Below are 57,671 nucleotides of genomic sequence, written 5' to 3'. Positions count from 1 at the left end.
CTAAACCACCCGAGCTAAATTTTTAGCTATCTTATATATTGCGTCGGAGCAAGCTGGGAGTCAACAATCATTCTCTGTTGAGAATAGATAGTTAGTTCAGTGGTCGCACCGCGCCTTAGAATCCTCAAAATATTGCTAGACAATAGTTTGAGGCTTTTTTATGGCAAAAATTATGAATCGGGAGTTCGATCGCACGCGATCGATTCCTAGCTGACACGAAAAACTATAAAATATAACAGGCAGAGAAAAGACCCTTGTCCAGCACGAGGGTGGCGCCGTGAAACCAGGCAATCCCAGAGTTTTGCGCTTGCAAAGTGTACCGAACAATGACAGAATCATCAAGAAAGATGACTAAATCACGGGTATGCTGAAAAAAATATTTAGGCAAATTTCCAAGTCAAGCAGTGATGAAAATTTTCTGCATTTTACAGAAAGTGTAGAAGTAGTAATATCGAAAATTTTATCACTGGCGATGATTTTGGTAATTCTCGTCAGCGTTTGCGATTTGCTGATTTTTTTAGCAAAAGAATTGGTAACCCACACGGATACTTTGTTAAAAGACACGTTGTTTGTCATATTTGGGTTATTTTTAAATGTTTTAATTGCTCTGGAAATCTTGGAAAATATTACAGCTTATCTGAAAAAGCACGTAATTCAAGTAGAGCTAGTTATTGTAACTTCTTTGATAGCAGTATCTCGAAAAATCATCATTCTTGACCTGGAAAAGAAAACCGCAGCCGACTTGATTGGTTTGGCGATTGCAATTTTCGCGCTTTCAATCAGTTACTTGATAGTGCGGTACACAAATAAAGAAAAAGATTAATATCGGGAATTAGGAACCGCCTCGCCGAAGCAGGGGGATTTTTTAATAAAAAATATCATATCCGGTCGTTCGACCGGACATGATATTATTCCAATAAACCAGGAGGAGGCACAATTTCAATTCTGCCTTGTTCTAAGTCAACAACTGGCACAATCTCTTCCACAAAAGGAATCAATATTTTTGTGGATTTAGGCTCTTTAACACGAATTTTCCGTGGTTTGCGGGTATTTCTGGGGTCAGCGTTGGCTTTGGGAGTTTCAGGCTGTTTTGGCTTTTCTAATTCTGCGACGACAGTTTCCGGCGGCGTTAGATTCGTTTCAACTTCTAAAAGGTCGTTACCTGCGGGAATAATATCACTTACCTTGCCTAAGATTTCCCCAGTTAACTGGTTAATAACTTCCATCCCGATCAAATCTTGGACGTAAAACTCATCAGATTCGAGGTAAGGTCGATCGGTCTTTTCAACAAACAACTTGCAGCCCCGCAGCGCCTCAGCACTATCGCGGTCTTCCACACCCTCTACCTCTACAGCATACAGCCCTTTACCCGGAATGTAGCGACCGCCCAAAAACTCGATCGGTTCCGGTTCACTTTTGTTAGGGCGCAAAATCCACCGCTTCCCCGGTTCGATAAACCTTTCCGGGAAATCCGAATCGGGATAGACTCGCACTTCCCCGTCCAAACCTTGAGCTGCTACAATTTTACCGATTTCTATCCACTCAGACATAGATTATATCACTCAAATTGCTACTAATTGATAATGGGAATTGGCAATTGGGAATTTGCAACTGAAAAACGTTGAATTATGTTTGTTCTTTCTTCCCTCTTCCTTCTTCCCTCTTCCTTCTTCCCTCTTCCTTCTTTACACCAATCCCGTCCTCAGCGCTACAACTGCTGCTTGCACGCGGTCATCCACTGCCAACTTATTCATAATACCGCGAACATGAGTTTTAATAGTATTTGGACTCAAATAAAGCGCCGCTGCAATTTCGGGATTGCTGTTACCTTCCACCATTAATCTTAACACCTCCAATTCCCGCTGCGACAACTGACCAAAAGTAGTTGTAGAGGCAGGTATCGGGGGTTTGAGGTGTTCGATGACAGTCCGGGCAATTTGAGGGTCAAGATATGTCGCCCCCTCTGCTGCGGCTGCAATCGCTGCTAACAGCCTGTCTACGGAAGCACCTTTAATGCAATAAGCATCAGCCCCGCTAGAAAGGGCAGCAATAATTTCAGTTTCTGCCGTGTGAGAAGTTAACATTACTACTCGAACTTCTGGCAGTTGTGCTTTAATTTGCTGCGTCGCTGCTATGCCGTCCAGCCGAGGCAAACCGATATCCATTACAATAATATCAGGTTTGAGTTTCAGTGCGGCTGCTACGCCTAAATAACCGTCTTCTGCTTGTCCTACTATTTCTATTTCTGGGGAATCGGCTAAAACTTGCTCTAATCCCAGTTGCATCATCGGGTCATCTTCAACAATTAAAATTTTCATAATACGAAGGAAGAAGGAAGAAGGAAGAGGGAAGAAGGAAGAAGGAAGAGGGAAGAAGGAAGAAGGAAGAGGGAAGAAGGAAGAGGGAAGAAGGAAGAAGGATTACTTAGTTGTTAATATTTTACATGAAATTATACCGAACCAATAATAACTAACCAATAACAACTAACTAATGACTAACTTTTAAAACTTCAACGAATTCGCCGGGCCAAATCCAGGTTTCCGATGCGGGCAAAACTGCTAAACCACTCGTATTTGCAAGGTTAATTAAATTCGCTGAATTTTGGCTGCCGCTAGCAGGTTCAAATTCCCAGACTCCGGCAACTAAATGCAGTTTACCCCAAACATAAGTTTCGCGCCGACCGTGCGATCGCAATTCAGCCTGACACCGAACCCGGACAAACTCCGGCCCCCAAGCATCCTCGCCAAGCCCTGAAATTTTTCTCAAAGCAGGCACAACAAACCGCCAACAGCAGACTAAAGCCGAAACAGGATTTCCCGGCAAACCAAAATAGAGACAATCCGAACTCAAACTCGGCGAATCATCATTTTTTTCACCTCGTTTAAATGCAGCAACAGTTAAAGGTTTGCCCGGCTTAATCGCCACAGAACTAATGTGAACTTTTCCTCCCAAATCGGCCAAAATTTTCTCGACATAATCGTAGTCTCCTACCGAGACGCCCCCCGTAGAAAGCACCACATCCGCCGTCGCAATAGCCCGGGATATCACCTTATTTAACGCATCTTCATTATCAGGAACAATCCCCAATCGAATCGGTTCAAATCCCATTTGGGCCAACAAAACTGTCAAAGCATACTGATTCGAGTCTACCAGTTTCCCCGGTGCCAAAGGTTCGTCGGGCGATACCAATTCGTCACCAGTAGAAAAAATTGCCACCCGCAGCCGCCGATAAACGGGAACTTGAATGCACTGTGCAGTTGCTAACACCGCCATTTCTGGGGCATTGATCACTGTACCGGGAGTTAACAAAGTTGTTCCTGCTTGATAAAAAGCGCCTTTGTGCCTGACAAATGCTTGCGGTTTTTCAGGAGAAACTAAGATAAAAATGCGATCGCCCTCTCGCCTCGTTTCTTCCTGCATTACCACCGTATCAGCACCCGCTGGCATCACAGCGCCCGTAAAAATTCGCGCCGCTTGCCCCGATTGTACAGTATGTTGAGGCTGATATCCCGCTGGAATGTCTTCAACTATATCAAGTGCGATCGGTTTTTCGGCGCTGCAATTTTCCACATCAGCAAACCGCACCGCATACCCATCCATTGCGGAATTGTCCCAATAAGGAAAATCGAGGCAACCAGTGACGGGTGCAGCCAAAATGCGCCCCGATGCTGCCAGCAAGTCTACAGTTTCTACATCCCGCTGACTGTCGAGGGGTTGGGCCAAATTTAGAACGATCGATTCTGCTTCTTTCACTGACAGCATGACTGTCTCCTTGTTTTGATAACACTCCTGATTAACTTTAGCAAAATCTCCATAAATATTGGTGATATAATTTTTTTATATTTGGGCAGTCAACCTAATTTTTGGTATAAATTGCTTATGACTATTTCTCGCTTGGTTTTTAGACTCAATTGTTTATCCTTATTTTTAGTATCGCTGCTGATATTTTTAACTGAGCTTTCCGGCTTAAAAGTCAGCGATTTATTCTTTCACCCTTATTTTTCCCCCAATCCCACTGTCGCCTTATTAACTCGGATTTTCCAGATTTTATGCTCTGTACCAGTCATAGTTTGTACTTTCACCTATGGATTAGCTAAAAGTATTCAACCGCGCCATATTGAAAATCGATTTATTTTATTTTCCGCTCTTTTAACAGGTGGATTTATGCTAAATGAAATTTACAGAATTCATATATATATGATAGCATTAGGAATTCCCAAGCTAGGAGTAAGTCTTTTATACGCCGTTGTTTTGTCCTCCTACGGATGGTTTTTTCGGCGAGAACTACAGTTTACTCCCTACCAAATACTGTTAGCTGGTTTGGGCTTGTTGTTTTTTGCGATCGGCGTTGATGCACTCAATTTTAAAAGCAAGATAATTTCCAGCTTGCTGGAAGGAGTACCTAAATTGTTTAGCGAAATCAACATTGCCTTTTATTATTGGTATGTCTGTAAGTGTTTTATCCAAAAAGCTTTTTATCAAAAAATAGATAGCTAGTTATCAGTAGATGATATAATGATATCACAAGTGCCTCCCAAAAACTACAACTCAAATCCTGCTTTTCACATCAATCAATAATATTTACAGCATCTGCATCGATCGGCATTGCTCCGCATTCATATACATTATCTGGCTTAAAAATTCCCACGCATCCTGATAAAATACCATGATAGCAGTTACCATCAACTTCAACTCGATCGCCCAAATAACCGATGACCAATTTTATCAACTGTGTCGCGAAAACCCAGATGTCAAATTTGAACGCAACGCCAAAGGAGAAATAATCATCATGCCACCCACAGGAGGAGAAACCGGAAGTTATAATTTTGAAATAGCTACTGATTTTGGAATTTGGAACAGACAAAGTAAACTGGGAATTTGTTTCGATTCTTCAACTTGCTTCAAATTGCCAAGCGGTGCCAATCGTTCTCCCGATGTCTCTTGGATTGAAAAATCAAGATGGGATGCTCTCACTCCCGAACAAAAACAAAAATTTCCTCCCATTGCCCCGGATTTTGTCTTAGAGCTAATGTCGCCAACCGACAGTTTAAAAGATACTCAAGACAAAATGCAAGAATACATGAATAACCAAGTAAAACTAGGCTGGTTAATCAACCGCAAAACCCGCCGAGTTGAAATCTATCGCCAAGGACAAGAAAAAGAAGTTTTGGAATGTCCAACAGAACTTTCAGGAGAAGATATTTTGCCCGGTTTCGTGCTAAACTTGAAAACACTGTGGCAATAACTAGACATCTTCCATCTATCAGCGTTTATTTGCGTTTATCGGCGGTTAAAAAAATTATGGAAACTAATACAGAAACGACTGCAACCACGGGCTTAACAGCGGAACAACACAAACAGAAAATGCAGCGCCGCCAAGAAGTGCAATCACAGCGAATCGCTAACTCCTCAAAAGAAAAAGGTTTAATTATAGTCAATACGGGTAACGGTAAAGGCAAAACCACGGCCGCCTTGGGAATGGTTGTGCGATCGCTCGGTCACGGATACCGGGTCGGCATAGTACAATTTATCAAAGGCGCCTGGGAACCCGCAGAGAAAGCCGTTTTTCAACTGTGGGAAAAACAGCTAGAATTTCATGCAATGGGAGAAGGTTTTACCTGGGACACGCAAGACCGCGATCGAGATATCGAAACAGCTCAAAAAGCCTGGGAAAAATCCCTAACTTTTATCTGCAATCCCGAATTTAAATTAGTTCTTCTAGATGAAGTAAATATAGCATTAAAACTAGGTTATTTGCAAGTTGAGCAAGTGCTCTCCGGGTTAGATCAAAAACCCGAAGAAACCCACATTATTTTAACAGGCCGAGGCGCCCCGGCAGCGCTAATTGAACGGGCAGACTTGGTGACAGAAATGACATTAGTTAAGCATCCATTCCGAGAACAAGGCATTAAAGCTCAACCAGGTATTGAGTATTAATGTGGTTTGTAGTCAAAACTTTTTCCCCAATCTCAAATTTAAAATGGATCTATGCTGGCAACCTTAAAGTAAAAGTTGACCCCTTGCCAAACTCGCTATTCACCGTAATTTCTCCGCCCAGCATCTGAGAGTATTTCTGCGCTATTGCCAAACCCAAACCCGTACCTCCGTACTTGCGGGTAGTCGAAGCATCAGCCTGTGTAAAAGGTTGAAATAACTTTTGTAGCTGTTCAGGAGTCATCCCAATCCCTGTATCAGTACACTTAAAAATTAACCTTTCAGAATCCCAATCATTCTCGTCATTTTTAATTCTTTCAACGCTGAGTTTAATTGTCCCTTTATGAGTAAATTTAGCTGCATTGCTGAGCAAATTAAACAAAATTTGAGTAAACTTAATTTTATCGGAATACAATTCGCCAATATTATTAGGACACTCAACATTCAGGCGATTGGTGTTTCGCAAAAATAGCGGTTCAACAGTTTTCGCTACATCTTGAACTGCCTCCGACACGTCAAAAGTCTCTAATTCAAGTTCCGCGTGACCGGCTTCAATCTTCGACAAGTCCAGAATATCATTAATTAATGTTAGTAAAAGCTGGCCTGCATTGTGAATTCTCTCCAAATCCGATACAAAAACTTCTTCGCCCAAATCTAAAGCCTCTTCTTGCAGAATCTCGCTGTAACCGATAATCGCATTCAGAGGAGTTCGCAGTTCGTGGCTCATGTTAGCCAAAAACTGACTTTTAGCCAAACTAGCGGCTTCTGCGGCTTCCTTTGCCTTGTAGAGTTCGGCCTCGGCTTGCAAGCGGTCGGTCACGTCGTGAGCCAGCACTAATTCAGCATTTCTGCTATCAAATAGCAGGGTATAAGAAGTAATTTGTACATCAATAATTGTTCCGTTTTTTTTCTTGTGCTGCCACACACTGGCAAAATCAATACCGGCATCTACTTGTTGGGATAGATTTTCTAGCAATCTCGGTAACTTTTGGGGGGGACGAATGTCCGTAACGGTCATGTTGAGAAATTCGTCGCGAGTGTAGCCGTAGTGTTGGACAGCAGCCTGATTGACGGCTATAAATTCCAGAGTTTCTAAATCGTAAACCCACATCGGATGGGGGTTATTTTTAAACAAAAGTCTGTAGCGTTCTTCCGAGGCTCGCAGTTCGGCTTCGGCCTGTTTGCGCTCGGTAATGTCGCGGACAACAGTGCAAATAATCTCGCGGCCGCCGTAGGAAATCACGCTGGCGCTTACTTCCACGTCCACGCAGGAACCGTCTCGGCGGCGGTAGAGAACTTCCCCAATTCTGAATTTTTTGTCCGCCACCAGCAAGTCGATATTGCTGTCAATTATGTCTTTAGAGTAAGCGATGATATCGTAAATAGTTAGTTGCGAAATCGCATCAAGACTGTAATCGAGCAAGTTTCTAAACGCTGTATTGGCTTCCAAAAGGCGTTTGGTTTGAGCGTCCCACAAGAAAATGCAATCTGTAGCTTGCTCGACTACGGCTTGGTAGCGAGCTTTTTCCTCAAGTTGTTCGCTTTCGGCGATCGCGATCGCCGAAAGCATTCCGTTGATAGTATGGGCAAGGTCTGACAACTCGTCTTCGCCCGTCACCGGCAGCCGCACCGAGAGGTCTTGGCTGCTGCTGACGCGGTTGACTGCTTTCGCCAAACCGGTCAACCGAGATAGTACCAGATGCTCTAGCAGCAGCAGAGTGCAGCCGATCAACCCAACTCCCGCTAACCCTACAGATATCAGCAGGTACAGCAAACTGATCTGACCTTGCCGGTATATTTCTCTGGGGAGATCGACCCGCAATAGCAGCGCAGGCTGGTTGTAAATATCGCGGATCAGAGCGTAACCCGCGATCGACTCTTCGCTTAAAGGACGCACCAAAATCGGTTTTTTTTCCGACAGTTTCTCCCGCGCTTTCTGAAAGTCTGCAGGCAACCGAGCCTCATTAACGCTGTGTACGATCAGCGGCAAGCGAGTAATTTTAGAAACCTTCGCAATGCCCGCAGCATCTAAATTGCGCCCGAATATCAGCGTACCTCGGATCGGGCCGGTGCTTTTAGTCGTGAGAATTGGTCGGGAAGTAATCAGTATCGGCCCTGACGGTAGCAGCAGGATACCAGCAAGGCTGCTTTTGGCGTTGGGGTGCTTCAACAACAGCGGGTCACTGAGAGAAATGCGCCGTTTTAATGCTTCTGGAACAGGCGTTAGTTTCAGCTTTTCGCTGTCTAAACCCGTACCGTAAAGTATTTTGCCAGAAGTATTGACAAATACGGCTATATTAACTCTTATATTAGCCAGCCCTTCTGGAATTAAATTGGAGGCAATGAATCCTGAGTTGCGGTTTTGCATGAAAGTGTAGGTGTCGTCCCAGGACGACCAGTCGGCAAAGCGCGAGTTGAAGTCGTCGGCAGTTTGCCCGAACACGCTGAGCACTCCCCTGACAACCTGTGTGGCTTCTTGTTCCTCTGCTTTGACCAGGCTGCCCAAGAGGATGCTTGATGAGGCGACATACAGAATGCCAGTCAGTCCAGCGATGGTAATGCCAACTATCGATAGTGTTTTCCGACGCAGTTTCATCTTGCTCTGTGTGTGGTGTCCGTCCGAAATTCTCAACTCAGGAGCAATTTTACTACTGTTTCCTGAAGCCTGACTGGTGGCGCAGCGCGTGTTTCCTACTTTTCCCACACCTGCTGTTTGTGAGCTTCCTGGCAAATACCCAAGATGCGCCGATCGTTCTCGCTGATGGTGGCAATTGGGTAATACTGTTGCAGGTTTACAGAGTAGGGAGAGCGACTACCGTCGTAACTGTCCACTACTGTTAAATTTAACTGAGTTCGATCGCTTGTGCCGTAAAAACAGTAAAAAGCAGACCGAGGCAGGTAAAAAGCGCCGACTACTTTACTCTGCCGCATTTCAAATACAAAATATTCTTTTTTAATTTCATCTGGCTTGCTCGACTGGCCGTAGAGGTAAACGCCCTCTGCTAAACCTGTGCTAGCTGTATCTGGCGCAGGATTTGGGGGAGATTGCGACCTTAAAACGCCGGATTTGATGTCCGATTCCTGTGTCCGGCGTGTGGAGACTGCAATGCTGAAATTACCGGGCGAGATAGCAAGCGCGATCGCGATCGCTTTTAAACTTCCTGTCAATATCAAATAAGTCAAAACCACTCCAGACCCCAAAATTTAAAATACCTGGTTCCAAGCGCCTCTTGTACCAGTTTCACAAAGATTGTAGAGAAACCGGGTATTTGGCTTAATGTTGGCTATTAACTTGAAGGAACGATCGCCCGCCCGGTTCCTGAACTTAAATCTAAGATTAGTTTTGACAAATTTTGCGCCCGCGCCGATCGGGCGATCGGCCCATCAAATAATACTATTTTAGATTTTAAATTTTAGATTAAAGAATTGAAGAATTTGGCGTGACCTATTCCATCAGGGTTTGGATCGCGGGTCTACAGTTGCATTCTTTTTTTAAACTGGTATAAACTCGCATCTTGCACCATTGTTAATAAGCCTTGTACGGGCGGGCTAGAATATCGCATCCCACAAGAAAATTTACTCTTCGCTTCACAAGCCCGAAAGCCTGTTAAGCGAAAATTGTGCAAGATGTGAGTATAAAAGTATGCTTCCCAGCAGCGCCAACACGAAAAAAAAAGTTGAGATTTTCCCAAAATCTCAACTTTTTTAGTGACTAACTAGCCAAGTATTCTCGGACTTGAGATTGGCGGCGCCGCAAGTGGGCGAGGGCTTGATGTTCTAGCTGCCGCACCCGTTCCCGGCTGAGATTGAGCCGTTCCCCGACTTTAGCCAGCGACATTTCGGTGCCGTCTTCCAAACCGAAGCGCAGAATTATTACATCTCGCTGCTGGGGAGTAAGTTCTGATATCAAAGTATCGAGGTCTTGCCGCAGCAATTCCGAGGTAATGTAGTTGTCTGGAGATGCCGTTTCGTCTTCTAAGAGTTCTTGCAATTCGGTATCTTGATTGTCTCCTACCCGCAAGTCCAAAGAAACTGGATGTCTTGCCATCAGCAGGTATTCCCGAATTTGGGAAGGGTGAAGTTCCAAGGCAGCGGCAATTTCCGCAGGGGACGGAGACCGACCCAACTGCTGCGTGAGTTCCCGCTGTACCTTTTTGATTTTGTTGAGTTTTTCGGTGATGTGAATTGGCAATCGAATTGTGCGGGCGTGTTGGGCGATCGCGCGGGTAATTGCTTGTCGAATCCACCAGTAGGCATAGGTAGAAAATTTGTATCCCCGCATCGGGTCAAATTTTTCGACTCCTCGTTCTAAACCGAGGGTGCCTTCTTGAATTAAATCCAAGAATTCCATATTGCGTTTCTGGTATTTTTTGGCGATCGCCACTACTAGCCGCAAATTCGCTTCAATCATCTTTTGCTTGGCGCGCCGGCCTAACTGCAATATCCGGTTCAGTTCAGGTTCGGTCAACTCCATTTCGGCAGCCCATTCTTGATTGGTCAGATCCCGCTGCCATTCTTTAGCAAGTGCTTGTTTTGCTTCGATTAATTTCATCATTTGCTGCACCTGCTTCCCGAAAACAATTTCTTCTTCTCGGGTTAGAAGAGGTACGCGACCGATCTCGTGCAGATAGGTACGAACCGTATCCGTTGAGGAGTATGGCCGGCTGCCCATGCGATCGGCTTTCACTGTTTTGTTTTTGGGGGTTGTGGTGGACATGGGTGAGTATTGCACTCCTTGTAACAACAGATAAAAAGTTGGTGATACCCTGTCCCACTTTTGCAAGTGGGATAAAGACTGCGACAGGGGGGATGTTTCCCCTCCTGTTTATCGGTGACGATCGGTAGAAGCTTGTTGTTTGGGATTACTTTTGTGCTTGATTTTCCAGTAATCCCCGTCGATTTTCGGTAGCTCGCTAGCTTCAACAGCTAGTTCAAGGCGAAGTGAAGCAAGACTTTAGTTTTCTCAATATTATTCCCATTTTTGAGGATCGTAAAGGGTAAAAACCTCTGTCTTAAGGTCAAGATTCTACATTTTTCCTTAAGGTTTTGAATTCCCTGTTCGTTTTAACTGCAACTCAACTTCACAATACTCATGCAAACAGACTCATGCAATTCGAGGGCTTTTTTTTTGCTCTCTGTTCCATCATCGCTTGAAATTTTCTCGCTGCCTAGATGCTGGGATGCGAGATAACCGAACTCGATCACCGTATTAGCTACGACTTACGCTTTAAAATATATATTGACATTTTTCTGAGAATATGCTAATGCAACTCGGTTGTGAGTAAGTAAAGGTGTATAAAGGCTGGCTGTTGGGCTGTTTAAGTTGAATTGTGCCGCGAGGCTCAACCATATTTAAGCTTATGCAAATTTTTTGAAGGTAGGGATGAGGGGTGAGGGGGTGAAAGGGGAAAAGCTTCTGGGTGAAAGCTGGGGGCTAATTTGTTTGACGTTGGATGCACTTTTTCGTTTGTAACTGAGGCAAAAACCCGGTATTTCCGTCATAGCCAGCGATCGCCAATTTTTCGCACGGATTAGTTTACACTAACATTTGCCTAAGTTATGTAATTAATGTAGCAGTTGTCAATCTAAAATCCCAAATCCATTTTAGCAGCTTCTGCCTCGGCAAATACTTGTTCGTCGGGCATTTCTTGCCAGTCAATATCCCCGATTTCCCTGTAGAATTGCTCGTCGTAAGGACGAGTTTGCACGACTACGGGCATCGGTACGGCGTGCCCCAAAACTAATGCTTGCTGTTTGGAGTCGAGTTTTGCCAAAACCGATCGCAAACTCTGCCCTCCCGAAACGCCGGTAAAAATAGCATCGATGTCTTTATCGTCGTTTAGCAAAGCTGTGATGCGCGTTCCTACTTGCGACATGACTTCGGCATCGATGCCGGAGGGACGCTGGTCTACAATCAGCAGGGTGACAAAGTATTTTCGCATTTCTCTGGCAATTGTACCGAAAATAGTCGATCGCACGATCGCCGGATCGAGAAAGCGGTGAGCTTCTTCAATGGTAATCACCAACGGCTGCGGGCGATCGCAAGGATTTTTGCTCTGCAAAAACTTCTCTGCTTTCCGCACGTAAGCTTGGTGAATGCGGCGAGTAATCACGTTTGCAGCCAACATATAGGACAGCAAATCCGAGTGCGAACCGAACTCAATTACTACATTTTTTCCACCATCCAAACACTGCAAAACTTCTGTTACATAATTTTTCGGACAGCGTTTACGAATATATTTCAAATCATTCAGCCGCTCTAACTTCCGCTGCAAAGCCATAATCGAAGACTTATTTCCCCGCTTTTCTTCGCAAAACATTTGGATATCTTCGTTGGTCATTTCCAGCAACTTGTTTATCCAACCACTGCCCAACTCATTTCGCAAAATAATCGCATTTTCGATACTAGCTTCCGACAAATTTAACTCGCGCTGCACCAGCGCGATATCTTCCACTTCAATTTGATCGAAACTCAAAAACAACTCTTGAGCGTCACGGACTCCCCGGCGTTTGGTGGATTCTGGATCGAGGGTATAAATCTGAATTTTATCGGGAAACAACTGCCGCAAACCTTTAACAGTGCTGAACTGTTTCCCTTCCGAAACAGCTTCCCACCCGTACTCCGAGTGCATATCAAAAATTAAATTAACAGCAGCTTGCTTGCGAATAATTCCCGATAGAAGCAAGCGAGTCAGAAAAGATTTTCCCGTTCCCGACTTGCCAAAAACTCCGTTGCTGCGTTCCACAAATCGGTCTAAATCTAAGCATACAGCAACGTCCATGTCAATCGGTTTGCCGATCGCAAAATTGCGGCGGTACGGGTCATCTTCCCAGCCAAAAACTGCCCGAAAATCGGTTTCTTTGGCATCAAACACCTGTGAAAAGTGGCTGGGAATAGTTTTGACCGGCAGCAACTCAATATCAGCGCCCGTTTGTGACTCAAAAGAAGCCAAATTTCCTAACGCCAGCTTATTCTCGCGAACTCCGCCGTTTTTCGTCGGGTCGAAAATTGCCTGCTGTTTTTCTCGCTCAGCAGTCAACATCAACATCGGCGACAGTTCGATCGTACCGTAGGTGCTGCTACCGGCTAGCACTGCTAGAAGAAAATCGTCGTTGGGATTGGGAGGATTCGATAAAATGCGAGCGCTGGAAGTTCCGAGAGACACGTCGGTGAGCATACAGAAAAAGTGCGATCGCACCCCCCGCACTACTAGAAATTTCCCCACCCTCATATCTTCCACCGAAACATCGGCGTGCAGTCGCACTTCTAATCCCTTGCTCAGGGAGCCTTGAATAACAGAGCCTAACGGTCGATCCATTTTAGATTTTAGATTTTAGATTTTAGATTTTTAATAATCGAGCAATTTTCGATGGGCGATTTTATATTTTAGATTTTAGATTGTTAACAGTCAACTAATTACCATTCCGATTCTAGTGGCAATTCAAAAAAACTCGGACTCAGATCTATATCGGCCAAATCGGTTTCGCTCAAATAAGCATCGGTCAAAAATACCCCTTTTAAACTTGCGCCTTTGAGGTTAGTACCTTTCAGGTTAGCACCTCTGAGATTAACTCGGAATAAATGAGCATCGCTCAAGTCGGCCTCAGTTAAATCTGCTCCCTCCAAATTTACTCTCATCAAATCTGCTTTTCGGAGGTCAGCTTCGGTTAACTTAGCGCCGCTGAGGTCAGCTTTTGTCAAGTCTACACCTCTCAAGTCTGCCCCGCTCAAGTTAGCGAACAGCAAAGTAGCTCCCGTGAAATCTGTCTCCCTCAAATCGGCATCGCTTAAATTAGCGCCGCTGAGGTCAGCCCTTGTTAAGTCTACACCCCGGAGGTCAGCAGAACTCAAGTTTACTTGGTGTAAAATTGCGCCGCTTAAATCGGCTCCTCTTAAATCTGTTCCCTCCAAGTTTGCACCTTTGAGGTAAGCTTTTTTTAAGCTAGCTCTGCTGAGGTCTACATTTTTGAGATTGACCGAACTTAAGTTAGAACCGCTCAAATTAGCTCCGCTTAAATCCGATCCGTTTAAGTCGGCTCCGGTTAAGTTTATCCCTTGCAGCGATACATTGGGAGCAATTAAATAAGCTCCGCCCAGAGCGGGGTCAATGCCTTCTGAAAACAAAGTGTTGTTGCTATAAACAGCTTTATCCAAAATCGTGCCGCTCAAACTGGCTTCCCTCAAGTCCGCTGCGCTGAGGTTGGCTCCTGCTAAGTTTGCCCGATCGAGTTTTGCGCCAAATAAAATAGCTTTGTATAAGTTTGTCCGCCGCAAATCGGCTCCTTTTAAATCGGCTTCGGTCAAATCTACCATAGCCAGATTTAAGCCGGGGAGCGAAGCATTGGGAGCTAGCAAAAATGCTCCCAATGCACCCGGGTCAATATCCTCGGGAAAGATAGTCCGGTTGTTGTATACGGCCTTGTCTAAAATGGCGCCTCTCAACTGACAACCGCGCAAATCGGCTCCGCTGAGGTTTGCTCTGGTTAAGTTGGCTTCCTGGAGATTTGCTCCAACTAAATTAGCCTTGATCAAACTTGCTTGTTTGAGGTTGGCGCCCGTGAGTTCGGCTCCTACGAGAGTAGCTTCTCGGAGGACAGCATCGGTCAAATTGGCTCTAGTGAGGTTAGCTAAATTGAGAAATGATTCAGCTAAATCCGCCCCGCTGAGATTGGCGCCGGTAAGGTCGGCTTCTATCAGGTCTGCATACCTGAGAATAGCGTCGCTGAGGTTGGTTTCTCGGAGGTCGGTGCCTCTGAGGTTGGCTCCCCGGAGTTCTGCACCGCCGAGGTTGGTGCCTTTGAGGGCTTGTCCCCTGAGGTCGAGTCGGTGGAGAAAGTCACCAACGTTCATTTCCATGTCAATTCACCCTCTCTATTCCGATACTTTTTTCCTAACCTTTGAAACCAAGTTAGATATTCTGAAAGTACCTTTGCTGAGTTCTGGTCAAAACCATTGTAATCATCAATAGCCACAACTGTCGCATCTGGCGGATAGTGTTCTGGAATATCGTCAATGGCTACCAAGGTGAGTTTTCTGCTTGATTTTGTCGCAGATACTCAAGAACTTCCTGATGTCGTAGATATTTGTGTTGGTGAATATTTTTGGGGTTGAGAAAAGGGGTGAATCCGATAATACGGATAGCGATATCTGGTGAAAACAATGGAGGGATTACCGCGAAAGGAAATATTTCACGCCAATAATATGAAATTACTACTCGAACATTAGGATAGGAAATAAGGACATTTTCAAAGTGATTAAGGCAAGCTGAATTAAATTTCATTATATCTGCTTGCACTCCCGATGTTTCATGTGTTCTGTCAGGAATAAGTACACCATCAATGTCTAAGAAAATTAACATTAACTCAAATTCCTATTGAAGAATTTAATGACTATTAATACTGCTTAATAATATAAATGTGCATCTAAGAGGCTCTCTCAAGTGTTCGCTGCATGGACTTGTTAGACTGCAATTAACATTGTTATTCACTGTTTTTATTGGTGGCTGCTTTCTGACAAAAGGAAGATGCTGGTATCAACAAGTATTGTTCGGAAATTCACAGTTTTTCTTGGCTTCTGCCTTCCCCCCTGGTGGGTTAGGGGGGGTTGCCTTCTACCTTCTGCCTTCAAGGAATAGGAGCAAAACTATAAATTTTTTGAGGTTCAAGCCGATCGCAAATTCCGACTAATTCCGACAAAAGGAATGTCTCGCGATCGAGCTGGACTTGCAGGGTTTTGAGCGGATCTGCACCGGAGGAAACCAGAAATTCTAATTTTTGCAAATCCGACCAGGTGGCTATTTCGCCGAGAATTTGACCGATCGCCTTGACGTAAGGATGGTTTGGATCTTTGTACCAATCGGGGGCTGCGAGTCCGGCTTGATCGAAGCCGAGGTGAACGATGAGGGAGCCTTCTCCGAAAAGGGCTATTCCCACCGGCCGCGCTTCTTCTTGCAGCAACAAGTGCTGGCTAGCCGCCAAATGCCGCAGTTTTTCGAGGTGTTCGTACCGATTGTGAATGGCAGAATCTTCCTCTTTTCCTTCTGCTTTCTGACTTCTACCTTCTTCCTTCGTTGCGTTCCACTGAATCGCCACTGTTACTAAATAAGTTTGTAGCAGCATATGACCGAGTTTTTCGGCTTTTGTTGCCAGATAGATCGAGTTGTAATCTGTGGCTTCAATTAGTAAGGGGACGCGATCGGCTACTTCAATTCCATAACCTTTCAAACCGGCAATTTTGCGCGGGTTGTTGGTAATCAACCGAATTTTTTGAACTCCCAAATCGTTCAGCATTTGCGCTCCGACGCCGTAGTTCCGCAAGTCGGCGGGAAATCCCAACCGTTCGTTGGCTTCTACGGTATCCAATCCCAAATCTTGCAGCGAGTAAGCTTTTAGTTTATTTACCAATCCAATCCCCCGACCTTCTTGGCGCAAGTAAACGATGACGCCAGAACCGACATTTTCGATCATTTTCAGTGCCGCTTGCAGTTGCATCCGGCAGTCGCAGCGCAGGGAACCCAAAGCATCGCCGGTCAGGCATTCGGAATGCACCCGCACCATCACGGGTTTGTCTTTAAATTCTGCCGGGTCGCCCTTGACAATAGCAACGTGTTCTGAATTGTCTTGGGTGTCCCGGTAGGCGTAAATCATAAAATCGCCGAATTGAGTGGGCAATTTGGCGACGGTTTCGCGGCGGACGAATCGATCGTGCTTGAGCCGGTAGCTAATTAAGTCGGCAATACTGATGATTTTGAGGTTGTGGATTTTGGCGTACTCGATCAATTCTGGCAGCCTCGCCATCGAACCGTCGGGGTTTTGAATTTCGCAGATGACGCCGGCAGGATACAGGCCCGCGAGTCTGGCGAGGTCAACCGAGGCCTCGGTGTGACCGGCGCGTTTGAGGACGCCGCCGTCGATCGCCCGCAGGGGGAAAATGTGACCGGGACGGCGCAAGTCTTGAGGTTTTGTGTCCGGGTGGATGGCTACTTGGATGGTGCGCGCCCGGTCTTCGGCCGAGATGCCGGTACTGACGCCGTTGACTGCATCGATGCTGACGGTGAAGGCAGTTTGGTTGCTGTCGGTGTTTTTGCTGACCATGAGGGGCAGTTCCAGGCGATCGAGCCTTTCACCGCTCAAAGCCAGACAAATCAAACCTCGCGCGTTCACGGCCATAAAATTGATGTTGTCGGGGGTGGCGAATTGGGCGGCACATATCACGTCGCCTTCGTTTTCGCGATTTTCGTCATCGACTACTACCAGGAGGCGACCTGCTTTGAGGTCTGCGAGGGCGCTGTCGATCGAGTCAAATTGAAATGATTGTGTTGAGGTGTGGTTATTGGGCACTGAGAAGTTCAAGCTATAAACAGTAATGTTATGGAAATAGAATCTATTTTTGATTGTAACCTTTTGTTTCCGACAGGGCGATTCCCAGTCCCGATGAGTTTGACAATATTTCTTAACTCATTTACTATAATTATTGCATTTTGTCAACAAAATATCTCCCTAATATTGCATGAGCTTGACTGATATCGCGAGGCTTTTAGGTAAACCGTACTTCCAAGCTCCTAATTGCTTAATTTATAACATGGACTGTTTGGAAGCATTAAAGCTGCTGCCCGATCAATTTGTAGATTTAACCGTTACCAGCCCGCCTTATAACATCGGCAAAGAGTACGAAAAATTCTTGGTGTTAGATGAGTATTTAAACTGGTGCGAGCAGTGGATAGCGGAGGTTTACCGGGTAACGCTCGAGCGAGGAGCGTTTTGGCTTAATTTAGGTTATTTGTCAATTCGCGATCGGGCAAAAGCAATTCCGATTTCCTACCTGCTTTGGGACAAAGTGCCTTTTTATCTGATTCAAGAAGTTGTCTGGAACTACGGCGCGGGAGTTGCGGGCAGCAAGTTTTTTTCACCCCGCAATGAAAAGTTTCTCTGGTATGTAAAAAATCAAGACAAGTATACATTTAATTTGGATGAAGTGCGCGACCCAAATGTGAAATATCCGAATCAGAAAAAGAACGGCAAGATTAAAGTAAACTTAAAAGGCAAAAATCCGACGGATGTTTGGCAGTTCCCAAAAGTTACGTCGGGGAAAAACCGAGCTTCCAAAGAACGCACGCCTCACCCCGCTCAATTTCCTGTTGCTGTTGTCGATCGCATCATCAAGTCTGCATCGAATTTAAACGACATTGTTTTAGATCCGTTTATGGGTTCCGGGACTACAGCAATTGTCGCTCTGGGTTTGCAGCGACAAGTTATTGGATTTGAAATTAGGGCTGATTACTGTGAGATTGTCGCTAGTAGAATAGATAATTTTTTGATGGACAAGGAACTCAGAGAAGCACAGTTATCTTTATTCTAAAGTTGGTAATTGCAGCAATTTATAACGTTCAACTGCAGGACTCAATTTCGCCTGTTGCCCAGTTGCAGCGGCTTGACCTTGCCAATCTTCTCGGTCTAACCATCCAAATCTGACTAAATTAATCTGCGGTAGTTGTGAGCCTTGAATTTTTTGGTTAAATTTCTGGAAATTAACAACAAGATAATAGCCCGATTTATTCTTTTTTCCTTCTATACCAGTAGTGCTTAGTTGAGTATAACTGCGATTTCCATATGTATTACGATTACTTGAAGAGGTTTTAATCTCGATCGAGAAGCAATCATCTAGAAGACAGACCAGATCTTTTTCAGTAGCATTTTCTTCGCGACGCCAAATTTCTGGGTATCGCCTAGCCAATTCTAATGGGATGAGTTCGTGCAAAAAGTATCCCATAATTTGGGGGCGGGGAAATAAATCGACACCTATTTTATAGTTTTTGCTAGTTAGATTAGATTCAAATATTTCTCGCCAGACTTGAATTACTACTTCATATATTTCATCCGGGTTAAGTGGATGTATCTCTATCAGTTCCCTGGTTTTTGCTGCCCAATCTGCTGTGGCAAGCCCCGCATAAGGTGAAGTCATTTACTCTATCCCCTCCAACAATTCGCTTAGCGATACTCCCAAAGCTTTAGCTAGACGCACAATATTCAGAAGTGCAACATTTCTCTCGCCACGTTCAATGCCGCCAATGTAATTTCGATGCAGTTCTGCTAGTTCAGCTAACTCCTCTTGGCTTAGCCCCCTAGCTTTTCTCAATTTCCGAACCTGTTCGCCAAATATTTTAAGCTTTATATTTTTTGTCACTAGAAAAATTTAAAGCTTGTAACGGCTTTAAATCTACACACTATGAGTGTTAATTTAAGAAAAGTTTCAATCAACTTGGCAGATCCGGCACTGTCCAGCCATTTTTCTGGACGCTCGCACTGCCTAGAAAGTAGCGCTACTCTTAGAAAAGGGATTTGTGTCAGCGAGACTCCCGGAGATTTTTATGAATATTACTTTGAGTCCTGAGCAGGTGAAATTGATCGAAGCGCAATTAGCACTGGGGCAGTTTACCTCGCCGGAAGAGGTGATTACAAAAGCCCTCCAGACTTTGACTCAAACGCGGAAGCTTTATTGCGAGTGGGTGGAAGAGGTGCGCTCTTCGGTGGAGGAAGCGGAGGCGGAACTATCGCGGGGTGAGGGAATTCCCTTAGAGACTGCGATCGAGCAATTGCATGAAAAGTTTCGCAAGGCACGAGAGGTTCAGGGATGAGCCGAGGCTTTGTCTCTCCAACAGCAAGCCGAGACTTGGATGCCATTGGTGATTATTTTGTTGGGCGCAATATTGAGGCTGGGGAGCGATTGCTTCGGGAGTTTGTCAAAACAGTGTGACAACTTAGTCAAATTTCCGAATATGGGGCGCAGTTACGATCGAATTAAGTCGGCACTCCGGGGAGTACCGCTCGATGGCTACATTGTCTTTTATCGGGTGGTTGAGAATGGTATCGAAATTTTGCGTGTGATGAGCGGTTTCCAAGACTTGGATGCAATGTTTTCCGATGAAAACTGAGCGTTTGGAAGGACGGAACGAGAAGTTGGAAACGCTTTTGTGTCAATCTTATGTAGCCGTCCCATCTTTTGTATCATAACTTTAAACAGTTAAATAATTCACTCTAAAAACTATTCTCGGCGGGTCTGAACGCTTCTCCACAGCTTTAAATATTCACGTCGAACAGATTAATCAATCTCGTCAGCTAAACTTTCAGGCAAATCGAGTTCGATAATTGACTGCATTGCCCGCATTTTTCCTAAAAAAAGCCCTCAACTTTGTGAGGGCTTTGCGATGCCAGGAACGAGACTTGAACTCGTGACACGTGGATTTTCAGTCCAATGCTCCCGATCGATTGCTTGAATAGTAACTGCGAAGTCACAACAGCAACCAGGCAAGAAATAGAAGCTACGTCGCTACTCCCTCAAAAGGAATTGCAAGATCGAGAATGGCAAGGAGATTAAATTGATAGACCACTAATTTGGGATTTACGGTCTCGCTTTTTTTGTATTATTCTATAATGTTAAAGTCTTTTTTCTTCATTTATTGTAGGGAATGGTAGTGTTGTCAGGGATTTTTTCGGTGCTTCGATCGCCTTTGTCTGTCAAGCGTTCGGTAGAAAAAGACGATAGGATTCGCTGTCTATCAGAATTCTGAAACCCAGCCACATCAGCACAAAAGGGAAAATCTTGCTAGCATAACGGCTGAGAACCAAAGCAATACCAGGTAGATGCGTCAGAGTATAGGACATAAACAGCCAGCAGCAAACAATAAAATAGCAAATCGGTACTATCACAGCCATATTTTGAATGCTGCTAGTAGCAAATAGGGGAATATAGATGCCAAGATTGTTACCACCGTTAGAAATCGTGACTGCGGAAACGCGATAAGTCTGCGGATCGCGGATTACGTCCCAGAGCGATCGCTGCCGAGAATCAAATCCGTGAAATTTAGAGTTTCTTTTCAGATTATCTGACTTATCTTCGGCTGAATCATCCTTGTTAAGGTTGAGTAAATTATTCAAGCCAATGAGTATCGGCAAAATCCCCAGTAGCCCCGTCCAAGTTGAGGGAATTGCTAGCCCCAGCAAAAAACCAACTAAACTTATCATCATTAATGCGGTGAACCCTACAAGCTCACCCACCACAATGTGTTTAGGACGAAAAGTACGATTAACCTCACTGAAGAAGGCCGTCAGATAAATGTTGTCGTCAAACGTTGTTGCGACAGCAACAGCCAGTCCGATCTTAATTGTTGCAATTAACCAATCCATTACCATCTCTCACTCAACACCTATCCGATCGCCGAAACTACAGATTTCTCAACCGTTGTGAAAAATCACCATCATCTCGGTATGATAATGTGAGTATCGCATATTGGGTGTAACGAGCAAGCAAATCTGGTAGTTGATCCGTATCAAGCGGTGCTTTGACTCGATCCCCCATCTTCAGCTCATCCAGCGTCCATCACCTGTGTTTATCAAAGGAGTCATTATGATTAGCCGTTTGATTGACCTTCTGCCTAGAGGCGCAGGTCAAAAAATCTTACGGTCGCTCAGTTCGTCGGCCACTCGTAGATCTGTCGCCTATCGGTTTGCAGGTCTGTTTTGTATCGGCCTGGTCTCGGTTTTGGTCTTGAGTCTGGCTTTTGACAGTCATGCTGTTGCCGCTTCTGCCTCTGGCAATGTACTCTCCCCTGTAGTAAGTCAGGTAAATCAGGTCAAATTGCCTAAAGAATCAACAATCCGGTTACTGGAAACGGTGGGACTGTTTGTGGGGGGCATACTTTTTTGTGTATTTTTGGATCGCTGGTTTTCTAACCGTTCTGCTCAATCGGGCAACACACCCTTAGCTGAGCAAGCGCGGCGGCTCAAGCAACTCAAAATCGGTTATCCAGAGGGTATGACAAATCTGGAAGTCCTGCGTGCTAAAGGTTGGCTCGAAAGCCGTTTGCGACCATTTGGGCTGAGTGTTACTTGGACAAGCTTCTTATCAGCTTCTGCTCTGATAGAAGCATTAAGCAATGGGGCGATCGATTTCTGCGGGGGCGGTGGTACGGCCAGCATCTTCTCGCAAGCAGCAGATCATGTGTTTGTGCGGGTGGCTAAAGAAAAATATACTGCTCCCAAAGGTCAAGCGATTCTAGTACCAGAAGATTCGCCAATTCAGACGGTTGCCGACCTGAAGGGTAAAAAGATAGCTTTTGACAAAGGCTCAAGCGCTCATTATGTGCTGGTGCGAGCACTGGCAAAAGTGGGATTAGAGTTTAGTGACATTGAGCCAATTTATCTGACCCAGCCACAGGCGCTGCCCCTATTCCGCGCAGGTGAGGTCGATGCTTGGGTGATTTGGGTTCCCTACACGACAACTCAAGTCCGAAGTGCTTATCCAGGGCGCTCAATTGCAGACTTAGAGAGCATCTTTGGTGACAAAGCCTCTTTAGAAGTTCCGACCTATTACTACGCGATTCCAGAGTTGGTACGCGACTATCCCGACTTGCTTAAGGTGATTTTAGAAGAGGTAAATGAAGCGGGAGCTTGGGCTAAGAAACAGGAATTAGAAGCTGCTGTGCGATTGGCAGAACACCATCAAATAGATCCATCCATTGTAGAAATTTTACAGCAACGTAGTGCCGAACGCGCTATTATCCCGATCGACGACCAATCGCTCACGGCCCTACAGCACCAGGCAAATATATTTAGAGATTTAGATCTGATTCCTGAGCGCGTGAATGTGAAAGATGGAACCTATAGCTTGCAGACCAAGCAAAACTGGACTTATTAATCAGACAATTAAAATCGAGTGTAATTTTTGTCTGATATCAAATCAGCGCTTCATCGTCGGGCGTAAAATCGAGTCAACATTCAACACTCAACCATCATTCAGTTTTTCGACCCCGAATCAACAGTCAACAGTCATCTGGCTCGTGCAACCGGAATTGATACGAGCTATCTTTTTTTGAACACAAGTCTGTCAAATATCAGCTCTGTTTGGGTTTCCGGCGGGGTTGTCGCTCCGCCACCGGCAAACCTACATCTTGTAGCTGCATTGCCCGCATTTTTCCTAAAAAAAAGCCCTCAACTTTGTGAGGGCTTTGCGATGCCAGGAACGAGACTTGAACTCGTGACACGTGGATTTTCAGTCCACTGCTCTACCAACTGAGCTATCCCGGCTTGTTTTTTCGCGCTTTACTATCTTAGCAGACACATACAGAATTTAGCAAGCACTTTTTCAAATTAATTTTCGCTCGCCCGGAACCGCCCGCCTGTAAGCTAAAAGCTGCAACCTAAAATCCAAAAATCGCAATGGCACAGCAACATCGGGACAGCGAGGGCAAGAGTCTGCTTGTCTTGGGCATAATTTGGCTGCTGGGGGCAATTAGCGATCGCCTCTGGTTTGCCCTCGATCGATCTGTCCCGGCGTGGGATCAAGCAGACTACCTGACTAGCACCCTGAAATACTTGCAGGCGTTGCAGCATCCTCAGTGGTTTTCCGGGGAGTGGTGGACAAACTTCTGGCTGCTTTCGACGAAAATTCCGCCCTTGGTGTATATCTTAACGGTTCCGTTTCTTCAGGTTTTTGGTACCGGGGGCGATCGGGCAACCCTCGTTCATCTATTATTTAGTGCAATTCTCCTCGCCTCAGTCTACAGTCTGGGCGTCCAACTGTTTAACCGGCAAGTCGGTTTGTGGGCCGCTGCAATTTGCGTTTTGTTGCCGGGGCTTTATCGGTTCCGCTTGCAATTTTTGCTCGACTATCCCCTCACCGCTGCGATTACTTTTGCTTTCTATTGTCTGACAATGTGGAAGGCTTCTGAAGGAAAAAGGAAGAAGGAAGAAGGAAGAAGGAAGAAGGAAGAAGGAAGAAGGAAGAAGGAAGAAGGAAGAAGGAAGAAGGAAGATTTTACCCCTTCTCCGGATCTCCCCCTCTCCCCCTCCCCCAATCTCCCCCTCTCCCCCTCTCCCACTCCCTCACTCTCCCCGTCGTCTTTCTTTTGGGCGATCGCCTTTGGAATTTCACTCGGTTTATCAATATTAGTTAAACACACTACCGTATTATTTCTATTTACCCCGATTGTGTGGTTGGCTGTGGGTGCTGTGCGGCAAAAAGCTTGGGGGAGATTAGGTCAATTAACTGGTGCTCTGTTGCTGTCGGTGGCGGTATTTGGGCCCTGGGCAAAAACCAATTGGCTGTTAATTTTGACCGGGGGAAAACGGGCAACGCTGGATTCTGCGATCGCCGAAGGAGATCCGGGCATCAATACGATCGACGCTTGGATTTATTACGGTCAGCACTTACCCGAACACATTTCTTGGCCTCTGTTACTTATTCCCTTAGTAGGATTGATACTTTATTGGCGCCGCCGGCAAGATAGTTCGTCCATCTTTTATCTCAACTCCTGTCGGTGGCTGGCTGTTTTCTGGGGAGGAGCTTATTTAATTAATTCTCTAAATATCAACAAAGACGACCGATATGTGATACCTTATTTGCCAGTTTTATCTATTTTCTTAGCCTACTGTTTAACGCTGTGGCCTTCTCGGTGGGGACGACAAATTCGCTGGGGTACAATTGGCTTGGCAATTCTGGCAATGCTGTTCCATATGTGGCCGCTGGGAGGTGCTTTTGGACATAGCTTAGTCCAAATTATCAGTCCCGGCAATTCTAACTATCCTTACTTGGGGAAAGAGTGGCCGCACCGAGAGGTAATTGCCGAAATTATTGATAGGGAACCTTATTTGCAATCTACTTTAGGCGTGTTGCCTTCGACGCCGGAAATTAACCAGCATAATTTGAATTTTTACGGTGCTTTGGCTAATTTTCAGGTTTACGGGCGGCAGGTGGGAACGAATTTACAACAAGTGCCGCAAGATGTGCGATCGCTCTCTTGGTTCGTAACTAAAAGTGGCCCGCAAGGTTCGATTCGCGAACGGATTAAAACAGCTCAAAATGCAGCCGTAACCGCGATTGAAAAAGGCGATCAATTTGAGTTAGATAAAACTTGGGTTTTGCCAGATTATACTAATTTAAATCTTTATCGGAAGCGAGTGCAGCCTGTCGAAATACAGCCGTTGAATGAAGCGCGATCGCAAGTACAATTAGATCGAGTTACTGTCGCTGCAAAAGCAGTTCCCGGAGTCGCGCTGCCGGTTACTTATACTTGGTCTGGGCCTTGGCAGCAGTTGCAGTCTGGTTTAGTGTTGGTAACGTGGCAAAATCAGCAGTCTGGCGATATTCCACCGGGACAGACTTTCAGGATTTTACACGATCGCGCGATCGCCCAGGCGACTTTGCATCCGGGGATGCTGGAAGCGGATAAATTTGCTGTGGGGTTTCGAGTTGTCGATCGCACGGCGATGCTTCCTCCTGCTAATATTGCACCGGGAACTTACAATCTGCAAGCTACTTATCTAAATCGGAAAACCGGCGAAACTTATCCGATAAATGTGCCGGCAGTTAGTGTTAAAATCGAGGCAGATCCTCTGGATATGCGTTCTCAGGCAGAGCCTGGAAACGAGGATAATACTGATAAGCCTGAGTTAGATTTGGTGACTCAATTGCGGGCGATGGCGGTTAATTTACCCAAAGGATTGCCCGGTTTAGAACCCGTGTTCGAGCAGATTGGGCGCATCAATCAGTACGATCCAATTCAAGATTATACCGTGCAAGCTGAACAAGCGTTAGAATATCGGTTGAAACAGGAACCAAATAATCTAGAATTGGCTTATGCTTTGGCATTTTCTCGGGTATTGCAGCAGAATGTCAAAAGTGCGATCGCAGCCTTAGAAAAAGTCACTCAACTCGACTCAAAAAACCCTTACGCATACGCCTATCTCGCTTTCGTACACCTGTACGGCTGGCATCCCAAAGCCGCTCAAACAGCCTTAAAACCTGCTCTAGCTCTCAACTCCAACCTACCGGAAATTAGAGTTTTAAACGGTGTAGCGGAACTGATGCAAGGTAATCTCATCCAAGCATGGCAAGATTTGCAATACTTAAAAAAACTAAAAATTTAACAATCCCTTTTATTGTGGCACGGGCATCCCGCCTGTGCTTGCGAAGCGGTAAAAAACAGAAAACCAATGAACCAACCAAGAATTGTCTCTCTAATTCCCAGTGCCACCGAAATTGTAGCAGTTTTAGGATTAACGGATGCAATTGTGGGCCGTTCCCACGAATGCGATTATCCCCCAGAAATCCAAAATTTACCTGTTTGCACTCAGCCTAAATTCAATCCCGAAGGAACTAGCAGCGAAATTCACAACCGCGTGACAGAATTGTTGCAAAATGCGCTGAGTGTCTATAAAGTAGAAATAGATACTTTGGAAAAATTGCAGCCGACTCACATTATTACTCAAGCTCAATGTGAAGTCTGCGCTTGTTCTCTAACAGAGGTTGAACAAGCGGTAAACACGCTGGTAAATAGCAAGCCGGAAATTATTTCTTTGCAGCCGAATCTGCTAGCAGAAATCTGGACGGATATTCAGCGAGTTGCTGATGCTTTGGGCGTAAATGGCAAAAGTGCGATCGACCTTTTGCAATCCCGCATCGATGCTATTACCTCGAAAACACAAGCATCATCTATTCTTACCACAAAACAGAGACTTCCCAAAGTAGCCTGCATCGAGTGGATTGAACCTTTGATGGCTGCGGGTAACTGGATTCCCGAATTAGTCGCAATGGCGGGAGGCAATTCGCTGTTTGGAATTGTCGGGGAACATTCCCCTTGGTTAAAATGGGAATCGCTAGTAGAAGCTAATCCCGATGTAATTATTTTCATGCCTTGCGGCTTTGATTTAAACCGCACTCGCAGCGAAGCAATGCAGATAACTAAATACGCAGAATGGGCTAATTTGCAAGCAGTAAAAACGGGGAAAGTTTACATAACTGACGGCAATTCTTACTTTAATCGGCCGGGGCCGAGATTGGTTGATTCGTTAGAAATTTTAGCAGAAATTCTCCATCCCGAAATCTTCGATTTTGGCTATCGGGGTAAGGGTTGGCAGCCATTTTTGTAAATACCCGCAGCTAGCTAAAGCTTCATCTATATTAATTCTGAATTGCCTGCCATACAAATAAGGACACAACATTGTTGTGTCCTTACTTCGCGTTTATTTAACCGAATCTGATATCATTTGAGCGAAAAAACGCTAGTCCTACTTGACATCAGGGGGCATCAGCACCTTGTCAATTTCGTGAATAACGCCGTTGCTAGCTTTGATATCAGCTTTCACAACATTAGCGCCGCTGACAGTAACTTTGCCTGCGCTAACAGCCACCTTCAGCGAGCTGCCTTCAACACTTTTAACATCGCCGGATTTCAGGCTAGTAGATAAAACCGAACCAGGAACAACGTGGTAAGTTAAAATCTTAGTAAGTTTGGCTTTGTTTGCGGGTTTGAGCAAATCCTCCACAGTTCCTTTTGGCAAAGCAGCAAATGCCGCGTCAGTCGGAGCAAAAACAGTGAAAGGGCCTTTTCCTTGTAAAGTTGTAACCAAACCTGCTGCTCCCAAAGCCTTCGTCAGCGTCTTGAATTGAGTGTCGCCAGATGCAATAGCAACAATATCCTTAGTAGCGCCCATTGGTGCCGGTGAAGCGCCCATTGGTGCCGGTGAAGCGCCCGTTGGTGTTGGTGAAGCAGCGGTTTTCACCTTTCCTGGAACTTGTTGAGTTTGAGTTGCATTAGCAACACTGGTGTTGGAGTTGATGTGAGCCCAAGCCGGGAAACCAATCAACGCGCTAGCGCCGATTATTCCTGCGAAACCTGTCAGTTGTTTCATCCAGCTAGGTAAATTTTGATTTTTCATTGCGCTTGCATTTCCTTATGAGATAAAACAGTGAACATGAATTGTTATGTTAGCCAAATCTCGACAAAAAGCAAGGTTGCCAGAGGCTAAGATAGCAAGAAAATTCTCTTGAATCCCGATCGAACAAAACTTCCTTACTATAACGCAAGCTGAGCAATCGGGCATCAACCGCTAAATCTGTAACTCAAAACCTCAATCACCGAACCAGTTTGGGGTAAGTCAGCAGATTTGATCGAAATCGTGTCATTATTCAATCGGCGCACCGGCGTACCATCCATCAGCGCCAAGAATTCATCTAGCGGCACTAAATCGCACGCAGCAGCATCGGCGGCTTGGGTTTTGAAATGTGTCGGAATCACCATCTTCGGTTTGAGAAGTTGCAAAGTTTGCTTCGCTTCCGCCGGAGTGTAAGCTTTCGGCCCGCCGCCCACGGGAATCAGCACTACATCGGGCCGCCCGATCAAGATTTGTTCTTCAATGCCGATCGGGCCAGCAACTCCCCCCAAGTGTAAAATCTTAACGCCCGCTTGCTGCCACAGCCAAGCCACATTGACCCCAAATCGCCGTCCTCCCTCACGGTCTTTTTCCGTCCGAATCCCTTGAATCCGCAGCCCGTTAGACCTGTAAGCCCCAGGCTCGTACAAAAGGCCGGGATTGCCCGCAAATCCGTCGATCGCCCCTTCATCGAGCAACCGGCTGCTAATCAGAATCAAATCTGTTGGCACTTTAGGAGAACGATAGCCTGCCGTACAGCCCAGGGGGCGAAAAGGATTCACCAGCACCCTCGCACCGCCTCCGGCGAACAAGAAGCAAGTGTGGCCCAACCACTGAACCGACAAAGAATCAGCAGTTTGAGCTTGATAGCTTTCCCATCCAGATGGTAAACCAGTTGCTAAAGCTGCTAGCAAACCCGTCTGTGCGTAACGTATTAATTGTCGCCGTTTCATCTTGTGGTTGGGGTTGTCGGGTGTTGGTCGTTTGTTGTTATACCACAAAACACAGTCAATCGATTTTAGATTTTAGATTTTAGATTTTAGATTTACTCCACAGATGAATCAGGGATATGGAACTTTCGTCTAAAATTTGGGGTTCACCACGACCATTTTTGGGGCTTGTATCCTTTTGTGGGCGGTTGAGATGCGAAAATCTGCACCCTAGTTTTACCGTAAAGTTCGCAGTGCCACCCTAAAGATTTAGATAATTTGAACAGTCAGGTGTGGATTTCGCACCCGAAAGATGCAGACAAAAACTCAAAATTCAAAACCCAACTAAAGCCGTTCCAAGAAATTTCGCAATAATTGCTTTCCCGAAGTCGTCAAAATACTTTCCGGGTGAAACTGTACACCTTCAATGTGCGGATATTCTCGATGCCGCACGCCCATAATAGTTCCGTCTTCAACCCAAGCGGTAATTTCCAAAACTTCTGGACAACTCTGCTTTTCAATTACCAAACTGTGATAGCGAGTTGCAATCATCGGCGATTCCACGCCCTGAAAAACTCCGGTGCCTGCGTGTTCTACCTGAGAAGTTTTGCCGTGCATCAACACGGGCGCAGAAACAATTTTGCCGCCGAATACTTGACCGATACTTTGATGTCCGAGGCACACGCCTAAAATTGGTAAAGTCGGGCCTAATTCTTTGATTAATTCCAGAGAAATTCCCGCATCTTCCGGCCGCCCCGGGCCTGGAGAAATCACCACTGCGGCAGGCTGCAATTGGCGAATTTGTGCTAAGGAAATTTGGTCGTTGCGGTAGACTTGCACTTCGCTTGCTACAGGCAACTCAGCACCCAGTTCTCCTAGATACTGTACCAAATTGTATGTAAAACTGTCGTAGTTATCGATGACTATAATCACGGGTTAAGTTAGATTTTAGGTTTTAGATTTTAGATTTTAGATTGACTCGCTCCCTGAAAGCAAGGGTTTGAAGATTTTAGATAGATGCCGAAGATAAAAATAGCTGCAATATAGACGAATAAAACTAAAAATCTCAAATTGGTCATCTAAAACCTAAAATTTTCTGGGTCTAATAAGTTACTGACGGGCGATCGCAATTTGAACGACTGCCCACAAAGGAGGCAGCAGAAGTGCAGCACCGACTATGATCGCAGCCATTGCCGATACCAGAACCGCTCCGGCACCGCAGTCTTTGGCAATTTTGGCTAGTTCGTGGTAAGATTGCCCGACTGTCAAGTCTACCACCGATTCGATCGCCGTATTCAAAAGTTCCATTGCTAAAACTATGCCAATGGTGACGCCGATCACAGATATTTCTACAGGTTTCAGTTGCAAAAATAGCCCGAGTCCGATCGCCAATGTTCCTATAATTGTGTGAATCCGAAAATTGCGCTGAGTTTCAAAAGCATAACTCAGACCCCCCCAAGCGTATCTAAAACTCGTAGCTAAGCTAGATGCGATTTTCCAGGACAGCTCTCGGTTGTATTTCAAGGCTTTTTTAGACTCGTGGACTGTCTGGCTAGAAGAGTCTTGAGGCATGGGCAGAAACTGTGCGATTTGTGATGAAATTGAGGGTCTATCTAGTGTCATAAAGAACCAACTTTAATTTACAGAGATGAATGAAAGCTAAACTTTTCAAATTAACTTCATCAAGTCTAGGTAACTTTTCTAAGTTTTTACTAAAGTTCTGGTTTAATTTCAGAAAGTTATGTTGGGCTTGACATGATTTGTTAAGTAACCATCAACTTCAGTTATCCTGTTTGGATCGCAAGACCGATCGCCTGCAGCAATGTTTCTTGTCGATCGAGCATTTGAGTCAGACTTTCTTCATCCGGGTGATCCCAGCCCAAAAGATGTAGAAAACCGTGGGCTGCGAGCCAAGCTAGTTCGGTTTTCAGGGGATGTCCTTGCTGCTGGGCTTGTCGCTGAGCTGTATCGATCGAGATGACGATATCACCCAAGTATAAAGGTTCAGATGACTGCATTTCCTCTAGTTGAGGACAGTCTACCTCTAAAGCTGCGAAGGCTAGTACATCGGTCGGTCGATCGAGCTGGCGGTACTGGAGGTTGAGGGATTGCATCTCCGTATCGGCTGTTAAACGCAGACTGACTTCGTAGCCCGGGGCAACTGGCACATCGGCCGCCTGGTTTTCTAGCCAAACGCTAAACCAATTTTCCCAGGTTTCGGCTGAAATCTCCCCGCTGGCTGCAATCTCAGGGAGGCTGGAAGCGTCGGCTGACTGCTGGGCGAGCCCGTAACAGTCTTCGACGTTCACCTCTATTAACATTTTTTTGATCTCCTGTCAAGGGATATATTCAATTTTTTTACAAATTCCAATTCCGCGATCGAGCTAATAGACTTTTTGCTTTCAGCAGGCACATTACAATAATCTGTTGAAAATTGCAACTGGCCGGGAACACAATCAGTTTAACTCCCGATTATGAAAGATGAAAAACATCAGCGGAAATTAAAGGCTGATTGTTTAAATCCCCGATTAAGAATTGAAATATCGATCGAGAAAAGCCAAACCGACGAGTACGCCTAAAAGTCCCGCCGCTGTCAAGGCAAAGTGAAACAAAGAAGTCGCCCGCTTGCGAACCATGTTCCGCATCGCCAGCTTGACATAACTCGGTGGAGGTGCAGTGTTTGTCGGCGCTGTCGGGGTTTCGGCGGACTCTTCGGAAGCGGGAATTGCTGAGGGATGTTGACTCATAGTCGTTAGTTTAGAAGGTTAACAAAGGGGCTGCTGAGGACAGGCTCGCCCCGATAGTAACAAATATGTAACGTTTTGTGTAGGATTTTTTAGGTTTCAGAGGGTCGCGGGTCTGTTTAACGAGGATTATACCAACAGATTAATGTGCGATCGGGCTGACGATCGATTCGATATTTTATCTTCATCCCCAGATACACAAGGATAAATTAAATTCCCGAACCGCGTTCCTAAGCGGTTTAACAAAAATTTTTTAATTGTCAAGTCGCTTTTTCAAGCGACACTCATTTGAGTTAACTCACACGAGTGTCACCAGAAAAAGCGACTGTTAACCAATCGCGACCAGCAGTTATTCATAGATATAGCCACGGAAAAACACAAACAAAATTTTCCGGCTAAAGACCAAACCACAAACTTAAATTACTCTGACAACAACATGGAAATTTCCACCTTTGAAATCCTCACAAAGCCGATCGCACCTCCGATTGGTGGCCTTGAAGCTGTTGCTCGCCGAGTCGTTCAGGGATACTTTCTCACCATCTCCAATCTCGAAGCGATCGACTTGCGATATCGGATTGAGTTTACCGTTAGCTTACCCGTGCCGGCAGATCCTAATAAAATCTTGCTCAACAACGCTTTCTTAGTTGTTGACGTTGAAGGCAATAACACTTCTGTAACTCTGACTCAGCACCCGGGGAAACCGAAGGTATATCGAGGATTTTTCACAATCCCCGCTCACAAAACTGCATCTGTTGAATTGTTGCCAATTCTGCCAGGAAGTTTGACCCCAGGTTTGTTAGAAGTGCGCGGATATGTCTCCTTGTTTTTGCCGCCGCGCCGAAGCTTTCCGATCCCTGTACCGCAAAGCGAAAAACCAGTCAAGGTATTATTGAATCCCGAAATTCGCGGTACTTTCTTGCCGAATGAGTTCTCGCCACTAGCAGCTAAAGCTCCACTAGACTTCGATCAAATTAATTACACTTTAGCGATCGCCAGTGGAAAAGCCTTGAACGAGATTCCTCCTGAACCTGGTCAACCAATCATCATCCATTTGCCAATTGTTGCGCCGATTTTGGAAGAGTTGCGCAACGGTACTTTGGACTTGCCTAGTTTGGACGCTGACAATTCAGAAAAAGCTCAAATGCTAGTGCAACTGCTGGCCCAAATCGATACCAACGATATCAATTTGCAAGAGCTAAATACAGTGATGGACAAATTTGATATTCCTGTCAGAATGTCTCGCAGCTAGAACTGTTAAAGGGTAAGTAACTGTAAGGTGGGCAAGACCCACCTTACGTTTGATTACGTTTAATTACGCCCACTTATACACTCACTGAGCTTTATTCAAATGTCGAACTTATTTAGATTTCAGCCTGTTTCTTTTAGTTGGGTAGCTGTTCACCCGCAGCCCAAAGGTGTTGTTCAATTTATTGGTGGAACTTTTTTTGGTAGTTTGCCAACTTTGTTTTATCGATATTTTTTACAGCAGTTGTTTGAAGAAGGTTATACCGTAGTTGCTTTGCCATTTAGATTTACTTTTCGTCACTGGCCGATCGCTATCGGGTTATTAAAAGAGCAGGAGATACTGAGAACAGAACTGACCGAGATTGCTCAAAGATTAGGCTATGAAAGCGAAATTTATCAAGAACCATCGAGTTATTTTTGGGTTGGTCACAGTCTGGGATGCAAGTACATTGCTCTTTTAGAATTTTTAAGCGACGATCGGTATCCAAATATTGTGGATAAGTTCTGCGATCGCCCTGACTACGAACAGATTCAAAGCTTAATCGAAAATCTGGGCATCGACCGACCTTCAATTAAAGGCCAGCCGTCTTTATTAATTGCTCCTGATATCAGCAATACAGAGAGCGCTATTCCAGTGCGAGCGCTAGCACAATTGTTAGACAAATTCCGCTTAGGAGTGCTGCCAACCAGAGAACAAACTCAATGCTTTATTGCTAATAGTTCTCTGTTTAATTTGACTGCAATAATTTCTTTCGATCGAGATGAAATTGCTGGTTCTACCAATGATATCAACAAAAGTCCCGAACAACAAAAAAACAGCGATGTACTTTGGCTCATAGAACAGCTAAGTAATAGAAAAGTGCCTTTGTTGAGCAAGGAAATAGAAGGCAAACATTTAGAGCCGATTGGCATCAAAATCGGTAATTATATTGTTGACCTCAATGCTTGGGATAAATTCGTCAAACCTCTGAAAAGCCGATTCCTTGAATATTGGTCTGTTCATTTTTTGGAGGCTTTGAAAAAGCGGTTAGGCGCTTAACATTGTATAAACTGCCAACTCACCTTCAATTTCCAGCCATCTGCTGAACCCTAGCAATAATTTTCCTCACTTTGTCCGCCTCGGGCGATCGCAAATGCTGCAAAATGTCCAAAGATTGGTGTAAATAATTCAAGGCTTTGTCAAAATCTCCCTTCTTATCTGCTAACAACTGTCCCAACATTGCGAAAGTAGCAGCTTTTACTCGAACATAGCCAATCTTTTCCTTAAGTTCGAGAGTTCTTGATAAAATGCGATCGCCTTGGCTACTTCCCCTTGATCCGCATAAATTCGTGCTAGTTGGTGCAAAGTAGCAGCTTTCCCTTGAACATTGCCAATCTTTTCCTGGCGTTGTTGAATTGAGGTGCGATAGAGCGAGTGAGCGATTCACAAAAACCAATTAACTGAAAGTCAAAGCCAATGAAATGTCCTGAAGGTAAGTCTACTCATGTTAATAAAAATGGGCAGAATAAAGGCAAGCAAAATTATATTTGTGTTGACTGTGGCAGGCAACTTAGAGATTGCTATCAAACCCACCATAGTTAGGCGCAAGAAGTTAAATATGAATACCTAAAGATGTATCTCAATGGGATGGGCTTTCGTGCGAGCAAGAGAGTCAAAATCCTGCATCACACGACAATAATTAATTGGCTCAAGCAAGTTGGAAAACTGCTACCATCGGCTTACGATAAGCGAGACAATTCCAGAAGTAGGATAACTAAATGAGCTACAAACATTTGTCGGAGCAAAAAAACACAATCTGGGTGCCGACAGCAGTAGATTACTTTAGACCAGGTATTCTAAGATGGGTATTAGGAGACCGAGCGTGCTAAAACGTTTGAACCTTTGTGGAATGTAGTTAGTAGATGGGGATGCTATTTTTATGTGACCGATGGCCCGAAAGTTTATGCAATGTTTATGACCGATGGAAACCAAATTATGTGCAAAACATACATGACTTGCGGTTGCAGGTGAAAACACAAGATTAAGACAATATCTGGCTCGCTTAAAACGAAATACTCTTTGTGATTCTGGCATCAGACAACAAGTTGCTCATATCTCCAATTAAACTACTTATTCATTATCTCAGGTTTAATGATGTTCCCGTTCCCGATTCAATTAATTATTTCGGTCGAGAATTACTCACCGCACGATCTCGCTAAACCATACCCCTATTCAGCAATGCCATCTCAGAAATTATACCAGTATGAAGGTGTGTAAAAGCTTGAAAGCTTCTAACTTCTGAAAACAGATTTGTGTAATAGCGACAATACTCTTCAATCAATTTCAAGGTTGAATTAGCTTGGCGAGGGTTAACCATAGACCTAGCTCTGGTTTGAGTGATTTTGTTCTATTATACTCTGTCGCTTAGTAACAGAAGAGGAGTAACCAAGTGGGTTAGCAACAGTGTATTCCATCGCGGCTTGGAATTTGGGTAGAGAACGCGAAATCATTTCTTCGTTAGCAGTAAGGGAAATTCGGAAGTAACCGGGTATTTCCTGGGGAGTTCCTGGTAAAACAAATATATCTTGAGTTGCTAATAACTCCGCAAAAGCAAGGTCATCATCCCAAGGTGATTGCACCAAGAGGAAGAACGTCCCATCAGGGTTATACAGGTTGTAACCCATATCCCGGAGTGCCTTCACCATCCGATCTCGCTTGTTTTGTAAATGCTCAATATTTATGTTTAGTTGCTCTAAGTCTCCTAAGGCATACTGCATGAGCACACTAGGATAACACCAACCAAAAGGACTTTGTTGTAGGAGGGAAATGATTCGTCTTATTTCTTCCCGATTAGGCATAGTGGGAGGTAAAGCAATATACCCTATACGTTGACCGGGTGCCATTAAAGTCTTACTATAGCCATATACTAACAAAGAAAATGGGTAAAACTGAGTAGGGCTGCAACAAGTCTGGTTGTCGAAAACAATGCGGCTGAAGGCTTCATCGGAAATAATATAAATAGGCTTGCCATAGCGCTTAGAAGCCTCGTTAAGTATACCACTCAAACCCTCCAGGGTACTAGCTGAAAAAATCTTACCTGTAGGGTTGTGGGGCGAATTGATAATGATTGCTCGAGTCCGTTCTGTAATTGCAGATGCGATCGCCTGCAAATCCATATCAAAGCTGTTTGTATCCACAGGCACACCCACCGGAACCGCACCGGTAAAATGCACCATACTCCTATAACCTAACCAGGGTGGAGTCAAAATAATTACCTCATCTCCCTCACCAGCTAACATTTGCAGACAAATCGCCAAACCAACTACAGTACCATTGGTCATAAAAATATCTTCAGGCAATATAGAAAGTCCGCGTTTATCCTGAAGAGCAGCGGATACAGTGATCCGTGATTCTGGAATATTTCCCTTGTAGCCATACCACCCTTGATTTTGCGGTACACTCCAACGCTGTAAGGCTTCTACAAACCCTGGAGGTGGTATTTCATGGGCATCACCGAAAGTAAAATCAATACTTTCCGGCTCAGTTCGGCGACTCATATAGGTCGCTTGGGCAAAAAATTGACTTATAGGGGTCTGGCAATCTAATAACTTTAGTAAGCGTGGTGAGATAAAGTGAGTCTTCCCTTCACTTGTTAGATCTGGGATAAGCTTATTTCGATTACTTATGTCGTTCATAGTAATTGGGTAGTAGTGTATAGTAATTGCAGGTCACGGAACTCGCCTTAACGATAAATTATACTCATGAACAAAATACCGTCGCCCACATTCTTGACATTTATATCCTTGTTTACCACTTGTTTACCATAAGTATGAGCGTATTTAATAATTTTTCCATATCGCTCGCACTTAAACATCCCTCTACCATTCGATCAATCCCCTCTCTCGCAACATAGCATTCGCCCAAACAGCATCGGTTTCCGACAGCGCAGTTCGGGGTGCGGCGGTGTAATCGATTCTAAAGTCATAGGCGGCGCGATGATAGTAAACCCCATTTAATAACCATTGTAAATCTACAATTGGTTCCGCATCGCCCGCCCGCAAAGGCAAGGGAGAGGATTGTGAAAATTAAATGCACCACAGCTTATCATTTGCATTAATTGTGGAACGGGCGTCTCGCCCGTTAAGTAAATCGTGGAACGGGAGAGACGCCCATTAAGTCAATTGTAGAACGGGCGTGTCGCCCGTTCTACAATCTGCGATTAAAATCCCCTAAAAATCGCCGTAACTGCTAATAGCCGCCTGCAACCTCGCAATCACTTCATCAACCGAAATCGCCCCCAACTCCCCAGAAGCCCGAGTCCGAATATTCAAACTATTCGCCTCAACCTCCTTAGCACCCACAACACCCATCACCGGAATTTTATCCTTCTCAGCATTGCGAATCAACTTGCCCAAACGCTCGCTATTCTCATCAGCTTCTGCGCGAATATTTAGCGCTTTCATCTTCGCCGCCACTTCCTTCGCAAACGGCAAAAATTCGGCGCTGACAGGCAGCAACCGCACCTGAATCGGCGCTAACCATAGCGGAAAATCCCCGGCATACTGCTCGATCAAAATCCCGATCAAGCGTTCCAAAGAACCGAAAGGAGCGCGGTGAATCATCACCGGACGCTTGCGAGTGCCGTCTTCAGCAACGTATTCCAAATCAAAACGTTCTGGCAAATTGTAATCTACCTGAACAGTTCCTAATTGCCATTCTCTATCCAAGACATCTTGGAAAATGAAATCGAGTTTCGGCCCGTAAAAAGCCGCCTCCCCAATTCCCTCAAAATAATTCATTCCCAAAGTTTCCACCGCGCGGCGGATTGCACCTTGAGCCTTTTCCCAAGCTTCATCAGAACCGATGTATTTCTCCAAATTGTTCGGATCGCGGAAACTCAAACGCGCCTTAAAGTTTTTCAGTTGCAGATTCTTGAATACTGACAGAATCAAATCCACCACATTCAAAAATTCCTGATCCAACTGTTCCGGCGTGACAAACAAGTGGGAATCATCGACCGTAAAGCCGCGCACCCGCGTTAAACCGCCCAATTCTCCCGATTGTTCGTAGCGGTAAACTGTGCCGAATTCCGCTAAGCGCATCGGCAGTTCGCGATAGGAACGCAATTCGCTTTTGTAAATTTGAATGTGAAAAGGGCAGTTCATAGGTTTCATTACAAAACCCTGTTCGTTTGCTGCCGCTTCTGCATCTTCTGCCATCAGCGGAAACATATCTTCTTTGTATTTCTGCCAGTGTCCAGAAATTTTGAACAAATCGACTCGGGCGATGTGCGGAGTCACTACTTGCAAATAGCCGCGCTTGATTTGTTCTTGTTTCAAGTAATCTTCTAAAATACTTCTCAAAACAGTGCCTTTCGGCGTCCACAAAGGCAAGCCGGGGCCCACCGCATCAGCAAAGATAAACAAGCCTAATTCTTTGCCTAATTTGCGGTGATCGCGCCTTAATCTTTCTTCTTGGCGGTGTTTGTATGCTGCTAATTGTTCGGGAGTTTCCCAAGCTGTGCCGTAAATGCGCTGCAACTGAGCTTTGGTTTCGTCGCCGCGCCAGTAAGCGCCTGCTAGGCTTTCGAGTTCGATCGCCTTTGGATTCAACTCACTGGTATTATCCAAGTGAGGCCCCGCGCACAAATCCCACCATTCCTCGCCCAAATGGTAAACAGTAATTGGTTCGATCAAACCTTCTAAAATTTCTAATTTGTAAGGTTCGTTAATCTCCTTAATTCTCCGTTCCGCTTCCTCGCGGCTGACTTCTTCGCGAATTACAGGCAATTTACGGTTGATGATTTTGATCATCTCTTTTTTAATGGCTTTTAAATCCTGTTCCGTAAAAGGTTCGGGAGTGTCAAAGTCATAATAGAAACCGTTTTCAATCCAAGGGCCGATCGTCACTTGCGCCTTGGGAAATAACTTCTGCACCGCCATCGCCATAACGTGGGAGGTGGTGTGGCGAATTTTTTTTAGTGCCTCCGACTCACTCGTGCGGGGCAACTCAATCTTAACGGACTCTTCTGGAGCGGACATGGATTCTGAGCTAGACATCGGCTGAATTAGCAATTAATTTAGTGGCAGTTGCTTCTATATTACTCAGATTGGGACAGCAAGCGCCGACTTGCGGCTGGGGCAAACCCTGGGAAATTACAGCAACGGCCCTGATGGTTGCGACGTTTAGTCGGGGACGCACTCCGACTCTCAGAAACCAGGTTTTTACTATTTTGGTGGGCTGTAACGAAGTATCGCCTGAAAAAACCCGGTTTCTAACCACCCATGAGATCGCGAACTAATTTGGCAGAATTTTGCGATTTCGACTCAAAAATCGCTGCTGACACAATTAAATTTATTCACACCCACCTGCTAATTGTTGTTAAATTTTTGAATGTTTGTTAAAAATATGTTACAATTTGTAAAGACCGTCTAAGACTATAATAGATAAATAACCCATTTTTGATCCATGCTTAATTCCAACTTGCCCGAATCAGAATTGCTCAAAGCGTTACTGGAACCGCTGTTAGAGGATTTCAATTACTGGTTCGACCGATCGGCAAAGCTTTTAGAAACTGAGGAAATTCCCTTTCTCAGCGGCGAAGATCAATCTGACTTGCTGGCGCGAGTCAAGCAGGCTCAGCAAGAAGTAGGCGCTGCTAAAGCTCTATTTCAAGCAACTGGAGGTCAAGTTGGCATTGAAACCGCAGCACTGATGCCGTGGCACAGACTGCTCGCCGAATGCTGGCAAGTATCGGCGCGCTTTCGCTCATTGCAGTCAGCTCCCCCAGGAAAATAAGGAACCGAATTCAAGTTAAACTTGCACTCAAATCCCAAACTTGTGGAAATGTGTTGGCTGACTTGACAAACTCAAACAGATTTCCAGTTAATAAGTTATTACTTGCTGAAACACATTTGTAAATTGCTGTGTGGCTGTTTAGCCCGGAGGAGAAAATAATGTTGCACCTGCTTTATATTTTAGCTTTTACCGTTCTTGCCTTTCTGGCAGTCGGTAACTTAATCCGCAGTCTCGTCACCGTAGGTATGGAGTCCCAGCGCCCTCAACAATTCAGGGCAAATAATCCCTACGCATCCTCTCCTCGCTCTCAATCTGTACCGCATCCAGAACTTTTAGACGAACACGGCAACATTGTCAATGAGCCACTGTTAGTGATGCGTTCGCTGACTGTCCAAGACGCCCGCGAACAATTAGATGCTCTCTACAAATCATCTCCGGGAGGCAACGACGAAGGGGGCGAACTAGCCTGATACAACCACAGCCGCAGCATTTATACTCAGGCGCGATGCCTCAAAAAAAAATAGGACTTACACGCTCGGTGTCAGAAGCCCGGTTTATTCATACATTGTGGGTAAAAACCGGGTTTCTTGGGATCAGTCCTCAAAATAATTGGTCGTTAGTTTTTAACTAATAGCCAATTACTTGTGCTTTTATAAAGTTTAATTACCAAGTAGCTCGATCGTCAAAAACCTATACCGATCGCACTGATATCAAATAACTCAAGAATAGTATAATGCAAGATATCCGCAAGCGGTGCCTAACAAGTCTGAATGGTGAGAGTGCTAACGCCCGAATCCAAGCCTGAATAGATGAGTTAGCGTCAAAACCTAGACGTAAAAGCAGGTGACTTTGGGAAGATCTCAAGGTCTTGGAGCGATACCTCTGCTTAGATTCGTCTAAGTGATATTGCCAGCATGATATGACTTAAACAGTCGTGTTATGACGCATAAATGTATCAGATACTGAAAAGCGATCGATCTAAACCTCCTATCGATCCTGTTTTGTCATCGGCAAAAATGCACGTTTAAGGCTAGATGATCGTCCCTATTTCGCTACTGGCAGAACTTCTGCAAGCTTTGCCCCAACTGCGCGCACAAATTTATTTCAAATCTTCCATGACAGCCCTGTCTCACGCTATGGAAGACTTGGTTTTGGCGGGTTCCGACGCACCGCTAGTCATTGCAAGCTTTCAGCGAGAGCGCTTCTACCGCCAAGAAGCTCACCGTTACCGGCGAATGGCCTCGCGCTCCTCTCAGGTATACGTGCTGGCAGCACCGGAAACTGACTTTAAAAATGCTTCGGAGTGTCACGAAACTGTGGCGTTTGCACCGGAGGACGGATTAAGTAAAGAGTGGCACTTAGTGGTGCTGGGGGAACACTACTCCACTTGCCTGATTTGTCAAGAAAAAATTGTGCCGATCGAAAACCAAGACGAGCGCGGGCCGCTGGTGATGGATCAAGCTCGCAGATTTGAAGGAATTTGGACGTTCGACCGCGAGGTAAGCTCCAAAGCTGCCGCATTGTTGCTCGATAGAATTGTCAAATATCGCCCCGAATTGGCAGAAAAGATCGATCGAGCGCGAACTACTTACAAGCTAGTCAAAACACCGAAAAAAACGAGGAAATCCGCCGCCTCCAAAGCCGCAAAACCCGACATAAGTGCGCCAAAAAACTCAAAAATTCCCAATCCAAAATTGAGCGATGCTTTTACCGAACGCTTAGTAACCTACTTGCAAGCAGGCCAGCACAAATTGCTCAAAGCATACAGCGCCATCGCGGCTCAGGAACGCAAAGAACGCCTGGTAAACTTAATTACCGCGGCAATGCGGCAGTCTCTCAACCCGCAAGAAATCGTCGAAGTTGCAGTCCAAGAACTGGGCACTGCCCTGTCGGCAAGCCGATGTTTGATTTATCGGTGCAAGGCCACAGATGTGGCGGTCAAAATCGATGGCGAGTTTTTGGCTCCGGGCGCTAGTTCCCTGCTGGATCAGACTTGGCTGTTGCAGGAAAATCAAATATGGAGCGACGCGGTGGCGCGGCAAGAGCGAGTTTACATCCAAGACACATCACAACACCCGCTGATTGTCAATACACAATACCTGGAAAAAACTGTAAAAAATTGGCAAATTGTCTCTTGGTTAATGGTGCCAGTGCTTTATCAGGGGCGAGTTTTGGGCATGGTGGAAATGCACCAGTGCCGATCGGTTTTGCCTTGGGAAGAAGACGAAATTTCTTTAGTAGAGGCGATCGCCACCCAACTCGGAGCAGCCTTAATTCAAGCAGAAACCTACGCTCATTTAGAAGAACTCAACCAACAATTAGAAGCATTAGACCGCACTCGCAGCAATCTAATTGCCATCACCGGGCACGAACTCCGCACCCCTCTTTCTACAATTCAAGTTTGTTTGGAAAGTTTGAACTCCGAACCAGATATGCCTGCAGAATTGCGGCAAATCATGTTAGAAACTGCCCTCGGCGATGCCGATCGAATGCGGAAACTCGTGCAGGATTTCTTAACTCTTTCTCACTTAGAAAGCGGGCGAGTTCAATGGAATGTAGAATCGCTGACGCTGCAAGAATGCGTTGATTTGGCCCTCAGCAGCGTGCGATCGCGCACGGCGGATCGACAGTTGCCGGAAATTATCGCCGAAGTCTCGGCAGAATTGCCTTTAGTGCAAGCTGACGGGGAGTGGTTGGTGGAGGTTCTCTCCAAACTGCTAGACAACGCTTGCAAATTTACGACACCCCAGGGAAGCGTGACTGTTAAAGCTCAATGTAACGGTTCTCGGATGGTAGAAGTGCTCGTAGCCGATACGGGTAGGGGAATAGAGGCGAACAGTTTAAAAGTAGTGTTCGATCGATTTTATCAAGAAGAAGGAGCTTTGCGTCGCAGCGCCGGCGGTACCGGTTTAGGATTAGCAATTTGCAAGCAGATTGTTGCTGGCTGGGGCGGTAAAATTTGGGTAGATTCCGCAGGAAAAGACCGAGGAAGTGAATTTCACTTTACTATTCCCACTGTTTAGACTCAATTGATAACAGTTAATCGATCGCTAATCACTGATGACTGATTACTGCAAACTACCCCTCGGTGTACCCTAAATCGGAATACCCATCGCCAACTCTGTTCCACCTTCTAGCGATGACCAATATTCCCACATTCCCAAGGTTTTTTAGTTACTATCGCAGCCATAATCAACATTTTAAATCCCGTACCTTTGCCTGCTTTAGTTGTAAAAAATGGCGCAAACAATTTTTATTGAACTAATTCCGGTATTCCCAGTTCGCTGTCAGCAATCCGAATCACAATCGTGTCGATAATTTTCTGTTATTGCTAGCCAACAGCACCATATAAATTGTAATTGTATTGGGAATGTTTTCAATTTTTGGCTGGGTTTTGCCCGGATGGGATTATTCCGAAGCATCGCTAGTATTAGCAATCAAATTCATAAATATCGCAATCCTCGCATCATTTGTGAATTTTTTGCGGACTCCCAGCGGGTTCGGGGAGGGTTGGGGTGGGGTAAAAAAATTACGACTCCTGCAAGGATTTCTATATATGATTGGTCTGTCCAGAATGCCATTATAAATTTGGTAAATTACCGTAAGTCCTATAACAAATCTTTTGTAGTATGTTGGCTGCGCCGATTAACAACACTTGGAGAAAAACTGGGTTTTTTAAATAAAATATTGGCTTAAAGCCTTGGAACAAACTGAAAAAATCGGGTTTCAGAGCGTCGGAGCGCGCAAGTCTCGATCGAGTTAATCGATCAGACGATACAGGATAGCACAGAAAAGTTTTTACGGCAGAACCCGCCTCCGCTGCCACACCCAGTCTCACCCTCAACCCTCACCCTGTGAGATAGGCCTTAAAGGTGATGTGACTGCGCGGTGTTCAGCTTTACGATCGAAAGTATCAAAGCAGATTCAAGACGCGCTTGCCGTCTTAAACCCGGTTTGGCGACAGAATTCCTAGGGAGGCTGCCGAAAATTAATATCAGTTTAAAAAAAGAATCCAACTGTAGGTAAGCTGGAAACCCCGATAGTAATCAGTCATGCCGAATCTAAAATCTAAAATCTAAAATCTAAAATGGTATAAGTCTCCTGTACACAAGTCCTGAGATGGTAAAAGTCGATCGAATCTGTTGAGGCACTGCCACCGCCAGTGTTGATTCGTGAAAAGTTTAGCATCAAATGTTTCGCCCGGAAAAACTTTTTTCCAATAAGAATACTCAAACCTAGAGGGTAGGAAAATCGATTATGTCACCTACAAGCCAGATGAAATCTACTCAAGCTATGGCCAACAAGCCACAACTGCAATTAGGTTCTCAAGGTAAAGCTGTATTGGAACTCGAACAACTGCTAACGAAGTTGCAAGTTTACCGGCAGCCTGCTAAAGGAATTTTTAACAAAGCAGTTGAATTTTCTGTGAAACTGTTTCAGTTTCGGGTTTTCTTGTCGCCGGACGGCATTGTCGGGCCGCTCACTTGGCAGGCGCTTTATACTGAAGCTCCTGTTAATATGCCCGTACTCAGATTCGGCAGTTCTGGAAAAGCAGTCGCTACTGTTCAGGAAGTTCTCAAGATTTCCAAGCATTATGGCGGTAAAGTTGACGGCGACTTTTCTACTTTGACGGAGAAAGCTGTTCGCGCATTTCAAAAAAGCTTTGGGATTGAGGCCGACGGGATTGTCGATCGAGAAACTTGGACTGCTTTGAGTCAAATTCCGCGCGGCTATGACCCTAATTGGTTCTTGACTTAGGGTTGACGCGGTAAATTATTCGATCGTGTGTGGGGGGATTTGGAGGAATGTGCGATTATTAGGGTGCGCCACAAGCACGCTAATAATTGCTGTTTTTTTTGATTGTTTTTTCTGGATTCGTGCTTCATAATTCTGTTTTCTAACTTTGGTGGAAATTACCAATTATCAATTATTAATTACTAATTATTAATTATCTGAAAAGATCGATCGCCCAAAAACTGTTAACTTTCCTTACAATTTCGACAGCCGTGTCGCGTCATGATGATACGATGCCGTAAAAATCCTTTGGATATGTTTATGGCAGAAGAACTCACTGGACAACCCCCTCTTTTCGGCGGCAGCACCGGCGGCTTGCTGACCAAGGCGCTAGTTGAAGAGAAGTACGCGATCACTTGGACTAGCCCCAAGGAACAGGTGTTTGAAATGCCGACTGGCGGCGCTGCAATTATGCGTCAAGGCGACAACTTGCTGCATCTGCCCCGGAAGGAGCAGTGCATCGCTTTGGGCGGCCAGCAACTGCGGGCAAAATTCAAAATCTCGAACTACAAAATTTACCGCGTCTTTCCTGACGGCTCTACTGAGTACCTGCATCCCAAGGATGGCGTGTTCCCTGAAAAGGTGAACGAAGGTCGTCCCTACAACGGTAAGATTGACCGCAATATTGGCAGCAATCCCAATCCGATTAAGGTTAAGTTCACCGGTAAGAAGACTTTCGATCCTTAGACCACGACTGCATGGCTGAGCAAAACATAGGTAATATTCCTTGTAAGGCTCAGCTTGTAAACTTGTTTTTGCAGCAGTATTCGGGCGCGGGAGGCTAAGCCCGCAGCGCCCGAATACTACTGCAAAATTCTAATCTTATTAAAAGTTAATCGTTAAATTAAAAATGAATGTCGCAATCAGGCGAGCGCAGCCTTCTGATATCGATGTTTGCGCTCGCATTAATTATGAAGCTTTTAAAGATATTTCCGATAGCCACCAATTCCCTCCTACAGATTTTCCGACGCTGGAGTTTTCAACTGAAATTATTGGTCTTCTGATCGAAAGTCCGTTGTTTTTTGACATAGTAGCCGAGAGTTCCGGTGCCGTTGTCGGCTGCGGATTTATGGACGAACGCAACCCGATTCGCGGTATCGGGCCCGTCAGTGTCGATCGAACTTTTCAAGGCCGCGGCACGGGACGGGAAATCATGAAAGCTTTGCTGGAACGGGGACAGGACGCTGTGGGCATCCGTTTGGTTCAAGAATCTTTTAATATGGCGTCGCTGTCGCTGTACGCTTCTTTGGGTTTTGAGGTGAAGGAACCTTTCGTGTTAATGCAGGGCAAGTTTCGCAGCCAACCGCAGCATGGGTTTGAGGTGCGGCCGATGGCTAGTGAGGATGTTGGTGAATGTGCCGCTTTGTGCGAAAAACTGTGCGGGTGCGATCGAACTTCGGAGATTGAAGACGCCCTGAATGACTTTTCTGCCTTCGTTGCCTGCCGGCAAGGTCAGATTGTGGCTTATACTTGTGCGGTGTCTGCTTTGAGCCACAGCGTCGCTCAAACTGAAGCGGATATGCAGGCTTTGCTCTTGGGGGCTGCTGCGTACATTTCAGAAGAATTGCTTTCTTTTCACTTGCCGCTGAGGTATGCAAGTTTGTTTCGCTGGTGCTTGCAAGAGGGGCTGCGAGCCCTCAAGCCGATGGCGGTGATGGCAGTTGGCGAGTATCAGTCGCCGGAGGGATGTTGGTTTCCGTCTTTTGCTTATTGAGTACCAAGACGGTTAGGGCGCTTTTAATCGCTGAAATTATTGCCAGGATTGCATTTTCCTTCTTCCTTCTTCCTCCTTCCTTCTTCCTTCTTCTTTCTTTCTTCTTCCCTCTTCCTTCTTCCTCCTTCCTTCTTCCTTCTTCCTTCTTCCTTCTTCCCTCTTCCTTCTTCCTTCTGATATATATGATATTCCCCGATTTCTCACAATTTTCGGAACTGGCGAAACAAGGCAATTTTGTACCCGTGTATCAAGAATGGGTTGCTGATTTGGATACGCCGGTGTCTGCGTGGTATCGGGTTTGTGCGGGTCAACCTTACAGTTTTCTGCTGGAGTCGGTGGAAGGTGGGGAAAAACTCGGGCGTTATAGTTTCTTAGGGTGCGATCCGCTGTGGATTTTGGAGGCTAAGGGCGATCGCACAACTCAAGTTTACCGCGACGGTTCCGAAAAAGTATTTACGGGCGATCCGTTTGCGGCTTTAACTGAATGTTTGCAGTCTTACAAACCCGTCAAATTGCCGCAGTTACCGCCGGGAATTGGCGGGCTATTCGGTTTTTGGGGTTACGAGTTAATTAAGTGGATAGAACCGCGAGTTCCGGTGCATCCAGCCAGCGAGAATGATTTGCCGGATGGGTTGTGGATGCAGGTTGATAATTTGCTGATTTTCGATCAGGTGAAGCGAAAAATTTGGGCTCTCGCCTATGCGGATTTGCGCGAGGTTGGCGTTGATTTGGCGGAGGCTTATCAGCAAGCGTGCGATCGGGTTTCTCGGTTAGTTGATAAGCTGCAATCGCCACTTTCCCAGCAATCTACTCTCATAGAATGGACACCTCCCAATAACGGGCAAGATGCCCGTTCCACAACCGGAAATACAGAATTGGCTTACACGAGCAATATTACCCGTGAAAAGTATTGTGCCAATGTTTTAAAGGCTAAGGATTATATCAAAGCGGGAGATATTTTTCAGGTAGTTATTTCCCAGCGTTTGGAAGCTGAATACAGCGGCGATGCTTTTGCACTTTACCGCTCTTTGCGTCTGATTAATCCTTCTCCGTACATGGCTTATTTTAATTTCAGAGATTGGCAGATTATCGGTTCTAGTCCCGAGATTATGGTGAAGGCGGAAAATACTGCTGACGGCAAGAAGATTGCAACTTTGCGGCCGATCGCCGGCACTCGCCGCCGGGGTAAAACTCCTCAAGAAGATGATGCTTTGGCTGCTGAATTGCTGCAAGATCCGAAGGAAATTGCGGAACACGTCATGTTAGTTGATTTGGGGAGGAACGATTTAGGCAGAGTATGCCGAAACGGTACTGTAAAAGTTGACGAATTAATGGAAATCGAGCGTTATTCTCACGTCATGCACATTGTGAGCAATGTGGTGGGAGAATTGGCTGAGGATAAGACAGCTTGGGATTTGTTGAAAGCTGGTTTTCCTGCGGGTACGGTTAGCGGTGCTCCGAAGATTCGGGCGATGGAGATTGTGCACGAGTTGGAAGGTTGTCGCCGGGGGCCGTATTCTGGGGTTTACGGGTATTATGATTTTGAGGGACAGTTGAATAGTGCGATCGCAATTCGGACTATGGTGGTTCGTTCTTTAGGTGGTGACAAACATTCGGTTTCTGTGCAAGCAGGCGCTGGTTTGGTCGCTGATTCTAACCCCGATCTGGAGTACGAAGAAACTCTCAATAAAGCCAGGGGAATGTTAGAAGCAATTCGCTGTTTGAAGTAGCAAGTTAAAAACTTCTTTTCTAATGCTCGGCGGTTGAAACCGCTGCTACACAAACTACTGTTGAACGAGGGAAATGTGAATTTTTATATAGTTGACGTGTTTGCGGAGTCAAAATATGCTGGCAATCAACTAGCTGTATTTTGCGGGGCTGAAGTTGCCGAACTATCTGAGGCCCAAATGCTGCTGATAGCCAGGGAAATCAATTATTCAGAAACTACGTTTATTCGATCGCCCGATCCGCGAGATGGCGGCTATGACGTGCGGATATTCACGCCCAAGAAGGAATTGCCCTTTGCCGGTCATCCGACTTTGGGGACTGCGTTTGTGTTGCAGCAAGAGATTATTCGCGAAAAGGTCGATCGAGTAATTCTCAATCTAGCCGTCGGTCAAATTCCAGTTACTTTTAATTATCACAATGAATCGGCAGATATTTTGTGGATGCGACAAAACCCGCCTAGTTTTGGTCAAGTTTTATCAGCCGAAAGTCTGGCAAATGTCCTGAATTTAGAACCAGATGAAATTGATGCAAACTTCCCAATTCAAGAAGTTTCGACCGGAGTGCCGTTTATAATTGTCCCATTAAAAACTCTCGCCTCGCTCAAAAAAGCTCAAGTCAACTTAGATAAATATTTTGAGCTAATTGATAGAATGGAAGCAAAAGAAATCTTGATATTTTGCCCAGAAACTTACAGCGATGTTAATGATTTAAGCGTGCGAGTTTTTGCCCATTCCTTAGGAATTCCTGAAGATCCGGCGACAGGCAGTGCTAACGGCTGTTTGGCTGGATATTTAGTAGAATATGCTTATTATGGGGAAGCAAAGATTGATGTCAGAGTTGAGCAAGGTTATGAAATCGATCGACCTTCTTTGCTGTTGTTACAAGCAGCCCAAAATGAAGGGGAAATAGCAGTTTTGGTTGGTGGTAAGGTGGTGATGGTTGCTAAGGGAGAATTTGTGTAGAATATTTAAGGGGAAATTATTAACCGCAAATTCACGCATATCTACGCAGATCTACGGAGATATGTACAGCTAGATTTAGATGCTTGTTTGGCGATCTAGATGTTACAATATTGCTAATATGAGCTACCTCATATTCCTCGATCCGCGTTATTGTTATGCTACAAAAGTCATCCCTACCACATACTCTTCAATGCTTCCAACATTTTCGCGGACTTTAAATGTATCCCCTGAGGCTTCTGAAGCCCTGCTTTCACTTCCATTAACCAGCTTTCTCGATTCACCGGAATTCAAGCAACTCTTGGGAAGTCTGGATAGTCGGTTGCTAAAAGAAACTTTGCCAACTGCTGGAACTGTTTTAGCTCAAAAGCTGCCGCTTTTTTACGATTGGTTGCAAACAGAACTAGGAATTAAAAACGTCCCTGACAGTCCCGATCATGCTACGAAATGGGTAGTCGGTTTTTTGAAGAATCAAGAAAGTTTAACTCGTTTAGTCGATCTGCACAAATCAATTCCTCGATCGTCATTAGAGCGATCGATCCCTCGTTTAGTTAGCGCCTTTGATGAAGTTCAACCCACCGCCGTAAAGCAAGAATGGGAAAAGGCGATATCGGCACTTTGTCTGGTTCTCGCAGTCGCAGCGCGGGAAAATCAGCCATCAGCAGCCTGAAGCAATTCTGTCTGAGTTTACACAAAGCGGTTTTTTCGGAAAACTTGCAATTGAGTGCGATCGATCTGAACGACTACCGGCCGCCGCTTGTTCAGGACGATCGCATTATGTCTGTTTACCAACAGCAACTGAGCCAATATTGCCACAATCGCGCGCCTTTTGAGAAACTTGCCTTCAAAACGCGCCATCCGGACGATCGCCTCTTCGATTTTATAACAACAGTTGTTGCCTCTCTGAGAAATCACAAAAATCGTTCCCGGTATGTAATCGCCTTGATTTGCCCAGAAAGCATACCTTTCGCCTAAAGTAAAGTAGTGAAAAACATTGTTAGCCGTGGAAGTTTTAGCTAACTTTTCTGAAACGCCCAAAGAATTAAAAATTACAGTCGATCGAATATAATCCGGGTATTTTGCTGCTATTTGCTGAGCAACTTTGCCGCCCAAACTTTCTCCGATGACATCGGGCGGGTTTCCGCTGTGAAATTGCTGCTTTATCCAATCAATAGCACCCGCAGTTTGCGCCGATTTTAACTGGCGTTCTAGTTTTGCCATAAATACATCGGGCGTATCTTCCAAAACGCGCTCGAAAGGATACCAAGAACCGTATCCGCGAATCACCATAACAGGCGGGTTATTGCCAGAAATGGGAACGCGACTTTCAGCATAAAAACCAGTGCGAGAGTCTTCAAACACTTTTTCTATGATATAATTTCCATCAATAACTTGCCCTTGCTCGTGCCGGATGTAAATTGAAGGGTTATTGGGTTTAAAAGTATCGTGCAGTTGGGGTTTGGCAAACTTTTCGTAGAGGGAATCTAGCAAGTGCCTTCCCGTTTGGCGATCGACAAAATCTAATTTTGTTATTTTCATCCCAAATCTCATTTTTAACTGATTGTGGGGGAAAAACCCGGTATTTTGGCAGAATACCTTTACCCAGATTTGGTAGGGGCGGGTTCACCAACCATATCTAACGATGACCGACAATCTAGATAAACCCGCCCCCCACCACCGATAACCTACGTCAACCAGAAATTTGCATCGCATCGGAAAATGTACATGATGATTTATGGTTCGGTTCGGGCGGGTTTTCGAGATTGTTTGTTTCTGGCAATTATTGTTTGTGAACCCGCCCCTACAAGCACCCGGTACATTCTGATTTATGGTTGGGTTGGGGCGGGTTTTAAACATTGTCAATTATTGGCAAATATTGTATGTGAAACCCGCCCCTAGCAAATCATTTTTACAAAACTCGCAACGTGCTAGCAATACTATGGACTGCTTCCATCGCGCGAATTTCATCGAGTGCTTGTTGAAAATTACCTTCCTTAACATCGTGAGTCACGACGACAATTTCTGCTAAATCGTCGTGAATCCCCGTCTGCACAATTGATTCCAAACTAACTTTGTGATTGCCGAAACAAGTGCCGAGTTTGCCAATTACTCCCGGAGTATCGCGCGTCAGAAAACGGGCGTAAAAGCGAGTAACAAGTTCCTGCATCGGAGCAATTTTGCAGTAGTGTTGGTGACTGCAACTCAGCAAAGGATGAGGAGTCGGAACAGCTTGGCTTTTCAGGATGGCCGCCACATTTATGATGTCGGATACTACGGCGCTAGCTGTTGGGCCTGCACCCGCGCCGCGCCCGTACAGCATCAATTGCCCGATCGGCTCTCCTTCCACTAAAATTGCATTGTAAACCCCGTTAACACTCGCCAGCGGATGAGTTTTCGGCACAAAACTAGGATGCACTCGAATTGAAAGCAGTTCGCTTTCTCCCTGCGCTTGCTCGCCATTGCGGCGGGAGGTTTCTTGAGCAATAGCCAACAATTTAATCACAAATCCCAGCTTGTCGGCGTAGTTAATATCAGCCGCACTAACTTTTCTGATACCTTCGCAGTGAACATCTGCTAATTTGATGCGTCCACCAAAAGCTAGCGAGGCTAAAATAGCAATTTTATCGGCCGCATCTAATCCATCTACATCTGCTGTGGGGTCAGCTTCAGCATAACCTAATTGCTGGGCGTCGGCGAGCACTTCGGCAAAGTCTGCGCCTTCTGTTTGCATCCGCGTCAGGATGTAATTAGTTGTGCCGTTGACGATGCCGGTGACAGTTTGAATGCGGTTTGCACCTAAAGATTGTTTGAGGCTTTGAATGACCGGAATGCCGCCGCCGACAGCAGCTTCTAGCATTACGTAAACGCCTTTGTTGTTGGCGGCCTCGAAGATTTCATTACCGTAGCGGGCGATAACTGCTTTGTTGGCAGTGACGACGTGCTTGCCGCTGGCAATAGCTTGCAGAATGAGCGATCGCGCCGGTTCCAATCCGCCAATCAATTCTACTACAATATCAATTTCCGGGTCTGTTGCGATCGCTTCTAGGTCAGTTGTCAGCACATTTTCTGGCAATTGTAAAGACCGAGTTCGAGAAATATCGCGCACTCCCACCCGATAGATTTCCAATTCCTGCAACAGCGGATGGCGGCCATCTGGGGAGAGCAAAATCTCTGCTGTTCCCGCGCCAACTGTACCCAAACCTAACAAACCAATTTTGAAAGCCACGACTTTGACCCGTAGAAACTCAATTAAGCCACAACCATTGTAGGCTATTCCCGTACCGTAGCAATCAAAATAGTATTGTAGGGTACGCATTCAGTACCTTACCAGTCGGATATAATTGCCCTAAAAACAATGGTAGGGCGAGCCAAGCCCACCCTACCAATCAGATTAAATCAGGTAACAGATTAATAAGTTTCAACGTGCCAACGGTGCTCTTTCTTCAACTGTTTCTGATAGCCAGCCCAGTCAACGCCGTACTTGCTAGAAGCAGCCGACATTCCCTCATCAATTCCGCCTTCCATACCCTTCAAACCGCAGATATAAGTGTGAGTATTGGGCTTTTGAACCAATTCCCACAATTGGTCTGCGTTTTCTTGAATCCGGTTTTGAATGTACATCTTACCGCCGTCAACATTTTTTTGTTCGCGGCTGATGGCATAAGTCAAGCGGAAATTATCGGGGAATTCTTGTTGCAATTGCTCCAACTCTTCCTTATACAGAATGTTGGGAGTGTAAGCAACTCCAAAGAACAGCCAAGCTAAACCTTTGAACTTGTAATCTGGATTGTTTTCTTTAAACATCCGCCACAAATAAGCCCGGAAAGGAGCAATACCCGTACCGGTAGCCATCATAATCACGGTGGCTTCCTCGTCGTCAGGCAATAACATTTCCTTGCCTACAGGGCCGGTAATTTTGACATCATCTCCAGGTTCCAAACCGGTGAGAAAAGTCGAACAAACACCAAAGACTTTTTCACCGGTTTCTGGGCTTTTGTACTCTAGGCGGCGGACGCACAGAGAGACTGTTTTGTCGTCTACATCGTCTCCGTGACGGGTGGAGGCGATCGAATAAAGCCGGATTTTGTGAGGTTTGCCGTTTTTATCAGTGCCATCGGGAATAATCCCGATACTTTGACCTTCGAGATAGTGTAACTTGCCTCCAGAAATGTCAAATTTGACGTGACGGACTGTACCCTCGCCGCCTTCTCTGACCAATTCTTCTGTAGAAAGGCACTTACCAATATAGGGATTGGCCGGCTTGTAGAGGTTAACAGGAACCTGAACTTTTTCCTTGGCTTGAGTCATGGGCTTAGTTTTTTCTCCAGATTTCTGACTCTGTAGCCCTGCTTCTGGTGCGACTTTGCCATTATTAGTTTCGGGAGCGCTGTTTGAGGGGCGGATGCTGATGATTTTGCCACCCATGCGAGCAATTCTGCGCATTTCCTGATTCATGCGCTCGTAGGGCACGGAGATAAATACGCTGCCGCTACGGCGAATCGGGTTACTTGTTTGGTCAGTTGCTTCGCTCTGACGCATACCCTCCACTTCGTAGACAAAGATGCGGCTGCCTGATTCTGAGTTTGCCGCAACACCAGATATGCTTGGGCTGTACATTTGTTGATTTTCCTTCACGATACAGAGTTATAAAGAAAGAGAATGTGACGTTAGACTCAATTTACTTTTTTCTTAAGGCCATCGGGACTAATTGGCCGCGCCAATTTTTGGGCCTCGCCACGCCGGCAGGAGTGTTGAAGTTGCGATCGCTCGCGTATCCAATCCCTACTAGCCGAACGCCGCGCTCACCGAGCCCTCTTGCGTTCGGCTGTTGACCTATAGCTATTGTTGTCTGCGTACTGCAAATATTTTACCCGATCGGGGGATCTGCCCCGATAAGTCGTTCTGATTTGGGGATTCGGGGACAGGATTCGAGGGGGAGGGGTAGAGGTAGAGGGTTCGAGGATTTGACTCTAGGGGGAATAGGGGATTGAAATATACAATTTAAATGCAGTACAGCCTAAAGGAGGATTTCACCAGTTAATGAGGTTGAGCTTGTAGGGAGCCGATGCATTCTGGTAAGATTAACCACTAAAGTTAGTATTAATTACTTGCGTTGAAGATTGCTTGGGTCTTCCCGGGCAGGCAGTCAACTGACTGCTGTATGCTGGTGAGAACTCCATCGTCTCGGGGTAGCAAAGCCGCACAAAGCCTGCTTGTCGCTATCTGGGGACTGAAATTTTGTGGAATCTAGACTTGAGTTAGTTAGTAAACAGTGATTTTGTTAGAGGGAAACTATGACCAGTAAGCCGGATCGCGTGGTTTTAATTGGCGTTGCCGGAGACTCCGGATGCGGAAAATCTACTTTTTTGCGCCGATTGACAGATTTGTTCGGGGAAGATTTCGTTACGGTAATCTGCCTTGACGACTATCATTGTCTCGATCGCAAGCAGCGCAAGGAAACAGGGATTACAGCCCTTGACCCGAGAGCGAACAATTTTGACCTGATGGCCGAGCAAATGAAGGCGCTCAAAGAAGGTCACGCGATCGACAAGCCGATTTACAACCACGAAACCGGTCTGCTCGATCCTCCTGAGCGGGTAGAGCCGAATCACGTGATTGTGATTGAAGGGCTGCATCCCCTTTACGACGAGCGAGTTCGATCGCTCCTCGACTTCAGCGTCTACCTCGACATCAGCGACGAGGTAAAAATTGCTTGGAAAATCCAGCGCGACATGGCGGAACGGGGCCACCGTTACGAAGACGTGCTGTTTGCGATCAATGCTCGCAAACCGGATTTTACCGCCTACATCGACCCGCAAAAGCAATATGCTGATGTGGTAATTCAAGTGTTGCCGACCAACTTGATCAAAGATGACAAGGAGCGGAAGGTTCTGCGCGTGCAGATGATCCAGCGCGAAGGCATCGCCAATTTTGAGCCTGCGTATTTGTTTGACGAAGGTTCAACAATTAACTGGGTTCCTTGCGGCCGCAAGCTGACTTGTTCCTATCCCGGAATTAAGATGTACTACGGGCCCGATGCTTTCTACGGTCACGAAGTCTCGATTTTGGAAGTAGATGGTCAATTCGAGAATCTCGAAGAAGTTATTTACATCGAAAGCCATTTGAGCAAGATTTCTACGAAGTATGAAGGCGAGTTAACTCACCTGTTGCTCCAGCACCGCGAATATCCTGGTTCTAACAATGGAACTGGTTTGTTCCAAGTGTTAGTCGGATTGAAGATGCGGGCGACTTACGAGAAGTTGACAGCAAAAGAAGCGAAAGTGGCTGTTAGTGTTTAGAACCCTGACATGAAAGATTTGGGAGGCGCAATTGCGCCTCTTTTTTTATGGAGAAATGAACCGCAGAGGGCGCAGAGGGCGCAGAGAAGAGTTAGGGGAGGGTGTTTGGAAGTAGAGAGGTTAAGAAGGTTTTTCCGGCTTCATGGATGTCGCTATCTAGGGAAAAAGTTACACTGCGAACTCGAATATCGTCATTTTTTATATCTAGTGGCTGTTGGAGGTTTTGCGGGTAGATGAGAATTGCATTTTGGCACTTTAAGGCATTTGCGTAAGCAACTATTTGATGAATGTCATTATTGGCTACTTTATCGGGAGCTTTGTATTTTGTATCGAGGACGTATTGGACTTTTTTTGTGGCAATATCGCACAGCAGTAAGTCAATCCGATCGAAATAGTTTTGGTCATGTGTAACTCGGTGTTGTTGTTTGACAAAAAAGCCTTTTGGTGTATTTGCTTTGAGCCATTCAGCGACAAATTGTTCATATAAATTAGCCATGTCTATGAGAAAAGGGAGCATTTCGCGATCGCCTGTTTCGTGACTAGGCCCTGTGTTATCTAAAAAAAATCGACATAAGGCGTGTAAAAGTTGATAATCTTGATTCAAACGGTGATAATTTCTATCAATACAAGCTTCTGATTTAAAATGTTTTAATGTAACAAATCCTTGGAGTGCGTGAAACGCTTTTCGCACAGTGGATGAAACAGATTCACGGCACAAACCGCTGCGGCCAATGATGAAAAGTGTCCAAGCCAGAATTTGATTATCTTCGATATCGCCTGTTTGTTCGCTATAGTGGCATTTTAGTTTAACATCCCAAGGTTTTTGCAGGGCTGACCGTAAATCGACGCGGCCGCGAATGTAGGGGAGTCTTTCGGTTTTGGATAAGTAATCGCGATATAATCCTTTGCGACAGCGTTCTAGGATTTTTTGGGCAAGAATGTTAGCTAATGTCTCGTAAATTTGTTTTAAAAATTGGCACTGAATCGAGCCTTGGGGAAATTTGATCTTAAGGTTGTAGGCATAGTCAAGCATTCCGAAGAGGTTGTTTATGGGAACCTTTGGGCGGATGGCGATGTGAAATTCTGGAGTGATGGGAATGTTGCCAACTCTGCCTTTAGATTTTAAGTGCCATTGATATTTTGTTTTAAAGTTGGGAAATTCTATCTCGATTTCCTTGGCATAATTATGGTATATTTTCTGTCCTACTGATTCGGGGATTGAGTCTTGTTCAAAAGTTGCTAATTGATATTCTGTAAGTTCGATAATTCGGCAGGATTCTGGTTTCATAATTGTGGTGGATGCAGTAACGCCACTGTATCGGCGTTAATGACGGCGTTAGATTGTCAATAGCCCAATTTATTCTTGATATTCTCCCAGAGAAACTCATCCATTTTTTCCAGGTTATCAAAGAAGTATTCTTCGAGGTATGGCTCAATTTCCATTTGCCAAATATCTTGGATATCTTCAGCTAAGGTTTTTGTCAAAAAGAAGGAGATGCCTAGTTCATAGTGTTTGTTGTTAATTGCCCGATTGACATCTTCTAGAATGCTAGTTAATTTATCAACTGGAAAACCTGTTTCCTCTCTCTGGTGATACTGTCGCAGGACTTCATAATTAGGATAGACGGGAATGAATGCGAAGCGGCGGCGGAGTGCGTTATCGACTAAGGCAATAGAACGGTCTGCGGTGTTCATGGTGCCGATAATGCGGACATTTGTAGGGATTCTAAACTTTTGACCGCTGGCTAGTGTAATAAAGCGTTTTGTGTCCTGTCGGTCATCTAGGAGATACATTAATTCTCCAAATACTTGAGATAAATTTGCCCGGTTAATTTCATCAATAATCAGAACGCAAATGTCTTGACAAGACTCAGCTTTTGTGCAAAATTCTAGGAATCTGCCGGGAACTATGGGATAAGTTAATTCCCCATCTTGACTTTGCGGACGGATGCCTTGAATAAAGTCTTCATAAGTATAAGCTGGATGAAATTGGATAATGTCTGAAAAGCCGTCACCGCCACCGATTAAGTATTGGGCGAGTTTTTGAGCGAGGAAGGTTTTTCCGGTGCCGGGCGGGCCTTGGATGATGGCTTGTTGCTTGCGGTTAATGGTGCGTATCCAGCGGTTTAGTTCAGATGTTTGAAAACCAGTAAAGTAAGAAATTTCTTCGAGGCTATGATAGAATCGATTAAATTCTTTTGTATATACTGAAAAATATTGACTGATAAGCAGAGGTAACTCATTATCATACAGATTGCAACATAAAAACAAGGGAAATATTTTTTTAAAAGTTTGCGCTATTATTTGAATTAACTGTTTAGCAGAATATCCTAATACTTGTTCTGATTCAAGTGATATAGCGATCTGAATATTAGTAATTTTATGTGTTTTAACTTCCGGTGGTTGTGCGGCTAAAGAAATAATACTTTCCAATAATTCATAAATACATTTTTGAGGTTTCATGATTATGCTACGCGATTCCGGCCAAATGGAATTAACACGAATTATTTGCTGAGTTAAATAGCAATGATGTTGATTGGGAAGCTCGTAACGTTTAAGCATTTCGATTACACCTGGTTTATCTAGATAATTACATTGATAATTATCTATTATGCAATCAACATACTCACTTTTTGCATAAAAACCAAAAGTTAACTTTTCGCTGTCAAATCTTAGCATTAACTGAGCATCATCTAGAGAATTGATATCTTCAAACCCAAAAGCTACACTGTAAGCTATTGATTGGCAAAAGTCTGTTGTAATAGACCTCTTGCAAAAAAAATCTATGTTATAATTAAAGGTTTTGAATTTTAGACCTGAAAGCTAACTCATAATTGTA

The 57,671-nt window shown here is 45.1% G+C and carries 54 protein-coding genes, 1 tRNA gene and 1 pseudogene (1 of these 56 running past the window's edge); 25 read left to right on the top strand and 31 right to left on the bottom strand.

The features are described from left to right. Positions 1–4, top strand: partial view of an RNA recognition motif domain-containing protein gene (locus tag QUA54_RS10030; protein ID WP_172190665.1) — the 3' end only. It extends 308 nt beyond the left edge of the window; only the last 4 of its 312 coding nucleotides appear in the window; its start codon lies off the left edge, out of view; its stop codon occupies positions 2–4. Positions 5–364: 360 nt separating this feature from the next. Then, positions 365–823: a phosphate-starvation-inducible PsiE family protein gene (locus QUA54_RS10025; RefSeq protein ID WP_333414429.1), complete on the top strand. Its 459-nt coding sequence runs from the start codon at positions 365–367 to the stop codon at positions 821–823. Positions 824–908: 85 nt separating this feature from the next. Here QUA54_RS10025 and rimM read toward each other — a convergent pair whose 3' ends face one another. The 3 genes from rimM to QUA54_RS10010 all read right to left on the bottom strand — a co-directional run bounded on the left by rimM (position 909) and on the right by QUA54_RS10010 (position 3,762). After that, a complete protein-coding gene (gene rimM, locus QUA54_RS10020; RefSeq protein ID WP_333187518.1) occupies positions 909–1,550 on the bottom strand; it encodes a ribosome maturation factor RimM in 642 nt (213 codons plus the stop codon). Positions 1,551–1,685: 135 nt separating this feature from the next. Beyond that, complete coding sequence (locus QUA54_RS10015; protein ID WP_333129729.1) at positions 1,686–2,318, bottom strand: response regulator transcription factor; 633 nt, start codon at positions 2,316–2,318, stop codon at positions 1,686–1,688. Positions 2,319–2,487: 169 nt separating this feature from the next. Next, positions 2,488–3,762, bottom strand: coding sequence for a molybdenum cofactor synthesis domain-containing protein (locus tag QUA54_RS10010; RefSeq protein WP_333414428.1), 1,275 nt, complete (start codon positions 3,760–3,762; stop codon positions 2,488–2,490). A gap of 402 nt (positions 3,763–4,164) precedes the next feature. On the opposite strand from QUA54_RS10010, the gene QUA54_RS10005 reads away from it, so the two are divergent. The 3 genes from QUA54_RS10005 to cobO all read left to right on the top strand — a co-directional run bounded on the left by QUA54_RS10005 (position 4,165) and on the right by cobO (position 5,937). After that, entirely contained in the window at positions 4,165–4,497 is a 333-nt protein-coding gene (locus tag QUA54_RS10005; protein WP_333414426.1) for a hypothetical protein, read from the top strand. Positions 4,498–4,666: 169 nt separating this feature from the next. Further along, the gene (locus tag QUA54_RS10000) at positions 4,667–5,245 is read left to right on the top strand and encodes a Uma2 family endonuclease (RefSeq protein WP_333414425.1); all 579 of its coding nucleotides are present in this window, start codon (positions 4,667–4,669) and stop codon (positions 5,243–5,245) included. A gap of 56 nt (positions 5,246–5,301) precedes the next feature. Continuing rightward, a complete protein-coding gene (gene cobO, locus QUA54_RS09995) occupies positions 5,302–5,937 on the top strand; it encodes a cob(I)yrinic acid a,c-diamide adenosyltransferase (RefSeq protein WP_333414423.1) in 636 nt (211 codons plus the stop codon). A 49-nt stretch (positions 5,938–5,986) separates the two neighbouring features. Here the strand turns inward: cobO and QUA54_RS09990 are convergent, their stop codons facing one another. From QUA54_RS09990 to ribBA, 8 genes are all read right to left on the bottom strand, one after another. Then, the gene (locus tag QUA54_RS09990; RefSeq protein WP_333414422.1) at positions 5,987–8,665 is read right to left on the bottom strand and encodes a CHASE4 domain-containing protein; all 2,679 of its coding nucleotides are present in this window, start codon (positions 8,663–8,665) and stop codon (positions 5,987–5,989) included. Next, positions 8,626–9,123, bottom strand: coding sequence for a hypothetical protein (locus tag QUA54_RS09985; protein WP_333414500.1), 498 nt, complete (start codon positions 9,121–9,123; stop codon positions 8,626–8,628). The genes QUA54_RS09990 and QUA54_RS09985 overlap by 40 nt, the downstream gene beginning before the upstream one ends. A gap of 523 nt (positions 9,124–9,646) precedes the next feature. Beyond that, on the bottom strand, positions 9,647–10,651 hold the full coding sequence (locus tag QUA54_RS09980) for an RNA polymerase sigma factor, RpoD/SigA family (protein WP_333414420.1): 1,005 nt from the start codon (positions 10,649–10,651) through the stop codon (positions 9,647–9,649). An 868-nt stretch (positions 10,652–11,519) separates the two neighbouring features. Continuing rightward, on the bottom strand, positions 11,520–13,253 hold the full coding sequence (locus QUA54_RS09975) for an ATP-binding protein (RefSeq protein ID WP_333414419.1): 1,734 nt from the start codon (positions 13,251–13,253) through the stop codon (positions 11,520–11,522). Positions 13,254–13,351: 98 nt separating this feature from the next. Further along, complete coding sequence (locus tag QUA54_RS09970) at positions 13,352–14,791, bottom strand: pentapeptide repeat-containing protein (protein WP_333414417.1); 1,440 nt, start codon at positions 14,789–14,791, stop codon at positions 13,352–13,354. After that, a complete protein-coding gene (locus QUA54_RS09965; protein WP_333414415.1) occupies positions 14,782–14,958 on the bottom strand; it encodes a hypothetical protein in 177 nt (58 codons plus the stop codon). The genes QUA54_RS09970 and QUA54_RS09965 overlap by 10 nt, the downstream gene beginning before the upstream one ends. Then, positions 14,952–15,293: an HAD domain-containing protein gene (locus QUA54_RS09960; RefSeq protein ID WP_333414413.1), complete on the bottom strand. Its 342-nt coding sequence runs from the start codon at positions 15,291–15,293 to the stop codon at positions 14,952–14,954. The genes QUA54_RS09965 and QUA54_RS09960 overlap by 7 nt, the downstream gene beginning before the upstream one ends. A gap of 265 nt (positions 15,294–15,558) precedes the next feature. Beyond that, positions 15,559–17,274, bottom strand: coding sequence for a bifunctional 3,4-dihydroxy-2-butanone-4-phosphate synthase/GTP cyclohydrolase II (ribBA, locus tag QUA54_RS09955; RefSeq protein ID WP_333414412.1), 1,716 nt, complete (start codon positions 17,272–17,274; stop codon positions 15,559–15,561). 169 nt (positions 17,275–17,443) lie between these two features. Between ribBA and QUA54_RS09950 the strand changes: the two genes are divergently transcribed. Next, positions 17,444–18,292 (top strand): site-specific DNA-methyltransferase, encoded by an 849-nt coding sequence (locus QUA54_RS09950; RefSeq protein ID WP_333414410.1) that lies wholly within the window; start codon positions 17,444–17,446, stop codon positions 18,290–18,292. Here QUA54_RS09950 and QUA54_RS09945 read toward each other — a convergent pair. Then, entirely contained in the window at positions 18,284–18,895 is a 612-nt protein-coding gene (locus tag QUA54_RS09945; protein ID WP_333197116.1) for a ScaI family restriction endonuclease, read from the bottom strand. The genes QUA54_RS09950 and QUA54_RS09945 overlap by 9 nt on opposite strands. Further along, on the bottom strand, positions 18,896–19,117 hold the full coding sequence (locus QUA54_RS09940) for a helix-turn-helix transcriptional regulator (protein WP_333187484.1): 222 nt from the start codon (positions 19,115–19,117) through the stop codon (positions 18,896–18,898). Between the two features lie 184 nt (positions 19,118–19,301). Between QUA54_RS09940 and QUA54_RS09935 the strand changes: the two genes are divergently transcribed. Both QUA54_RS09935 and QUA54_RS09930 read left to right on the top strand, forming a co-directional pair. Beyond that, positions 19,302–19,568, top strand: coding sequence for a hypothetical protein (locus tag QUA54_RS09935; protein ID WP_333414408.1), 267 nt, complete (start codon positions 19,302–19,304; stop codon positions 19,566–19,568). 9 nt (positions 19,569–19,577) lie between these two features. Next, a complete protein-coding gene (locus tag QUA54_RS09930; RefSeq protein WP_333414407.1) occupies positions 19,578–19,865 on the top strand; it encodes a type II toxin-antitoxin system RelE/ParE family toxin in 288 nt (95 codons plus the stop codon). Between the two features lie 583 nt (positions 19,866–20,448). On the opposite strand, the gene QUA54_RS09925 is transcribed toward QUA54_RS09930, so the two are convergent. After that, positions 20,449–21,117, bottom strand: a complete 669-nt coding sequence (locus tag QUA54_RS09925; RefSeq protein WP_333414405.1) for a cadmium resistance transporter — start codon at positions 21,115–21,117, stop codon at positions 20,449–20,451. A 220-nt stretch (positions 21,118–21,337) separates the two neighbouring features. Here QUA54_RS09925 and QUA54_RS09920 point away from each other — a divergent pair, with 220 nt between their 5' ends. After that, positions 21,338–22,627, top strand: a complete 1,290-nt coding sequence (locus tag QUA54_RS09920; protein WP_333414404.1) for an aliphatic sulfonate ABC transporter substrate-binding protein — start codon at positions 21,338–21,340, stop codon at positions 22,625–22,627. A gap of 316 nt (positions 22,628–22,943) precedes the next feature. Here the strand turns inward: QUA54_RS09920 and QUA54_RS09915 are convergent. Next, positions 22,944–23,016, bottom strand: a tRNA-Phe gene (locus tag QUA54_RS09915). A 132-nt stretch (positions 23,017–23,148) separates the two neighbouring features. On the opposite strand from QUA54_RS09915, the gene QUA54_RS09910 reads away from it, so the two are divergent. Together QUA54_RS09910 and QUA54_RS09905 are read left to right on the top strand one after the other, a co-directional pair. Next, a complete protein-coding gene (locus tag QUA54_RS09910; RefSeq protein WP_333414403.1) occupies positions 23,149–25,857 on the top strand; it encodes a phospholipid carrier-dependent glycosyltransferase in 2,709 nt (902 codons plus the stop codon). A 66-nt stretch (positions 25,858–25,923) separates the two neighbouring features. After that, positions 25,924–26,859 (top strand): cobalamin-binding protein, encoded by a 936-nt coding sequence (locus QUA54_RS09905; protein ID WP_333414401.1) that lies wholly within the window; start codon positions 25,924–25,926, stop codon positions 26,857–26,859. 138 nt (positions 26,860–26,997) lie between these two features. On the opposite strand, the gene QUA54_RS09900 is transcribed toward QUA54_RS09905, so the two are convergent. From QUA54_RS09900 to QUA54_RS09875, 6 genes are all read right to left on the bottom strand, one after another. After that, positions 26,998–27,648 (bottom strand): fasciclin domain-containing protein, encoded by a 651-nt coding sequence (locus QUA54_RS09900; RefSeq protein WP_333414400.1) that lies wholly within the window; start codon positions 27,646–27,648, stop codon positions 26,998–27,000. A 164-nt stretch (positions 27,649–27,812) separates the two neighbouring features. Beyond that, positions 27,813–28,595 (bottom strand): MBL fold metallo-hydrolase, encoded by a 783-nt coding sequence (locus QUA54_RS09895; protein WP_172190728.1) that lies wholly within the window; start codon positions 28,593–28,595, stop codon positions 27,813–27,815. Between the two features lie 321 nt (positions 28,596–28,916). Next, positions 28,917–29,504 (bottom strand): aminodeoxychorismate/anthranilate synthase component II, encoded by a 588-nt coding sequence (locus tag QUA54_RS09890; protein ID WP_333414399.1) that lies wholly within the window; start codon positions 29,502–29,504, stop codon positions 28,917–28,919. Between the two features lie 177 nt (positions 29,505–29,681). Further along, positions 29,682–30,194, bottom strand: a complete 513-nt coding sequence (locus QUA54_RS09885) for a diacylglycerol kinase family protein (RefSeq protein WP_172190726.1) — start codon at positions 30,192–30,194, stop codon at positions 29,682–29,684. A 161-nt stretch (positions 30,195–30,355) separates the two neighbouring features. Next, positions 30,356–30,892, bottom strand: coding sequence for an rRNA maturation RNase YbeY (gene ybeY, locus QUA54_RS09880; protein ID WP_333414398.1), 537 nt, complete (start codon positions 30,890–30,892; stop codon positions 30,356–30,358). A gap of 207 nt (positions 30,893–31,099) precedes the next feature. Beyond that, positions 31,100–31,318, bottom strand: coding sequence for a DUF3285 domain-containing protein (locus tag QUA54_RS09875; protein ID WP_333414397.1), 219 nt, complete (start codon positions 31,316–31,318; stop codon positions 31,100–31,102). Between the two features lie 433 nt (positions 31,319–31,751). Between QUA54_RS09875 and QUA54_RS09870 the strand changes: the two genes are divergently transcribed. Then, positions 31,752–32,564, top strand: coding sequence for a hypothetical protein (locus QUA54_RS09870; RefSeq protein WP_333414396.1), 813 nt, complete (start codon positions 31,752–31,754; stop codon positions 32,562–32,564). 99 nt (positions 32,565–32,663) lie between these two features. Continuing rightward, the gene (locus QUA54_RS09865) at positions 32,664–33,599 is read left to right on the top strand and encodes a DUF1350 family protein (RefSeq protein WP_333414395.1); all 936 of its coding nucleotides are present in this window, start codon (positions 32,664–32,666) and stop codon (positions 33,597–33,599) included. Between the two features lie 25 nt (positions 33,600–33,624). On the opposite strand, the gene QUA54_RS34440 is transcribed toward QUA54_RS09865, so the two are convergent. Beyond that, complete coding sequence (locus QUA54_RS34440; protein ID WP_445301543.1) at positions 33,625–33,987, bottom strand: hypothetical protein; 363 nt, start codon at positions 33,985–33,987, stop codon at positions 33,625–33,627. Positions 33,988–34,016: 29 nt separating this feature from the next. Between QUA54_RS34440 and QUA54_RS09850 the strand changes: the two are divergent. Then, a pseudogene (locus QUA54_RS09850) lies at positions 34,017–34,759 on the top strand (IS1 family transposase). A 162-nt stretch (positions 34,760–34,921) separates the two neighbouring features. On the opposite strand, the gene QUA54_RS09845 reads toward QUA54_RS09850, so the two are convergent. The 3 genes from QUA54_RS09845 to thrS form a co-directional block, all read right to left on the bottom strand. Next, positions 34,922–36,235, bottom strand: coding sequence for an aminotransferase class I/II-fold pyridoxal phosphate-dependent enzyme (locus QUA54_RS09845; RefSeq protein ID WP_333414391.1), 1,314 nt, complete (start codon positions 36,233–36,235; stop codon positions 34,922–34,924). 183 nt (positions 36,236–36,418) lie between these two features. Beyond that, positions 36,419–36,607, bottom strand: a complete 189-nt coding sequence (locus QUA54_RS09840; protein WP_333414390.1) for a DUF4058 family protein — start codon at positions 36,605–36,607, stop codon at positions 36,419–36,421. A gap of 162 nt (positions 36,608–36,769) precedes the next feature. Next, complete coding sequence (thrS, locus tag QUA54_RS09835) at positions 36,770–38,599, bottom strand: threonine--tRNA ligase (protein ID WP_333414389.1); 1,830 nt, start codon at positions 38,597–38,599, stop codon at positions 36,770–36,772. Between the two features lie 23 nt (positions 38,600–38,622). On the opposite strand from thrS, the gene QUA54_RS09830 reads away from it, so the two are divergent. The 7 genes from QUA54_RS09830 to QUA54_RS09800 all read left to right on the top strand — a co-directional run bounded on the left by QUA54_RS09830 (position 38,623) and on the right by QUA54_RS09800 (position 45,846). Beyond that, complete coding sequence (locus QUA54_RS09830) at positions 38,623–38,841, top strand: hypothetical protein (protein ID WP_333414387.1); 219 nt, start codon at positions 38,623–38,625, stop codon at positions 38,839–38,841. Positions 38,842–39,008: 167 nt separating this feature from the next. Further along, the gene (locus QUA54_RS09825) at positions 39,009–39,338 is read left to right on the top strand and encodes a DUF2605 domain-containing protein (protein WP_172190717.1); all 330 of its coding nucleotides are present in this window, start codon (positions 39,009–39,011) and stop codon (positions 39,336–39,338) included. A 158-nt stretch (positions 39,339–39,496) separates the two neighbouring features. Next, positions 39,497–39,808, top strand: a complete 312-nt coding sequence (locus tag QUA54_RS09820; RefSeq protein WP_172190716.1) for a DUF2973 domain-containing protein — start codon at positions 39,497–39,499, stop codon at positions 39,806–39,808. Positions 39,809–40,372: 564 nt separating this feature from the next. Beyond that, positions 40,373–42,361 carry a DICT sensory domain-containing protein gene (locus QUA54_RS09815; RefSeq protein WP_333414385.1) on the top strand — a complete coding sequence of 663 codons (1,989 nt, stop codon included), beginning with the start codon at positions 40,373–40,375 and terminating at the stop codon, positions 42,359–42,361. Positions 42,362–43,595: 1,234 nt separating this feature from the next. After that, positions 43,596–44,096 carry a peptidoglycan-binding protein gene (locus tag QUA54_RS09810; protein ID WP_333414384.1) on the top strand — a complete coding sequence of 167 codons (501 nt, stop codon included), beginning with the start codon at positions 43,596–43,598 and terminating at the stop codon, positions 44,094–44,096. A 297-nt stretch (positions 44,097–44,393) separates the two neighbouring features. Continuing rightward, a complete protein-coding gene (locus QUA54_RS09805) occupies positions 44,394–44,819 on the top strand; it encodes a photosystem I reaction center subunit II PsaD (protein WP_333197159.1) in 426 nt (141 codons plus the stop codon). Between the two features lie 163 nt (positions 44,820–44,982). Continuing rightward, the gene (locus QUA54_RS09800; protein WP_333414382.1) at positions 44,983–45,846 is read left to right on the top strand and encodes a GNAT family N-acetyltransferase; all 864 of its coding nucleotides are present in this window, start codon (positions 44,983–44,985) and stop codon (positions 45,844–45,846) included. Between the two features lie 36 nt (positions 45,847–45,882). Here QUA54_RS09800 and QUA54_RS09795 read toward each other — a convergent pair whose 3' ends face one another. Continuing rightward, the gene (locus tag QUA54_RS09795) at positions 45,883–46,050 is read right to left on the bottom strand and encodes a hypothetical protein (RefSeq protein WP_333414381.1); all 168 of its coding nucleotides are present in this window, start codon (positions 46,048–46,050) and stop codon (positions 45,883–45,885) included. On the opposite strand from QUA54_RS09795, the gene trpE reads away from it, so the two are divergent. The 3 genes from trpE to QUA54_RS09780 all read left to right on the top strand — a co-directional run bounded on the left by trpE (position 46,029) and on the right by QUA54_RS09780 (position 49,203). After that, a complete protein-coding gene (gene trpE, locus QUA54_RS09790; protein WP_333414379.1) occupies positions 46,029–47,576 on the top strand; it encodes an anthranilate synthase component I in 1,548 nt (515 codons plus the stop codon). The two genes, QUA54_RS09795 and trpE, sit on opposite strands and share 22 nt — an antisense overlap. A 75-nt stretch (positions 47,577–47,651) precedes the next feature. Continuing rightward, on the top strand, positions 47,652–48,536 hold the full coding sequence (locus tag QUA54_RS09785; protein ID WP_333414377.1) for a PhzF family phenazine biosynthesis protein: 885 nt from the start codon (positions 47,652–47,654) through the stop codon (positions 48,534–48,536). A gap of 118 nt (positions 48,537–48,654) precedes the next feature. Beyond that, the gene (locus QUA54_RS09780; RefSeq protein ID WP_333414376.1) at positions 48,655–49,203 is read left to right on the top strand and encodes a hypothetical protein; all 549 of its coding nucleotides are present in this window, start codon (positions 48,655–48,657) and stop codon (positions 49,201–49,203) included. Positions 49,204–49,220: 17 nt separating this feature from the next. Here QUA54_RS09780 and QUA54_RS09775 read toward each other — a convergent pair whose 3' ends face one another. The 3 genes from QUA54_RS09775 to petH all read right to left on the bottom strand — a co-directional run bounded on the left by QUA54_RS09775 (position 49,221) and on the right by petH (position 53,150). Beyond that, positions 49,221–50,072 (bottom strand): hypothetical protein, encoded by an 852-nt coding sequence (locus tag QUA54_RS09775; RefSeq protein ID WP_333414374.1) that lies wholly within the window; start codon positions 50,070–50,072, stop codon positions 49,221–49,223. A gap of 370 nt (positions 50,073–50,442) precedes the next feature. Next, positions 50,443–51,759, bottom strand: coding sequence for a homoserine dehydrogenase (locus tag QUA54_RS09770; RefSeq protein WP_333414498.1), 1,317 nt, complete (start codon positions 51,757–51,759; stop codon positions 50,443–50,445). A gap of 182 nt (positions 51,760–51,941) precedes the next feature. Next, a complete protein-coding gene (gene petH / locus QUA54_RS09765; RefSeq protein WP_333414373.1) occupies positions 51,942–53,150 on the bottom strand; it encodes a ferredoxin--NADP reductase in 1,209 nt (402 codons plus the stop codon). A 677-nt stretch (positions 53,151–53,827) separates the two neighbouring features. Here petH and QUA54_RS09760 point away from each other — a divergent pair. Next, positions 53,828–54,832 carry a phosphoribulokinase gene (locus QUA54_RS09760; protein WP_333414372.1) on the top strand — a complete coding sequence of 335 codons (1,005 nt, stop codon included), beginning with the start codon at positions 53,828–53,830 and terminating at the stop codon, positions 54,830–54,832. Between the two features lie 91 nt (positions 54,833–54,923). Here QUA54_RS09760 and QUA54_RS09755 read toward each other — a convergent pair whose 3' ends face one another. Continuing rightward, a complete protein-coding gene (locus QUA54_RS09755) occupies positions 54,924–56,120 on the bottom strand; it encodes a 5-methylcytosine restriction system specificity protein McrC (RefSeq protein WP_333414370.1) in 1,197 nt (398 codons plus the stop codon). 56 nt (positions 56,121–56,176) lie between these two features. Continuing rightward, positions 56,177–57,511 carry an AAA family ATPase gene (locus tag QUA54_RS09750; RefSeq protein ID WP_333414368.1) on the bottom strand — a complete coding sequence of 445 codons (1,335 nt, stop codon included), beginning with the start codon at positions 57,509–57,511 and terminating at the stop codon, positions 56,177–56,179. Positions 57,512–57,671: the final 160 nt, after the last annotated feature.

The organism is Microcoleus sp. MOSTC5 (genome assembly GCF_036701825.1).
Taxonomy (GTDB): Bacteria; Cyanobacteriota; Cyanobacteriia; order Cyanobacteriales; family Microcoleaceae; genus Microcoleus; species Microcoleus asticus.
The sequence above is the reverse complement of the archived record's forward strand: the minus strand, read 5'-3'. Positions and strand labels throughout refer to the sequence as shown.

Excerpts from the sequence above, each read along its gene's own strand:
- QUA54_RS10025 (WP_333414429.1), top strand. The coding sequence starts at position 365 with ATGCTGAAAAAAATATTTAGGCAAATTTCCAAGTCAAGCAGTGATGAA.
- rimM (WP_333187518.1), bottom strand. The coding sequence starts at position 1,550 with ATGTCTGAGTGGATAGAAATCGGTAAAATTGTAGCAGCTCAAGGTTTG.
- QUA54_RS10015 (WP_333129729.1), bottom strand. The coding sequence starts at position 2,318 with ATGAAAATTTTAATTGTTGAAGATGACCCGATGATGCAACTGGGATTA.
- QUA54_RS10010 (WP_333414428.1), bottom strand. The coding sequence starts at position 3,762 with ATGCTGTCAGTGAAAGAAGCAGAATCGATCGTTCTAAATTTGGCCCAA.
- QUA54_RS10005 (WP_333414426.1), top strand. The coding sequence starts at position 4,165 with ATGCTAAATGAAATTTACAGAATTCATATATATATGATAGCATTAGGA.
- QUA54_RS10000 (WP_333414425.1), top strand. The coding sequence starts at position 4,667 with ATGATAGCAGTTACCATCAACTTCAACTCGATCGCCCAAATAACCGAT.
- cobO (WP_333414423.1), top strand. The coding sequence starts at position 5,302 with ATGGAAACTAATACAGAAACGACTGCAACCACGGGCTTAACAGCGGAA.
- QUA54_RS09980 (WP_333414420.1), bottom strand. The coding sequence starts at position 10,651 with ATGTCCACCACAACCCCCAAAAACAAAACAGTGAAAGCCGATCGCATG.
- QUA54_RS09975 (WP_333414419.1), bottom strand. The coding sequence starts at position 13,253 with ATGGATCGACCGTTAGGCTCTGTTATTCAAGGCTCCCTGAGCAAGGGA.
- QUA54_RS09970 (WP_333414417.1), bottom strand. The coding sequence starts at position 14,791 with ATGGAAATGAACGTTGGTGACTTTCTCCACCGACTCGACCTCAGGGGA.
- QUA54_RS09960 (WP_333414413.1), bottom strand. The coding sequence starts at position 15,293 with ATGTTAATTTTCTTAGACATTGATGGTGTACTTATTCCTGACAGAACA.
- QUA54_RS09950 (WP_333414410.1), top strand. The coding sequence starts at position 17,444 with ATGAGCTTGACTGATATCGCGAGGCTTTTAGGTAAACCGTACTTCCAA.
- QUA54_RS09945 (WP_333197116.1), bottom strand. The coding sequence starts at position 18,895 with ATGACTTCACCTTATGCGGGGCTTGCCACAGCAGATTGGGCAGCAAAA.
- QUA54_RS09935 (WP_333414408.1), top strand. The coding sequence starts at position 19,302 with ATGAATATTACTTTGAGTCCTGAGCAGGTGAAATTGATCGAAGCGCAA.
- QUA54_RS09925 (WP_333414405.1), bottom strand. The coding sequence starts at position 21,117 with ATGGATTGGTTAATTGCAACAATTAAGATCGGACTGGCTGTTGCTGTC.
- QUA54_RS09920 (WP_333414404.1), top strand. The coding sequence starts at position 21,338 with ATGATTAGCCGTTTGATTGACCTTCTGCCTAGAGGCGCAGGTCAAAAA.
- QUA54_RS09910 (WP_333414403.1), top strand. The coding sequence starts at position 23,149 with ATGGCACAGCAACATCGGGACAGCGAGGGCAAGAGTCTGCTTGTCTTG.
- QUA54_RS09905 (WP_333414401.1), top strand. The coding sequence starts at position 25,924 with ATGAACCAACCAAGAATTGTCTCTCTAATTCCCAGTGCCACCGAAATT.
- QUA54_RS09900 (WP_333414400.1), bottom strand. The coding sequence starts at position 27,648 with ATGAAAAATCAAAATTTACCTAGCTGGATGAAACAACTGACAGGTTTC.
- QUA54_RS09895 (WP_172190728.1), bottom strand. The coding sequence starts at position 28,595 with ATGAAACGGCGACAATTAATACGTTACGCACAGACGGGTTTGCTAGCA.
- QUA54_RS09885 (WP_172190726.1), bottom strand. The coding sequence starts at position 30,194 with ATGACACTAGATAGACCCTCAATTTCATCACAAATCGCACAGTTTCTG.
- ybeY (WP_333414398.1), bottom strand. The coding sequence starts at position 30,892 with ATGTTAATAGAGGTGAACGTCGAAGACTGTTACGGGCTCGCCCAGCAG.
- QUA54_RS09875 (WP_333414397.1), bottom strand. The coding sequence starts at position 31,318 with ATGAGTCAACATCCCTCAGCAATTCCCGCTTCCGAAGAGTCCGCCGAA.
- QUA54_RS09870 (WP_333414396.1), top strand. The coding sequence starts at position 31,752 with ATGGAAATTTCCACCTTTGAAATCCTCACAAAGCCGATCGCACCTCCG.
- QUA54_RS09865 (WP_333414395.1), top strand. The coding sequence starts at position 32,664 with ATGTCGAACTTATTTAGATTTCAGCCTGTTTCTTTTAGTTGGGTAGCT.
- QUA54_RS09845 (WP_333414391.1), bottom strand. The coding sequence starts at position 36,235 with ATGAACGACATAAGTAATCGAAATAAGCTTATCCCAGATCTAACAAGT.
- thrS (WP_333414389.1), bottom strand. The coding sequence starts at position 38,599 with ATGTCTAGCTCAGAATCCATGTCCGCTCCAGAAGAGTCCGTTAAGATT.
- QUA54_RS09825 (WP_172190717.1), top strand. The coding sequence starts at position 39,009 with ATGCTTAATTCCAACTTGCCCGAATCAGAATTGCTCAAAGCGTTACTG.
- QUA54_RS09820 (WP_172190716.1), top strand. The coding sequence starts at position 39,497 with ATGTTGCACCTGCTTTATATTTTAGCTTTTACCGTTCTTGCCTTTCTG.
- QUA54_RS09815 (WP_333414385.1), top strand. The coding sequence starts at position 40,373 with ATGATCGTCCCTATTTCGCTACTGGCAGAACTTCTGCAAGCTTTGCCC.
- QUA54_RS09810 (WP_333414384.1), top strand. The coding sequence starts at position 43,596 with ATGTCACCTACAAGCCAGATGAAATCTACTCAAGCTATGGCCAACAAG.
- QUA54_RS09805 (WP_333197159.1), top strand. The coding sequence starts at position 44,394 with ATGGCAGAAGAACTCACTGGACAACCCCCTCTTTTCGGCGGCAGCACC.
- QUA54_RS09800 (WP_333414382.1), top strand. The coding sequence starts at position 44,983 with ATGAATGTCGCAATCAGGCGAGCGCAGCCTTCTGATATCGATGTTTGC.
- trpE (WP_333414379.1), top strand. The coding sequence starts at position 46,029 with ATGATATTCCCCGATTTCTCACAATTTTCGGAACTGGCGAAACAAGGC.
- QUA54_RS09780 (WP_333414376.1), top strand. The coding sequence starts at position 48,655 with ATGAGCTACCTCATATTCCTCGATCCGCGTTATTGTTATGCTACAAAA.
- QUA54_RS09775 (WP_333414374.1), bottom strand. The coding sequence starts at position 50,072 with ATGAAAATAACAAAATTAGATTTTGTCGATCGCCAAACGGGAAGGCAC.
- petH (WP_333414373.1), bottom strand. The coding sequence starts at position 53,150 with ATGTACAGCCCAAGCATATCTGGTGTTGCGGCAAACTCAGAATCAGGC.
- QUA54_RS09760 (WP_333414372.1), top strand. The coding sequence starts at position 53,828 with ATGACCAGTAAGCCGGATCGCGTGGTTTTAATTGGCGTTGCCGGAGAC.
- QUA54_RS09755 (WP_333414370.1), bottom strand. The coding sequence starts at position 56,120 with ATGAAACCAGAATCCTGCCGAATTATCGAACTTACAGAATATCAATTA.
- QUA54_RS09750 (WP_333414368.1), bottom strand. The coding sequence starts at position 57,511 with ATGCTAAGATTTGACAGCGAAAAGTTAACTTTTGGTTTTTATGCAAAA.